This window comes from Rheinheimera muenzenbergensis, assembly GCF_036984005.1.
Lineage (GTDB): Bacteria > Pseudomonadota > Gammaproteobacteria > Enterobacterales > Alteromonadaceae > Alishewanella > Alishewanella muenzenbergensis.
On the sequence record NZ_JALAAR010000017.1, the window covers coordinates 1 to 57,671 of the forward strand.

Below are 57,671 nucleotides of genomic sequence, written 5' to 3' on the forward strand. Positions count from 1 at the left end.
GAACTCAGAAGTGAAACGCAGCTGCGACGATGGTAGTGTAGCATTCGCTATGCGAGAGTAGTTCACCGCCAGGCACCCAAATAAGCAAGCCCTTCGTGAAAACGAAGGGTTTTTTTATTTGTATTGTCTGATGGTTACCTGCCCGAGCAAGTGAACGCTATGCGACAAAAATGTCCGGAACATTTTTGGACAGCTTCAGCTGGTCCCGTAGGGACGAGGCGCACGATGCGCCGAGCAATGTAGTTCACCGCTGGCAGGCCAGCCCAGCAACCACCTCATTCAAGCGAAAGGCCTACCCTAACCGGTAGGCCTTTTTGCGTTGCTGCGCCTGCCTGAGCAATGTAGTTCACTGCCAGACATTCACCGCTGGCACCTCATGATGCAAAACAGAAAAAATTGCTGAAAAACTCGACAAACGCCGACGAAAGATTAACACTGAAAACACTATCAAAAGGAGTTGGTTGTGTCGTTATCTTCCTCTGTCAAACCTCAAGCTCTACAGTTATTGCCTGCCATTGCATTAGTGCTGGTATTGCAGACAACCATTGCTATTTTGCTATTGGCTCTGGCCTGGCCGATCATTTGGTCTGTCATTATTCATATTGCAACTGCCATATTGAGTATTGGTGCTATTGTCATGCTGCTACAGCGCCAACAACGTATACAAAGTGATGAATTAGGTGCAGTGAATAAAGCGCTAACTGAGCTTGAAGGCCAACTTGAACATCATGGTGATCGCCGTTTTGCCACAGCAGAACGACTGCAGCAATTGCAGGCTAAGATTCTGCAACTGCATAAACGGGACGCAGAAGTACGGCATCTGGTGCGGGTACAAGGTCTGATAGATCATGAGTTGGCAATTGGTAACCGGGTGTTTTTTGAAAGCAAGCTGCAGCATTATCTTGAGGATGGTACTGAATTTGAAGAAGGTGCAGTGTACATCATCCAGCTTAGCCATCCGGAGCCGGGGCGTGCCGGCGTTAAACAACTGCAACGTTTGCGTGGTTGTGTAGATATCCTAAATGCTCTGGCGGCAGATTATACCGAAACCGTTCTGGCCCGGCTGTCTGAAAATGATCTGGTATTTATGGTATCAGGCATTACCGGCCGTGACGTCGATAAACTTGGCGATAGAATGGCGACCTTATTAAGCCGTGCTGCCTGTTTTGCCGACTGCATTGAACTGGATGTGTTGCATATTGGCTATGCACCTTACCAGCGGGGGCAAACATCTTATCAAATCCTTTCCGAGGCCGACATGGCACTGCGTACTGCGCAGTTACAGGGGCCAAATGCAGCACATGGGTTTATTCAGCAGCAGGATAAGTCTCTGGCTAAAGGCTCAGTCTGGTGGCGCTCTGAATTAAACCGGGCGCTACAGGAGCAACGCTTCAGCCTGAGCTTTCAGCCAGTGTTCTCCTGGCAGGACGGTGACGTATTGCAACATGAAGTGTTGATAAGATTGCAAAGCAGTGATGGCCAACAAATACCCGCTGCGGTTTTTTTGCCAATGGCGTTTAATTGCGGTCTGGCAGGACAAATCGATCAGCATGTGTTGTTGAAGGCCGCACGCTTGTGCGCCGCCGATTACCGGCATCAGAGTCGCTGCAGTGTCAATATTAGTGTGCACGCACTGTTGGATGCTCAGTGGTGGCAATGGCTTGAACAGATGCTGCTATCCGGACAACTTGAAGCTCAGCAATTCGCACTGGAAGTGGCAGAACATCATTTAATTAAGAATTTTAAAAAGTTACGAGCGAAGTTGCACAAGCTGCATAAGGCCGGTTTTGCTTTAATCGTTGATCAGGTAGGTCTGGTTATTGATAACGCGGTATATGCTGATGAGTTGCCGCTGGAATCGGTTAAGTTACACCCTTCAGTAGTACGCAATATTGATCAGCACCTGGAGCAACAACTCTTTGTGCGGGGCCTGGTTGCCGGTTATGCCGGCAAAGGCGTCCGGGTTATAGCCAGTGGTGTAGAGCTGGAAAGCGAATGGCTAACCTTACAGAAGTTGGGTATTGCCGGTGGCCAGGGCTTCTATTTCAGTCAGCCATTGAACCAGATAATAGCGCAAGGTCAGCTGCAGTGATCAGCTGGCGATAGTGTAGCCCGTGTATACCCTGCAAACCACCGGTGTGAAAAAAGCTGATGCGGCGGATTGCCGGCGACAGTTTATTGTTTGCGACCAAATGTACCAGTGCAGCCAGCGCCTTGCCGGTATATATAGGTTCGACATATAACTGTTGCTGTGCTAATTGCCGGCAAAACGCTAGTAACTCTGTATCAAAACGCGCATAACCCGCACCAACGTAATCGCTAATTAACTGCCATTGCCGTAACGGCTGCTGCGCTGGCAGTAACTGTTCGATGCGCTGGTTAAGTGAGCTATCTTTTACTACCGTCAGGCCCAGTATTGCCGTGTCAGCAGGCATAGCCTGACTGGCAATCAGACCTGCAACAGTGCCGCCACTGGCCGTTGCACAACAGACTAAGTTTGCTGGGCCAGAAGGGGTGTTGGCAAAATCTACGTCGCGAAGGCCTTTTGCACCCGCCGCTGAAGAGCCGCCTTCCGGTATCGCTAACATCTGCGGCTGTTGCGCTTGTAAACTGGCGATAAACTCTGAGTCATTGCGCAGACGGTAGCTGTGGCGATCCAGCGCTTTAAGAATCATGCCATGGCGGCGGCAAAAGTTCAGCGTGGGATTGCTATCGTCGAGTTGGTCAGTTCTGACATAACCGGTGCTACGTAAACCCAGCTGTTGGCATGCTTTGGCTACCGCGGCCAAGTGATTGGAAAAAGCGCCACCAAAGGTAAAAACGCCACTTTTTTGTTGTTGCAGTGCCTGTTGCAACGGATAACGCAGTTTAAGGATCTTATTGCCAGATACCGCATTACAGCCGGTATCTAAATGGCACAGCCATATTTCAACCCTATTGTTGCTAAGCTGGGGATATTGTAATTGCTGCCAGCGAAGCTGCGGCTGCCAGAACTGAACTGATGATGAATACAACATAGTAAGACGCATGACAGCTGACCGAATAGCCGTTAGTATAACGATATGCAGCTAGCGAACGGTAATTTATGCTGGAAAAAATAAGCAGTTACTTCAGGCGTCAAGGCAATAATGCCGCATCACAGCTTGTCGTGTACCTGACAGCAGACACAGTGCATCTGTTGCGGGTAAGCGCAGGCCAGGTTAGCCAGTGCAGTACGGCAACTTATACTAATGAACAATGGCAGTCGGCGTTGCGACCAGTGTTGGCTGAATTGCCTTCGGCCAGTGTGCTGGATGTGATACTAGCGCCAGAGTTTTATCAGCTGGTACAGTTAGATAAGCCTGCACTAACAGATGCAGAATTGCTGCAGGCGTTACCCTGGCAGGTAAAAGATCTGGTAACAGTACCGGCTGAAGATATGCTAACCGACTATATTGATTTACCCGGACAAAGCGGTGCACAGGCCAAAATCAATGTTGTAGTCGCCCGGCTGAGTTGGCTGAAGCAACTGGTACAGTGCGTTAGCAGTGCCGATATGCAGCTGAAAACCATACAGCCTGCAGAATGGCTGGCTCATCACCTGATAGCGGCCAGCCCTCAGCCAGCAATGCTGGTTATTCATCAACCCGAGCAAGAAGTGCTGCTGCAAATAGTTCAGGATGGCCGGCTGTATTTCTCCAGACGTACCCGTGGTTTAACCAAGCTACATCTGCTGAGTGCACAAGACGCGCAGGGAGATATGCTGGAGCGCTTGTTGCTTGAGGTGCAGCGTTCGATGGATTATTTTGAAAGTCAGTTAAAGCAAGCACCGGTGCGTGATATCCGGGTGCTAACGCAACAGCCGGATTTAATGTGTAAACTATTAGCAGACAATGGTTTTGGCCGGGTAGAGCCGCTAAGAGCCCCTTTACAGTTAGGCGCCTACAGTAACCAATTTGTCGATTGCTGGCCCGCGATTGCGGCAGCAGTAGCCGGGGAGGCGCTGCCATGATTAAACAGCAGGTCAATCTTTACCAGCCGGTGCTGTATATTCAGCGGCAATTGCTGACTTTGTCCCGTCTGGCATATAGTTGGCTGGCTTTAGTTGTGGTACTGGCACTGGCGTTTTATCTGCTACAACAACAAAGCCAGCGCCAGACAGAGCAACTAGTTGAGCAGCAAAGAGTGCTGGACACTGCTCAGCAGGAAAATGCGATGTATCAACAGGCGCTGGCACAACGTCAACCTGCGCCGGAGCTACTTTTGCAACATCAGCAATTACTACATAGTGTGCAACAAAAGCAGCATTTACTCAGTTACTTAGCTGGGCAACAGCAACAAGCCAGTTTGTTTTACAGCCCGGTATTGCAGCATTTGCAGCAAATCGACCGGCGCGAATTATGGTTAACCCGTTTTTCGTTGCAGCAGCAATACAGCAGTTTTGCCGGTATTGCACTTCAACCTGAAGCTGTACCGCAATGGCTGACAGAGTTAGGCAAGTTAAGTTATTTCCATGGTCAGCGCTTTAGTCAGATTGATTTGCAGCAGGTAACAGACAAAACGGCAGTCAGTTTCTCGCTGACCGCAACGCCAGGAGCGCTACCATGAATCAATGGCAGCAGTTATCAGAGCGTTTCAGCCAATTACAGCCGCGTGAAAAAGGGCTAATAGCAGCGGCAGTTCTATTTTTAACTTTGTGGCTGGCGTTAAATTATTTGCTTGAGCCAAGCTGGCAGGCAACAAAAAAGCAGCAGCTACAACAGCGGCAGCTGCAGCAGCAACTGGCTGATGTTCAGCAGCAAACAGTACAGTTTAAAGCGCAACTTGGCATTGATCAGGACGCCGGATACCGGCAACAGATAGCCGATTTACAACAACAGCAACAGCAGTTGAATGCGCAAATCAGGCAGAGTGCCAGCCATTTTATTGGTGCCGAGCAAATGCTTAGCCTGCTGCAGAATATGTTGGCAAGCAGCGAAGGAGTGCAGATAAAACGTTTAGCCAGTGCACCCGCCGAAGCGGTGAAGCTGGAAGGCCAAACTGCAGAAGACGCTGCTTTGTTGTATCAGCATAAACTGACACTGGTGATGACAGGCAGCTATGCCAGGCTGTATCAGGTACTGACCAGGATGGAGCAATTGCCCTGGTTAATTAACTGGGCCGGCTTACAATACCAAGTAGAACAATACCCTGAAGGGGAATTGAGTCTGGAGCTGATTACAGTGAGTGAACATGAAGATATTATTCGTCTGTAGCTTTTTTATGCTGTCTAGTCAGTTGGTTATGGCTGATCCAACCCGGCCGGCACCGGGATGGCAGGCAGACGCCCTGCAGACTGGCGCAGTGCCAATAACGGAGACGTTAAAACTACAGTTAATTAAAGACAGTCCGCAAGGTAAAACAGCGCTGATAAATGGTCAGCTGCTACGCAAAGGGCAAAGCATTAAACACTATACCGTTGAGGATATCACCGCGCAGCAGGTTACTCTGGAAGCCAATGGTGAGCGGCATGTGTTGTCATTACTTAATACAGCGATAAAACAATATGAATAAAGGTGTGAAAAGTAACAACCTGTGGCTAGCAGGCGTGGTGCTGCTAAGCGGCTGTCAGGCAATGCAAGCCTCTAAAGTACCCGTTGCGGCTGCAGAGCAACTGCAACAGGCGCAACAGGCCAGGCCGCAACCAGTCGCTGCGCCGCAACCGCCGGCAGCCATTACCCGGGATTTGCTCAGCAGCGTCAGCCCGGTAACGCCGGAATTGCCACGATTTAATGTGTCGGCGCAGCAGGCCGACGTTGCCGATGTGTTTCAGTCTTTGGTTGCCGACACGCCATACAGCGTCATGCTGCACCCAGATGTCAGCGGCACTATTACACTGCAGCTTAAACAGGTGACGTTACCGGAAACTATGGCGTTGGTGCGGCAACTGTATGGTTTTGATATCCGCCAGCAGGGCTTGGTATTTAAGGTGTTTCCACCGGGGCTGCGTACAGAAAGCATAGCGGTAAATTACCTGATGCTGCAGCGCCAGGGGTTCTCATCCATAGCGGTGAATTCAGGCGGCGTGTCACAAGATAACCAAAGCGGTCAGAATGGTCAGAATAATCGCAACAATAACACTGCGCAAAATAGTGGCAACCAGGGCGGCCTGAACAACCAGAACCAATCGCAATATGGTCAGCAGCAATTTAACGGCAGTACAATCCAAAGCGAGAGCAAAACCGACTTCTGGAAAGATCTGGAAAAAGCCATTAGCAGTTTACTGGGCAATAAGCCGGAACGTATGGTGGTAGTGACGCCACAGGCCGGTTTGGTAACGGTGCGTGGCATGCCGGAAGAAATTGCTGCTGTGAAGGCATTTCTTGGCCAGTCCGAGCAGCATTTGCAGCGTCAGGTGGTGCTGGAAGCCAAAATTATTGAAGTGACGTTAGATGACGAATATCAACAAGGCATAAATTGGCAAAATGCCATTACCAACCTGCGCAATACCAGTTTTAACTTTAGCACCAGCGGCGCTGTGGCCAGTAATGCCATTAGTTCTTCGTTGGGTGGTGTAACAGCGATCTCGTTTAGCAATGCTGATTTTAACGGCGTCATCAACCTGCTGGAAACCCAGGGCAATGCTCAGGTACTGTCTAGTCCGCGCGTTACGGCAATGAATAATCAAAAAGCGGTAATTAAAGTGGGGCAGGATGAGTATTTTGTTACCGATGTCAGCAGCGACACCACTATAGGGGCTGGCGGAACCACCAGTACACCGAATATTTCACTGCAACCGTTTTTTTCCGGTATTGCATTGGATGTCACACCGCAAATTGACGAAAACGGCAGCGTTATTCTGCATGTGCACCCCTCGGTTACCGAAACTGCTGAACAAAGTAAAACCATCCAGTTTAGTAACGAACGTATAGTACTGCCGCTGGCACAAAGTAATATTCGTGAATCGGATACCATTATCCGCGCCCGCAGCGGCGAAATTGTCGTGATCGGTGGCCTGATGCAAACGGTCACCAGCGACAGCGAGTCACGCACGCCGGTTCTTAGCGCTATCCCGTTAGTGGGTAAACTGTTTACCAGTGTTAATAAGGTAGAAAAGAAAAAAGAGCTGGTTATCCTGCTGCGACCTACGGTAGTAGCCGATGGTGTATGGCAGCAACAGTTGCAGCAGTCAGCCGAATATATATCCGACTGGTACCCGAGATAAGCTATGTATCAGCGCCATTTTCAGCTACAGCATCTGCCTTTTGGCCTCACGCCTGATACACGGTTTTTTGTACCGTTGCAGCAACATCAGGATGTGTTGGCCGTGCTGAAAACCGCGCTGAATGCCGGTGAAGGTTTTATAAAAATTAGCGGCGAAGTTGGCAGTGGCAAAACTCTGCTGTGCCGGATGTTATTGCAACAGGCAGAGCCCGACTGGCAACTGGCTTACCTGCCGGATCCTTGTCTGACACCACTGGAGCTGCGCTGGGCCTTGGCGCTGGAGCTGGGCTTGCATTACTCCGGCAATATCGATCCGCCTCAGCTGTTGCAATTGCTGCAGCGCCAGTTAATGTTGCTGGCAGCACAGGGTAAAAAAACCATTATTTTGCTCGACGAAGCGCAGGCACTGCCAGATGACACCCTGGAAGCCTTACGTTTACTGACCAATCTTGAAACAGAGCAGCGAAAGCTGTTGCAAGTCGTGCTATTTGGGCAGCCCGAGCTAAATAGCCGGCTGGGCGCTTATCGGTTCAGGCAGTTACGCCAGCGTATTACTTTTTCCAGCCACCTTAGCCTGATGAGCCGCAAACAGGTTACGGCTTATCTGCGCCAACGTGTATCACAAGCCGGTGCCACGGTGCCGTTGTTTCGTCCGGCGGCGGAAGCTGCCATATGTCGCTATAGCCGTGGCATTCCACGCTTAGTAAATGTGTTGGCGCACAAGGCGTTATTACTGGCATTTGGCGAAGGCCGTGCCGTGGTAACCGCACAGCATGTCCGTTTGGCGGCTCTGGACACCGAAGATGTGTCACCCAAACCCAAAAGCTGGTGGTGGTATAGCTTAGTGGCAATGACATTGTTGACGGCTGGAGTTGCCGTAGCAGCCTGTTGGCCAGGCGGGGCACTGTTATGAGCGTGCTGAACAAAATGCTGCGCGATTTAGAGCAGCGCCAGCACAGCGGTGGCGTCGCAGCGCCACAACCAGACAGCCTTAGCCGCGACGACAGCCGGCCGCTTTGGCTTAATTTGTTGCTGATATTAAGCGCTATTTTGCTGTTGTTTGCGGTATATGCCATTTTAAACCGGCCCGACAACCAGCCACAGCCCGTTGCAGCAGACACCCAGATACAAGCGGGTACGGAACAGCCCCAGGCCGTGGCAGAACCAGAGTTAACGTCTGTTGCCACCTTGCCTGTGGTCCCTGCTATGGCAGCCTTAGTCGCAACGCCGGCTGTCAGCCTGGGATCTGCTGAGCCTGAGCTGGCGATGGCGCCACAACCGCTACCGGCGCAGACTGGCAGTATTGAGCAGGCCGCACCGGCTGCTGACACTGTAGAGGCTGACACTAGCAACCCGGTCGCGACGGCTGATACACAAACAAGCCGTACTGACACAGCCCCGGCAGTCAAGCAGGCGGCAGCGGTAAAAGTTGAGGTGCAACGCTCAGCGCAAACGGCGGCACAAAAAGGCGCGGCTTTGCAACAACAGGCGGTGCAGGCGGCACAGTCCGGCCAGTTAATGCAGGCCATTAACTTATGGCAGCAGGTACAGGCAGTGCAGCCGTTGCAGGCAACGGCTTATCTGGCACAAGCCAGGCTTTGGCTGCAAATGGGCCAGCCGCAACGGGCCGAACAGATTTTACAGCAGGGTATTAGCGCGGGTGCCGATACGGCTGATGTCCGGTTGTTACTGGCACAACTTTATGCCCAGCAACAGCAATGGCAGGCGGCCGACACGGTTTTGCCGGCGCAGTTTGAGCTACAACAGTATCCGGAATATTACGGTTTAAAGGCTACCGTAGCGCAGCAGCTGGGCGATAGCTTTGCTGCCCAGCATTGGTTCGGCCAACTTATTGTGATACAGCCGCAGCAGGCGCGTTGGTGGTTAGGTGCCGCCGTCGCTTTTGATCAACAAGGCCAGCGCCAGCAAGCGCAATTACATTATCGTCAGGCGCTGCAGTGGGGAGAAAAGCTGTCTGCAGAGAGCCGTAACTATATTCAACAGCGTTTAGCTGCAACAGAGTAAGCTATGCTAAGACCACGTTTAAAAATGCGTTTAGGCGATTTACTGGAGCACGAGGGCATAATTTCCGCTTCGCAGCTGCAGCAGGCCTTGCTACAACAACAAAGCAGCGGCCGTAAGCTGGGTGCTACCCTTATTGAGCTTAAATTTTTAACCGAAGTGCAGCTGTTACAGTTTTTAGCGCAACAGCTCAATGTGCCCTTTCTGGATATCGCGCAAAAACAAATTGATCCCAAAGCAGTGCAATTACTACCCGAAGTGCAGGCCCGCCGTTTTCGGGCGCTGGTACTGGAAGATCATGGTAGCAAAGTGATACTGGGTATGAGCGATCCGGCCGATCTGACCGCGCTGGATCAATTGGCGGTTTTACTGGCGCCACGCCAGATAGAACTGGTGGTGGTGCGCGAAAGCCAGCTGATCGAGGCCTTTGACAGCCTGTACCGCCGCACCAAAGACATTGAAAGTTTTGCTACCCAGCTAAAAGCTGAGCACGGTGAAGATAGCCGTACAGATTTTTCTGCGCTGGACGAACTGAACGATGCAGACAACACCATTGTTAAATTGCTGCAGTCTATTTTTGAAGACGCCGTGCAGGTAAAGGCGTCTGACATTCATATCGAGCCGGATGAAAAAGTGCTGCGCATCCGCCAACGGGTAGATGGCGTATTGCAGGAAAATACGCTGGATCAGGTCAGCATAGCCTCAGCTTTAGTGTTGCGGCTTAAATTAATGGCCAACCTGGATATTTCCGAAAAGCGGCTGCCGCAGGATGGCCGCTTTCAGATTAATGTAAAACAACACCAGATAGATGTGCGGATCTCCACCATGCCGGTGCAGCATGGCGAGTCAGTGGTAATGCGTTTGCTGGACCAATCGGCCGGCTTACTGCATCTGGAAGAAACCGGCATGCCGGCGCCAATGCTGGCGAAATTGCGCCGTATTATACAAAGCCCGCACGGCATGATACTGGTAACCGGTCCGACAGGTTCAGGTAAAACGACTACCCTGTATGGCGTGCTGAGTGAGCTTAATCAGCCCGGCAGTAAAATTATTACGGTAGAAGACCCGGTAGAATATCGCCTGCCACGAATTAACCAGGTGCAGGTTAATCACAAAATCGGCCTGACTTTTGGCAATGTACTGCGCACTACCTTACGCCAGGATCCCGACATCATTATGGTCGGTGAGATGCGCGATCAGGAAACCGCAGAAATGGGCCTGCGTGGCGCGTTAACCGGCCACCTGGTGTTATCTACCTTGCATACTAACGATGCCGTTACCAGTACACTGCGGCTAATTGATATGGGCGCGGCACCTTATCTGGTGGCTTCGGCACTGCGCGCCATAGTGGCGCAGCGGCTGGTGCGCCGGCTATGTGACTACTGCAAACAGCCATATCAACCCGATGAGCTGGAAACAAACTGGCTGCGTCATCACAGGGCTAACAGCGCAGCAACTTACTGGCATGCACCGGGATGCCAGTCGTGTAACCATACCGGCTATAAAGGCCGGTTGGGGGTATTTGAACTGTTGCTGATCACCAAACCGCTGGCCGATGCGCTGCGACGTGAGGACACCGCCGGTTTTGCCAATCTGGCGCATACCAGTGAAGGCTTTACCAGTTTAGGTAGCATGGCGCTGCAATATGCGCAGCAGGGTATTACCAGCCTGGACGAAGTTATACGGGTGTCTGAATATCTGGATAACGAGCCTGACGACATGGAGCAAAGCTAAGCCATGGCACAATTTCGCTATACCGCGCGCGATCCAAATGGTAATGCCATTAGCGGCCAGCTAGAAGCCGGTAACGAAAGTGCCGCTGCCGACTTATTGCGCCGCCGCAGTGTCATACCGCTAACCATAGTGCGGCAACAGGATAAGCCGGCAGAGACAGAGCCAGCAATAAGCTGGTGGCAACCTAAAGTTTCATTAACCGACCTGATAATGCTGTCGCGGCAAATGTACTCGCTAACCCGGGCTGGTATTCCTATTATCCGTGCAATTGAAGGGCTGGCGCTAAGTACCGGTTCTAAGCGGCTGCAACAGGTGCTGACCGAGCTGGTTCAGCAACTGGAAAACGGCCGCACCCTGTCTCAGGCGATGGCGGCGCATCCGGCGGTATTCAGCCGGCTAATGGTGAGTATTGTCAACGTAGGTGAAAACACCGGCCGGCTGGATGAAGCCTTTTTACAGCTAACCTACTATTTTGAACAAGAGCAGGAAACCCGTAAGCAAATTAAACAAGCTACCCGCTACCCGATTTTTGTTCTTATTGCGCTGGTTGTGGCAATGTTTATTTTAAACCTGCTGGTGATCCCGCAGTTTGCCAATATGTTTGCCCGCTTTAATGCTGAATTACCCTGGTCTACCCAATTGCTACTGGGCAGTTCGGCGTTTTTTACCCGCTTCTGGCCATTAATAGTGCTGTTTATGCTGGCTGGCGCCTTTGGCCTGCGTTCTTACATTAAAACCGATACCGGCCGGGTAGTGTGGGGCCGCTGGAAAATCCGTTTTCCTATTATTGGCAACGTTATTTACCGTGCGACGCTGGGCCGTTTTGCCCGTAGTTTTGGCATGATGCTAAAAGCCGGCGTGCCACTTACCAGCGCCTTAACCCTGGTTGCAGACGCGGTAGACAACGAGCACCTGGGTGAAAAAATCCGTGACATGCGGCGCAATATCGAGCGCGGTGAAAGCTTGCTGCGGGTAAGCCAGCAAAGCCAGATGTTTACCCCGCTGGTACTACAAATGCTGGCTGTCGGTGAAGAAACCGGTGCTATGGATGATATGCTGTCTGAAGTGGCCGGTTTTTATGAGCGCGAAGTGGCGTTTGATTTAAAAAGCTTAACAGCCAAAATAGAGCCAATACTAATTAGCATAGTAGCGGTAATGGTGTTAATACTGGCACTGGGTATTTTTACGCCGATGTGGGATATGCTAAATGCCTACAAAGGCGGTAGCAGTTAAGCTGGATCAAACACTGAATGCGTAAATGTGGGTGTAATTAATAATAATAGCGATATACTAACAATAACAATCAGATGGAGATACAAGTATGAAACGGCAATCAGGTTTTACATTAATTGAACTGATTATTGTCATAATCATTTTAGGTTTACTGGCCGCAACAGCGCTACCACGGTTTTTGAATGTAACAGAGCAGGCGGAAGATGCCTCATTAGAAGGTGTGGCCGGAGGCTTTGCATCTGCAGTTGGCTTGGTACGAGCGGGTTGGGAAATTGCTGGTCGTCCAAACGATACAGTCGATAACACTACTGAAGTTGATTACGATGGGATCGATATCGGCGTTGATGGTTCTATTGGCTATCCTTCAGGTAATCCTGCTACGGATACTAGAGCAACTGCGGTTTTAGATACGGATTGCTTATTCCTGTTAGACAATCTGTTTCAACAACAATTACAGGCAAATACAACTTTTGCCGTGACTGAGCAGTTTTATGTGCGGGCAGATGCAAATGTCTGCTTTTATCACCAGACTGCCGGTTTAACAGTAGCGCCAACTGCCGTCACTGGAAATAACTCCTTCTCATACAACCCGGCAACTGGTCAGGTGACACTTAATTTAAATAAGCCATAAGTAAGGTGTAGTAATGAAACGCAGTCAAGGTTTTACATTAATAGAATTAATTATCGTAATCGTTATTCTGGGTATACTGGCAGTAACGGCCGCGCCAAGGTTTTTAAATTTTTCCGGTGATGCCAAAGCATCAGTAATGCAAGGCGTTGATGGCGCAGTGAAGTCCGCTTCCTCTTTGGTATACGGCAAGGCAATTATTGCCGGCCAGCAAGGTGCGGCTTTGTCATGCTTGGTCGGTAATGCAGTAACTGCTGCAGCGGGTTCGCCAGCGGCTTGCGCAACTGGCCAGAGTATAATTTTTGGCTATCCAGCGGCGAGTTCAGCTGCAATTACAGCGGTTGCTGATTTAAAGGTGGAAGACTTTGTGTTTAATACTGCATCCGGAACTCCGGCTGCGATCCGTATTGCGCAGACATTAGCTGATTTAGAAGATGATGGTTGCTATGTTGAGTATACGCAGGCAACTGATGCTAATACGCCGTTTACGACGGATATTGAAACTACTGGCTGCTAAGCAAAGAGTTTAACAATATGAACAACGCATCACACAAAGGCTTTACCTTAGTTGAGCTGATTGTGGTGCTGGTAATAATCGGGGTGCTGGCGGTTAGCTTAGTGCCCCGTTTTTTTTCTGCTGCGGGCACGTCGGAATATTTATATCAGGACCAGCTGCTAAACCTGCTGCGCCGGGCGCAAATACAAAGTATGCAATGTACGGTAGCGTGCACCCCGCCTGTTGTTAGCCTAACCAATTCGGCAGCCGTGATAGATGCCGCTAACTGCAACGATAGCCTGACAGCTACTGCCGTATGCATTGCCGGGCGTGATGCGGTAAGTTTGTCACCAGCAGGTAATATTAGCTTTGATAGCCTGGGCCGGCCCAGCTGCAGTGCCGGCAGCTGTACTATCAGTGTGCAGGGCGAGGCCAGACTTAATATTTGTATTGAAAGCGAAGGCTATATACACCCATGCTAAAGCGCAGCCACGGTGTGACCTTAATTGAATTAATCATTGGCATAGTGGTGCTGGCCATCAGCCTGAGCATTATTACCTCGGTGCTGGGGCCCTTGTATGTTAAGTCGGCCGATCCCTGGCATCAGGTGCGGGCGGCTGAACTTGGCCACAGCCTGATGAACGAAATTCTGGCTAAGTCGTTTGATGAAAACAGCAACCGCAGCGGTAGTTTATTGCGTTGTGATGAAGCCGGCGCCCAGGCTTGCACTGCTCAGGCAGATTTTGGTGCCGATTGCCTGCACGGTGGCAGCAGCTGTCCGGGCGGGCCTTATGAGCAGCGCAGCCAGTTTGACGATGTCGATGACTTTGATGGCTTAAATGTCAGTGGCGACCAGATCAGTAATATTTTTGGTAATGACCCACGTATGGCTGAGGTATACCGCAGTTACAGCCTGCAAATTTCCGTCAGCTATGATAACCCGCTAACTAAACGGGTCCTGATCGAGGTCACCACACCAACCGGCGCAGTAATAGATTTTGCTGCCTTAAAAGGAAACTGGTAATGCGCAGCCGCGGCTTTACGCTGGTCGAACTGATTGTCACTATGGTGCTGCTGGCCATACTGGCCGGCGGTGTCAGCAGTTACCTGGGCATAGGGGCCCGGATGTACTCAGACGTAGCAGAGCGTGAGCAGGTGTTAGGCCAAAGCCGCTTTGTGGCTGAGCGGCTGGTGCGCGAAGTGCGCAATGCCGTGCCAAACAGCGTGTTTTTGTCAGCAGCAAGTGATTGTTTGTTCTTTTCGCCGTTACTGTACAGTGGCAGCTATATTTCTCTGCCATTTGACAGCAGCAGCGATGCGCTGACCGTGATCAGCCCCGATTTAGCCGCGATTAGCCCATTGACTTATTTACCGGGCCAGCAACCAAGGGTGGTTATTTACCCACGAAATATAAACGATTTTTATAATCCAGGGCCAAACAGCGGCGCGGCGGCCACCCTGGCTGAGATCAGCACTGTTGATGCCAGCAATGCCCGTTACAACCTAAGGCTGACCAACGCCAATTTTCGCTTTAGCCGCCAGTCGCCGGAGCGGCGTTTTTACATCGCCGGCCAGATGGTAAGCTATTGTTCGCAGGCAGACGGTAAAGGTGGCTACAATTTATTGCGCAATGGGGTGTTAATGACGGAAGGGCTGCGCAGCAATGCGATATTTAAAGTGTATGATGCCGTATTAACCCGCAATTCTGTGGTCAATATCTTTTTACAGTTTGGTGCGCTTAATAACCCGGATATGTTTTTTAACTACGAGGTGCATATTGCCAATGTACCCTAATTTTTCTGCTCAGCGTGGTAGTGTGCTGGTGATTGCGGTGTTTATCATAGTGGTAATGCTGGCGCTGGTGCTGAGCTTATCGCGCTTGCTGATCAGCAGCAGTGAGGCTGTGGTGTATGAGGTGCAGGGCACCCGTACCTTGTTTGCTGCCCAAAGCGGTTTAGAACTCGCCCTGCCACAGTTGTTTCCGCTGATCGGTAGCGCCGATTGCAGTGCCGTTAGCTCAAACCATAGCTTTAGTGGTAAGGCGCTGCAGGGCTGTACCGCACAAATAACGTGTAACGCCTATGCCGACCCCACTCCGGGTGCCAGCCCATTGTATCGACTTAGCAGCAGCGCCAGTTGTGATGCCGGCGATTTTAGTACCAGCCGTACAGTGCAGGTTGAGGTGCGGTGATGAAACAATTGCTGTTGGCTGGTTTGATGTTACTTGTACTGCCGCTTAGCGCCGCGACCTATAATCTGAGCAGTGGCAGCTATCCACCATGCAGCACCAGCTGGAGTGTTAGCGGCAGTACTTATCGCTGCAGCGGCAATGGCCGTATCACACTTAATAGCGGCGACATTGTTATTGCCAATACCAATGCAACTTTGATTGCTAATAATGGTTTAAGTTTGAACGGTGTCACTATCGGCACCACAACAAACCGTATTAATGTGCAAAGTGACTATGGCAGCATTGATGCGGTTAACACTAACACCATCTGGGGCAATGTCAGCGCGACTAGCGCAGCAATAACGCTAAACAATACGACAGTTAACGGCACTATCAGCACCAGCGGTAATATTACTTTAACCGCTGGCGCAGTAACCGGCTTGGTCAGCAGCAGCAACAATACCATTACCACAACTAATACCAATTTGGCTGCCGGAGCCACAGCTCTGTCGGGCATCTCTGTGACCGGAGGCACGGTAGCGGGCAGTTTTGTGTTGCTGGCAAACAATCCGCTGACATTCAGTGGCGTTACGATGACAGCCGGTAGTATAAGCGGGGCCAGTAGTGTCACCGTCAGCAACAGCCAGTTGGGCACAGCCGGTAGCATGATTAATGTTAACAGCAACAGTGATGCGATAACCCTTAGCAACAACAGTGTGGTTTACGGTGTGTTGCAGGCACCGGGCTATTCAACGGTTAATGTGCAAAGCGGTAGCCAGGTGTATGGCCAGTGTTTGCCAAATTCGACACCGGCCAATGCCTGTGTGCCCTACGAAGTGATACCACAGGCCAGGGCGCATTATCCGCTCGATTTATGTGCCGATGTCAGTAATGGCGTGATCAGTGATCTTATTGGTAATTATCCGGCGACAGGCATCAATATTGCGGCTGTTGCCGATGGCCAGGTATTAGAAGCCGGCGATTTCTCTGCCGCTGGCAATGATTATATTAACGTGCCGGCTGGCGCGTTAAACGGTTTGGCCAACTTTAGCGTGTCGCTGTGGTTTCGGCTTGATGCCGGTAGCGGTTTTCGTGAGTTGTTTTCGGCCAGCAGTAACAGCTCAGATACCGAGCTTGAGCTGTATATTAACGGCAGCAATGAAGTGCGCGCCGGCCTGAAAGGTTCTTACCACAACTTTGCCGGCGGTAGCAGCAGCCCTGTGGTTGGCAACAATGTTTGGACGCAGGCGACCCTGACCCGTAGCGGCAGCCAGTTATGTTTGTACTTAAATAACCAGTTAGTGCGCTGTGTCAGCGCCAGTAGCGAGAATTTAAGCGTTCAGCGCGCTGCTGTCGGAGTGTGGTGGCGTGCCAATGGTACACGGCAAGACGATTTTCGTGGTGACATAGACGAAGTGCTGCTGTTTAATCAATCGCTTAGCCAGACCCAAGTTAGCCAGATGTATCAGAATCAGGCGGCGGGGAACAGTTTTAATGGTGCTTTGCGCAGCAGTGCCTGCCAGCAGTGTTTAGCCGACGATTTTAGTGGCGTGTTATCGCCGGATAATTGGGTAACAGCGCGCAGCAGCGGCAATTTCACCCCTTCGGTGGTAGATGGCCGTTTAAGGTTAACTCAGGCTGCAGCCAATCAATCTACGTCTGCAACGTTTCAGCGCTTATATCCGGCAGCAGATAATCTGGTGGTAATAGAGTTTGATTATTATGCCTGGTCGCCGCAGGGCGGCACCGGAGCTGATGGCGTGGCGCTGATTTTATCTGATGCCACTATTACACCCCAACCAGGTGCTTTTGGCGGCTCCCTTGGTTATGCCCAGAAAGGCCCTGGCACAGACTGCCCGAATTGTCCGGGTTTTGCCGGTGGTTGGCTGGGTATAGCGTTGGATGAGTATGGTAATTTTTCCAGCGCCACTGAAGGGCGTAATGGCGGGCCGGGTATTCGATCACAATCGGTGTCGGTGCGTGGTTCTGCTGCCGGCAATTACCGGTATTTAACCGGCACGGCGGCCAATATTTCGCCGCGGATAGATGTGCGCAGCAGTAACGCTGCGGCGCCGGGGCACCGTTACCGCATTACGGTAGACTCGCGTGTGGCTGGCCAGGCGCTGGTGTCGGTACTGCGCAACACGGGTAGTGGTTTTACCGAGGTGATACCGGCATTCAATGCACTGTCTTTTCCCGGTCAGGCTCCGGTACCGGAAAATTTCTTTCTGTCGTTTACTGGCTCAACCGGTGGCTCAAATAATAACCATGAGCTGGATAACCTGAGTATTTGTGCATTGCGCTCTTTGCCGGTCGGGGTGTTAATCGATCACTTTCAGCTAACCCATCCGGCAGAGACAGTAAGTTGCCTGGCGGCACCGGTAGAAGTAAAAGCCTGTTTAAACAATCGCTGCTTAGATGGCGCTGATATTTATACTGATCCGGTCACGGTAACACTGACCGCCAGTGGTAACGCCAGCTGGGCAGGGGGTAATACCGTAACGCTGACTAATGGCGTGGGCACGGCTTACTTACGCAATCCGGTTATTGGCGCTAATCCGGAGATTACCGTTGAGGCTGTTAGCAGCGTACCGGCAGCGAAGGCATTTTTCCGTAGCCGCAACCGGTGTATTGTTGGTGCTGGTGGCGCGCCGTGTAGAATACGCTTTGTTAACTCCGGGCTGATATTCGCTGCTGTCGATGGCGAATCAGCGCTAACTCATCAGACCGCGGGTACCAGTTTTAATGCGGTTTTACGTGCAATTCGCACCAATACTACCACCGGTGCCTGCGAGGCCCGGGCTACGGGTAGCCAGCCAGTGCAGTTGGGCTTTAGTTGTGAAAACCCGGGCAGTTGTATTACCGGGCAGCAATATTCTGTCAATGGCAGTCCCATCGCTGCCAATGCTGCAGCTTCCTCGGCCAATCGCAGCACCGTCAATCTGACTTTTGCTGCCAATGGCTCAGCTCCGCTGGCAATGAATTACACCGATGTTGGTCAACTTAGCTTACATGCCAGCCTGACCTTGCCAGAACAGCTACCTGATCCGGCAATTACCCTGAACGGCAGCAGCAATGCCTTTGTGGTGCGACCGCACACGTTGGCGGTAGTGCAGGCGATGCGGCAAAATGGCTCGGCCAACCCCGGCACAACAAATGCCGGCGATGGTTTTGTCGCCGCCGGCGAAGCGTTTGACGTTGTTATTGAGTCCCGTAATGCTGCGGGTGTGGCCACGCCGAATTTTGGCCGGGAAGCGTTGCGGCAGTTGGTTTCAGCCGCCTTTGATGCACTGGAGTATCCGGCCGGCGGCAGCAATGGTCAGCTGGCCGAGGGGCAGACAAATATCGCGTTACCGGCAGCAAATGGCCAGCAAAGGGTAACGGATGTCAGTTGGAATGAAGTTGGTAGCATCAGCTTGCAGGCCAGGCTCAACAACGATCTGTATTTAGGCGTGGCTGATGTTTCGGCCAAACCGGCCAGTGGTGTGATTGGCCGGTTTTATCCCAATACGTTCAGCCTGGATTTTGCCAGTGTGTTAAATAGCTGCCGTTTGCAAGCCGATGTGAGCGATCACTTCAGTTATATGTCTGAACAGAAGCTGACGGTCAACTATCAGTTGTTGGCGACAGGCGTGGCGGGCAATACGTTACACAATTACGATGCGGCACTTTATACCGATACAGCCGAAATGCTGGTTGTTGCTGAAAATAACTCAGTTCGTTTAGACGCCGCCCGGCTGGCGCTTAATGCGGCACAGTGGCAGCATGGGGTTTATACCGTAGCACAGACTGATGCCGCTTTTAACCGCACTACAACACCAGATGGCCCTTTTGCTGCATTGCAATTCGGTCTGCAAGTTTTACCAGGCTCTGAGCGCGACAACCGTAACTTTTCAACTTTCACACTCGGCACTGACGCAGTAGCGCTAAATGCACCTGAGCAACCATTGCGTATGCGCTACGGCCGCTTGCTGATACAAAACACCGCTGGCCCGGAAGAGGAAGTCTTACCCTTGGTGTTTCGCAGCGAATACTGGAATGGCAGCGCTTTTACGCCGAACCTGGCCGACAATTGCAGCCAGATTAACCCGGCTTTGCTGGCTAACCCACCGCCCAATACAACGCCGCTGCAATTTGGCGGCAGTGTACAGACAATGCTAAACGGCGAATTAGCGGCCGGGCCGGTGTGGATAGCGCCAACAGGCAGTGCAGGTAACTGGTTGGTAGAGTATCAGGCACCGGCGCATTTGCGTTATCAATGGCGCAATCCGATAGCGCCGGCAAGAGCCTGTGATCCGGCGCTTGCAAATCAGCAGCAATGCCCGCAGGCCGATATTATGTTTGGCCGTTTTCGCGGTAATCCACGGCAGATTTTCTGGCGCGAGCGCTTTCAGTAACAGTTCAGGTTGTGCCGTTATGCTGCGCAGCGCCACCAGCTGTAGATAAATAGCGGCGGGGCTTGGTTTAATTGCATAAAAATGTAAGATAAAGCTATTCACTTGGCGGGGAGTTACATAGAATAACCCCAGCACTAATTACTACCCATGTGACGCCACAGCTCAGCGCTGTTGAGTGGTTGTTCGGCGCTCTGGCTAATAAGGATCCGGTTCTTTCATGTTTAATAAATTACGTGGCCTCTTTTCAAACGACTTATCTATCGATCTGGGTACTGCCAATACACTGATTTACGTAAAGGATCAGGGCATAGTACTGAACGAACCGTCGGTTGTTGCTATCCGGCAGGAGCGCGCAGGCGGGCCGAAAAGTGTGGCGGCCGTAGGCCATGCAGCTAAGCGTATGCTGGGCCGTACGCCGGGTAATATTAAAGCTATCCGGCCGATGAAAGATGGCGTGATTGCCGATTTCTACGTCACTGAAAAAATGCTGCAGCATTTTATCCGTCAGGCACACAGCAACAGCTTTTTACGTCCCAGCCCACGGGTGCTGGTATGCGTACCTTGTGGCTCAACCCAGGTAGAACGCCGGGCCATTCGTGAATCAGCACAGGGTGCCGGTGCCCGCGAAGTGTACTTAATTGATGAGCCGATGGCAGCGGCTATTGGTGCCGGCCTGCCGGTGTCAGAAGCGACCGGCTCTATGGTGGTGGATATCGGTGGTGGTACTACCGAAGTGGCCATTATCTCGTTAAACGGTGTGGTGTACTCGTCATCAGTGCGTATTGGTGGTGACAAATTTGACGATGCTATCGTTAACTATATTCGCCGCAATTACGGCATCTTAATTGGTGAAGCGACCGCCGAGCGCATTAAAACTGAAATTGGTTCAGCCTATCCCAGTGACGACGTACTGGAAATTGAAGTACGCGGCCGCAACCTGGCAGAAGGTGTACCACGCAGCTTTACCATGACCAGTAATGAAATTTTAGAAGCGTTGCAAGAGCCATTGGCAGGTATTGTCAGTGCGGTAATGGTCGCGCTGGAACAATCACCGCCAGAGCTGGCGTCGGATATTTCTGAGCGTGGTATGGTACTCACCGGCGGTGGCGCCTTGCTGCGCGACCTGGACCGCTTATTAATGGAAGAAACCGGCATTCCGGTTGTGGTGGCTGATGACCCGTTAACCTGTGTCGCCCGTGGTGGCGGTAAAGCACTGGAGATGATTGATATGCACGGTGGTGACGTGTTCAGTTATGACTAACTGACACTGACGGCTGTGCCAGTACTTGTATGAATGATATGTATTTTCGCGGTCCTTCATTGCCACTGCGGCTGTTACTTGCCGTTGTGTGCAGTGTCGGCCTGATGTTGGTCGACCGCTATACCGACAGTTCTACCCAGCTTCGCAGTTATCTTACCTCTGCCGTCAGCCCGCTGTTTTATGTTGCCAGCCTGCCACAAACCTTATTTTCCGGTGCCTCCGAGCAATTTATGTCGCAACAGGCTGTGCTGGAAGAAAACAGCCGGTTAAAAGAAACCCTGTTACAACAAAGCGGCCAGCTGCAGTTATTGCGGTTTTTGCAGCAGGAAAACGACAAATTACGCGCCTTGCTGGGGTCTGCCGCGCAAATTCCCGGCGAGCCGCTTATCGCTGAAGTGTTGGCGGTATACAGCCACCCGTTCAGTCATCAGGTGGTGCTGAATAAAGGCTCATCTGACGGGGTGCAGGAGCACCAGCCGTTGATTGATGACCAGGGTGTAGTGGGCCAGATCACCAGCCTGGGGCCGACCAGCAGCCGGGCTATTCTGATTTCTGACAACACTCATGCACTGGCTGTGCGCACCGAGCGTACCGGCGTGCGGGCTATTGTTGAAGGGTTGGGGCAGTGGGATTCGTTACGGGTTATGCATTTGCCACACAGCACCGACATTCGCGAGGGCGATCGTCTGTTGACGTCCGGCCTGGATGGCCGTTTCCCTGAAGGGTATCCGGTTGCCCGGGTGACCCGCATCAGCCAGGATGTCAGCCAGCCGTTTATGGTGGTGTATGCCGAGCCTTTCGCCCAATTAGATCGTATTCGCCATGTGCTGTTGCTGGCGCGGCGCCAGGTAGTGACCGATGTTGAGCCGACGCAGGAGCAACCATAATGCGTAAACCACAGCGGCAGGGGTTTATATATCTGTCTTTACTTATCGCCCTGTTGCTGACGGTTATGCCGATGCCGCAACTGGTTAAGCTGGCGCGGCCAGACTGGGCTTTACTGGTATTGATGTACTGGACCATGGCATTACCGCAGCGTATTGGTATTCTTACCGCCTTTTTTACCGGCTTTATTGTTGATGTATTGGTTGGCACCGTGCTGGGGGTCAATGCGCTGGCGTTTTCGGTGGTTATTTTTGCCGTGGCACAGCATCATCTTAAAATCCGTAACTTTTCGGTGATCCAGCAGTCATTGTTGCTTGGGCTGTTGCTGGCGCTGTATCAGTTATTGCTATTCTGGCTCAGCCATTTCCTCACCGGGGTTTACTTCCGGCCGCAGTATCTGTGGCCTGTCATCACCGGCATGTTGGTATGGCCCTGGTTATTCTGGTTATTACGCCGTTACCGGCGGCAGTTAAAAATTCAATGAAATCTGATTAATGAACTATCCTGATATTACTCTGGCTTCGGCCTCACCGCGCCGGCGCGAATTGTTAACCCAGCTTGGTGTACGTTTTGAGCTGGTAAAAGCCGACATCGACGAAACGCCGCAGCCCAATGAAGCGCCGGCGGCCTATGTGCAGCGGCTGGCGCAACAAAAAGCCCGTGCCGGTTTAGGCCTGTGTCAGCAACGGCCGGTACTGGGGGCCGACACTATAGTCGTCTGCGATGGGGCTATACTGGGTAAGCCAACAGATTTTGCCGATTTTAACCAGACCATGCAGCGGCTATCCGGCCGCAGCCATCAGGTAATGACCGCTGTTGCTCTGCTGGACGATACCCGGCAACTGCAGTGTCTGGTCAGCACGCTAGTCTGGTTCCGGCCGTTAACCGCTGCAGATATCCATAGTTATTGGCACAGCGGTGAACCACAGGATAAAGCCGGTGGATACGGTATACAGGGGCTGGGCGGTAAGTTTATCCCGCGGATAGACGGTAGCTACAGTGCGGTAGTCGGGCTGCCACTGTATGAGACTGACCAACTGCTACAACAATGGCAGGAGAGAGCATGAGCGCCGAGTTACTATTAAATGTGACCCCAAGTGAAACCCGGGTGGCGCTGATTGAAAACGGCATGCTGCAGGAGCTGCACATAGAGCGTCAGGCTAAACTTGGCCTGGTTGGCAATATTTATGTCGGCAAAGTTAGCCGGGTTTTGCCGGGCATGCAGGCGGCTTTTGTCGATATTGGCCTGGATAAAGCCGCTTTTTTACATGCTTCCGATATAGTGCAGCACGATCCCATTGCCGAACTGGAAGGCAAGCCGGCAGCCAGCAAGGACATCCGTGTGCTGGTGCGCGAGGGCCAGTATTTACTGGTGCAGGTGGTAAAAGACCCGCTTGGCACCAAAGGGGCGCGCCTAACCACCGATATTACTCTGCCTTCACGCTATCTGGTGTTTATGCCGGGCTCACCCCATGTTGGCGTGTCACAACGGCTGGAAAGCGACAACGAGCGACAACGGCTAAAAGATATTGTCAGCCAGTATCTGGATGATAGCGGTGGTTTTATCGTCCGCACTGCGGCTGAAGGCGCCGGCGCAGATGAACTGGCACAGGATGCCAAGTTCCTGAAAAAACTCTGGGCCAAGGTCGTAAAGCGCAAACAAAAAACCCGTAAAGAAGGCGTGGTATACGAAGATTTAACGCTAACTTACCGCATACTGCGTGATTTTGTTGGCACCGAGCTGGAACGGGTGAGGGTAGACTCTAAACTGACCTTTGGACAGTTAACCGCGTTTTGTGAAGAATTTATCCCGCATATGACGCCACTGCTGGAATACTATCCGGGCGAGCGGCCTATTTTCGATATGTTTGACGTTGAAAACGAAATTCAACGTGCGCTGGAGCGCAAAGTACCGCTTAAAAGCGGTGGCTATCTGATTATCGATCAGACCGAAGCCATGACCACTATCGATGTCAATACCGGCGCCTTTGTCGGCCATCGCAATCTGGATGAAACCATTTTTAACACCAATACTGAAGCCACTCAGGCTATTGCCCGTCAGTTACGGTTACGTAATCTGGGCGGCATTATCATTATCGACTTTATTGATATGCAAAATGCCGAGCATAAAAAGCGCGTGTTCCACAGTTTAGAGCTGGCTTTGGCGCGAGATCGGGCAAAAACCAATATCCACGGCTTCTCGGCGCTGGGGCTGGTAGAGATGACCCGCAAAAGAACCCGCGAAAGTTTGGAACATATACTGTGTTCTGAGTGTCCAGTATGTGAGGGGCGTGGCAGTTTAAAAACGGTTGAGACCGTCTGTTTTGAAGTGCTGCGCGAAATTGTCCGGGTAAACCGGGCTTATGCGGCAGATAAGTTTGTGGTGTATGTGTCTCCGGCAGTAAAGGATGCACTGACCAATGATGAATTTCATAGCCTGGCTGAGTTGCAGGTATTTATTGGCAAGCAAATCAGCATTCAGACCGAACCTCTGTATACGCAGGAGCAATTTGATGTGGTGATGATGTAGTGCAGGCAAAACGAGTATGCTTTTACTGTTTACACAAGCTATGGCTGGCACTGGCACTGGTGCTGGTGCTGCTGGCCGTGGCTATAACAGTACTGCGTTACAGCCTGCCCTATGCCGACAACTACCGGCATCAGATCGAACAACTAATTAGTGAGCGCTACAACGCTAATGTCCGGATCGGCAGTCTGAGTGCCGGCTGGCAAAGGTTTGGGCCGGCGCTGTTGTTAAATGATATTAGTCTGTATGACAGTGCAGATGAGCTGCAATTACATATCGAGGTTACCGAAGTCAGGCTCGACTTCTGGCGTAGCCTGCTTGGGCGTCAGCTTAAGGCCCGGCATTTCCAGCTCAGTGGCCTGCGTTACTATGTCGCTGCCGACAGCCTGCTGGCGGCTGACGACGACAATAGCCTGGATGCCGCACCGGTGCTTGACGCACTGGAAAATTTATTTTTTCAGCAACTGAGCTATTTTTCCGTGCTGGACAGCCAGTTAATCGTGCAAAACCACGGCTCGCACGATTTGACCATACATATTAAGCAACTGGACTGGACCAACAGCGCTAACCGGCACCAGGGCTACGGTGAATTTTCGCTGGCTGGTGTTACCGCCAATACCGTGTCTTTTGTGCTGGACTTGTATGGCCCTAGCCTGCCACAGGCGTTTGGCCAGCTGTATTTGCAAAGCGATAAACTGGATGTGCTGCCCTGGTTCGCCAGCTTGCTGCCGCCAAGCCAGAGACTGCAGCAGGCCAGCATTAATTTTAGCGCCTGGGGCCGCATTGATCAGGGCACGCTGCGCCGGTTTCAGGTGGAGTTGGCTAACAACAGTGTCAGTTGGCAGCGCGACGGCAATGAGCACCGGCTGCAGCTGGGGCAGGGCCAGTTACTCTGGCAACCCGAGGCGGAAGGCTGGGTGCTGTATTCCGGTGATTTGACGCTCAGTGCAGCAGAGCAACATTGGCCTGGTTTACAGTTTCAGTTACGCCGTAATGACGAGCAGTGGCAAGCCAGCCTGAACCGCTTTGCGCTGGAAGCACTGACGCCGCTGGCTACGTTACTGGCAGAAGATATCGCCCCGCTGCAACAGATCATGCAATATCAACCCACTGCTGAGCTGGCGCAACTGCAATGGTACAGCAACGAACAGCAGTGGTATTTCAGTGGTGATATTCATAATCTGCTTTCAACACCAGTGCATGATATACCGGGTGTCAGCCAGTTACACGGTGACTTTGTTATCAGTAGTGATCTGGCCTATTTGCAACTGCATAGCAGTGCAGCGCAATTAAGTTGGGACACCTTGTTTAATGCAGCCACCGACTACGATGAGCTAAGCGCTGAACTGTACTGGCAGGCCGCCGGGCCAGGCAGCCCCTGGCGGGTTGTGGTGCCGCAGTTAAAGCTTACCGCCGGGCCGATGCAACTGGATGCCAGCCTGCATCTGGATGACAGTTTGCAAATAGTGGCCCGGCTACAACATGCCGACGCCAGTCAGGCCGGTCGGTTTTTTCCCGCACCTTATATGCCACAACAAGTCCGCAGTTATCTGCAGCAAGCCATCGTAGCCGGTACGGTGACCGAGGCCACTATGCTGTGGCAGGGAAAGCCGGCAGATTTTCCCTACACTGAGCAGCAGGGGGTATTTCAGGTACTGGCACAGCTGGATGAAGGCCAGTTCGCCTTTGCGCCAGACTGGCCTTTGTTAACCAACTTTAGTGCACAATTGCTGTTTAATAATGCCAGCATGGCTATTCAGAGCCAGGCCGGAGAACTGACGGGCATTGCGTTGCAAGATGGTGTCAGTGCGCAAATCGACAACTTATTCGCAGCCGACACCCTGGATATCCACATCCGTCGCCGCATCGACGCCGAAGCGTTAACAGAGCTGATGCTGCAATCGCCGCTGGCCGGTAATTTGGGTAAAACGCTGGCGCATCTGGGAGCCAGCGGCGTTGTGCAGGGGGATGTAAAACTGGCCGTTGGCCTGAAACAAGCCGGCGTACTGGCCAGTGGCAAGGTGCAGTTTAGCGATACCAGCCTGGCGCTGGCGGCGCCGGCCATGCAACTGACCCAGCTTAATGGTGAATTGCGCTTTGAAAACGAGCAGATCACTGCTGACAACTTGTTGCTAAGCTGGCGCGGCTTACCGCTAACGGCCAGCTTGGATGGGGGCAACAGTGCCGATGGTTATCAACTGGCATTGCAACTCAAGGGTGACCATCAGGCCACACAGTTGGCGCAGGCGCTGCACGCGCCTGTTGCTCCGCTGCTGCAGGGCGACACCGCCTGGCAGCTGGATCTGGCGCTGAGTTTACCGCACAGCGGTTTTAGCTACAGTGCACAGTTACAGTCGGATTTATCCGGCACTGAACTTAAGCTGCCAGCACCCTATAACAAAGCTGCTGACAGTAAAATGCCATTGCGGGTTAGCGCCAGCGGTAACCAGCAGCGTTCATTGTTACAGGCACATCTGCAGCATAACCTGCACTTTCATGCCGAGCTGATGCACGACAGTCAGCAATTCAGCCGGGTACAGCTTAGTGCTGCTGCAGCAGACGCCGGCCTGGGCAGCACAGGTTTTAATGTTAATGTTGATCTGGCCGAAGCCGACTTTATCAGCTGGTTTGGGCTGATCCAGCAACAACTGGCCGCCAGCAACAGCGAACAGCAGGGCCAACTGTTTCCGCCATTAAACAAGGTGCAGGGTAAGGTGCAGCATCTGACACTGGCCCCCGATATAGCGCTGAGCAATACTGTTTTTGAGCTGGTACAGCACAGTGATAACTGGCAGCTGCAACTAAACGGCACTGAAATAGCCAGTCGTTGGCAGTTTAACAAAGACGCCAGCCAGGAAATCAGCGCTACGCTGGATTATTTGCAGTTGCCCCTGCCAGAGCAGGTAACGCGCACCGAAGCTGAACTGGTGCGCTACCCACAGCGCTGGTTGCTGGATGTGCCGCCACTTCGCATCAGTTGTGCCGACTGCAGCGTTGGCCCTTACCGGCTGGGGCAGGTTAACCTTAAAGCACACAGTGAAGGCCGCCAGTGGCAGCTAACACAGTTTGATGCCCGCTATAAACGCAACCGTCTGTCACTTAGTGGCCACTGGCAGGAAGATACCGCCGCCGGCCACAGCCGGTTTAGTGGCACCGTTAGCAGCAACAATATCGGCAGTTTGCTACAGGAGTATCAACTGACATCGGCAATTTCCGGTAGCACGGCTGAAGTTAATTTTGCGCTGGACTGGCCCGGAGCGCCTAATCAGTTTGAGCTGGCCGACCTGGCCGGCAGTGTAAACTACCAGCTTGGTGAAGGCTCTCTTACTGAAGTCAGCGATCAGGGCGCCCGGCTGTTTTCCATTTTCAGCCTCGATTCTTTATTGCGTAAACTGCGGTTGGATTTTCGCGATGTATTTGCCAAAGGCTTTTTTTATAACGGCATGAGCGGCAATCTGGCTATTTCGCATGGTGTGGTACAAACCAGTGATGCCAGTATTGACGGCGTGCCGGGTAACCTGCAAATACAAGGTTATGCCGACTTAGTCAGCCGCGACTTAGATTATCAAATGGCGTTTTCACCTAAGGTGACCTCGAGTTTGCCGGTGATTATTGCCTGGATGGTAAACCCGGCCACCGGACTGGCGGCGCTGGCACTGGACGAGGTATTCCAAAGTGCCGAAGTGATCTCGAAAATTAATTTTACCGTGACCGGCAGTTTTGACAAACCGGTAGTAACCGAAGTTAACCGCCATAGCAAGGAAGTACCGGTACCGGTGCGGGTGGCACAGCCTGATGCCATTATTGAGCTGCCCGCAGCCCAGCAACCACAAACCCCGGCAAACCAACCACAGACCCCGGCAAAGGCGCCTCATGGCTGACAACACAGCAGCTAGCAGCACTGCCACTACGGCAGCACATTGGCGTTTATCTGCTATTCAGCTAAACAGCACGCCACAACCAGAGCATAATCTGGCGGTAGTGGAAGGCTATCTGCAACAATTACAGCAACACTTTGCCGCCACAGTGCCTCATCTGGTCGCGCTTCCAGAGTGTTTTGCCGTGTTTGGTGGTGGCGATGGCCTGCAGGCGGGTTTTATGGCCCCGTTGGGGCAGGGGTTTATTCAGCAGCGCTGTGCGGCGCTGGCGCGGCAGTATCAGGTGTATCTGCTGGCCGGTTCGTTACCCGGTCAAAGCCCGGATGGCCGCCGGTTTACTGCCTGCAGTATTTTATTTGCGCCAGATGGCAGCATAATAGCCGACTATCAGAAAATGCATCTGTTTGATGTCGCTGTCAGCGACAGTACCGGCAGCTACCGTGAATCGCAGACTACCTATCCCGGTGAAAAAATTACCCTCGCCAGCGCCGGGCAGTTAAAGCTTGGCATGACCATATGCTATGATGTGCGCTTTCCCGGCCTGATGCAGGCCTTAGCCGCGCAGGGCATGAATGTGCTTAGTGTGCCGTCAGCCTTTACCCGGGTAACCGGCGCCGCGCACTGGCAGATATTGCTGCAGGCGCGGGCGATCGAAAATCAGTGTTTTGTGCTGGCGCCAAATCAAACCGGTGTGCACGCCAATGGCCGTGAAACCTGGGGTCACAGCCTGATTATCGATCCCTGGGGCAGGATCCTGGCCGATGCCGGTACTGCACCTGGCTGGATTTCAGCTGAAGTAGATTTAACCGATTGCCGCAGCCTGGCGCAAAGGATGCCGGTATTGCAGCACAACCGTTTTAACAGTGAGCTTAAACCATGACTGCACCAGAGCAGAACCTGATCACCGCCTCCGACCTGACCGATAGCGATCTGCAGGCTACGCTGGGTTATTTATTCGATCATCAGCTCGATTTTGCTGACTTGTATTTTCAGTCCAGTGTGCATGAATCCTGGGTACTGGAAGACGGTCTGGTAAAAGACGGCTCTTTTAATATTGAACGCGGCGTTGGCGTGCGCGCCATCAGTGGCGAAAAAACCGGTTTTGCTTATGCCGACAGCATCAGCGCCGCTGCACTGAAACAAGCCGCTACCGCAGCCCGCGGCATTGCCGCTCAGGGCCAGCATGGCAGCGTAAAAGCTTTTGCCAAATCGGGTAACAGTAATATATATCTGCCGTGCGAACCGCTGCAAAGCCTGAGCAATACCGAAAAAGTGGCGCTGTTACACCAGATTGAAGCCTATATCCGCACACTGGACAGCCGGGCCGAACAGGTGATGGTAAGTTTATCCGGCGTGTACGAAGAAGTGCTGGTGGCAGCCAGTGACGGCACTTACGCCACCGATATCCGGCCGCTTGTACGGTTAAACTGCTCGGTGCTACTGCAGCAGGGCGACCGGCGTGAGCGTGGCAGTGCCGGTGGCGGTGGCCGTACCAACTACAGTTACTTTACCGACGTCAACAATGGCGAACCACGCTGGCAGCACTATGCCCGCGAAGCAGTGCGCATGGCGCAGGTTAACCTGACCGCTATAGATGCGCCGGCAGGCACTATGCCGGTTGTACTGGGCAGCGGCTGGCCTGGTGTATTGCTGCACGAAGCCGTCGGCCACGGTTTAGAAGGTGATTTTAACCGCAAAGGCTCGTCGACCTTTTCTGGCCGCGTTGGTGAGCAGGTCGCCTCTAAGCTGTGTACTATCGTTGATGACGGTACGCTGGCGCACCGGCGCGGTTCATTAAATATCGACGATGAAGGCGTGCCGGGCCAGTACAACGTACTGATAGAAAACGGCATTCTAAAAGGTTATATTCAGGACAAACACAACGCCATGCTGATGGGCGTAGCCCCTACCGGTAATGGCCGGCGCGAGTCTTTTGCCCATTTGCCGATGCCACGTATGACCAATACCTATATGCTGGCAGGCCAGAGTGATCCGGCTGAGATCATCGCCAGTGTGAAAAAAGGCATTTATGCACCTAATTTTGGTGGTGGCCAGGTAGATATAACCTCGGGCAAGTTTGTGTTTTCGGCCTCAGAAGCCTATTTAATTGAGAACGGTAAAATAACCGCACCGATTAAAGGCGCTACGCTAATTGGCAGCGGCCCGGAAGCGATGCAGCAGGTGTCGATGGTGGGCAACGATTTAGCACTGGATGCCGGTGTTGGCGTCTGCGGCAAACAAGGCCAGAGTATACCGGTAGGCGTAGGCCAGCCGACACTGAAGCTGGATGCCATGACAGTAGGCGGCACCCAGTAAGGTGGCCGAACTCGTACATCTATACAGTAAATAGAACAAATCACAGGGACATAACGCAAAATGGCAGCATTTGGCACCGTATTTACCCCCGAGATGAGCATCTCGCGTTTTACCAATAACAGCTGGAGTGCGCCGGAACTGGTGGCCAGCGGCAGTATCAGCCTGCACCCGGGCGCGCATGTACTGCATTATTCCAGTACCTGCTTTGAAGGCTTAAAAGCCTTTCGCCACGCCGATGGCAGCATTCATCTGTTCCGGATGGATAAAAACGTCGCCCGGTTGGCGCAAAGTAGTGAATTATTATCGCTACCGAAAATCGACGGCGCTATGTTAAGTCAGATGATTACCGACATTGTCCGCCGCTTTGCCACGGATGTGCCAAACCCGCCGGGCTCAATGTATATCCGGCCTACCCATATTGGTACAGAGGCCTCTATCGGCAAAGCTGCAGCACCGAGCCTGGAATCATTACTCTATGTATTGCTGTCACCGGTAGGCGATTATTTTTCCGGCGGCGCTAAACCACTGCGTTTGTTGCTGGAAGACAACGCCCGCTGTGCCTCACATATGGGTATGGTTAAAAGTGGCGGCAACTACGCCAGTGCCTTACAACCTATTATGAAAGCCCGTGCTGCCGTACAGGCCGATCAGGTACTGTTTTGCCCCAACGGCGACGTACAGGAAACCGGTGCCGCTAACTTTTTGCTGATTGATGGCAATGAAATTATTACCAAGGCGCTGGACAGCAGCTTTTTACATGGCGTGACCCGGGATTCTATCCTGACACTGGCACGTGATCGTGGCATGACAGTATCCGAGCGTGAGCTAACAGTAGATGAGCTACTAGAGCGCGCTGCCAAGCCGGGCGCTGAAGCGGCGTTATCTGGTACTGCTGCCGTATTAACCCCGGTAGGCACTTTAATTCACGCCGGCAAAGAGTATCAGGTTGGTAGCGGCCAGGGTGGCAGCACAACGAATGCATTGCGCCAGGCACTGAACGATATCCAATGGGGTAAAGCTGCTGATACCCACGGCTGGCTGACTAAAGTGTGTTAAATCTGCTGACACTAAAAAAGGCCGCTTAGCGGCCTTTTTTATTTGCCATGGTTACATCTGGTTACAGACTGTTGACAAAGTTGTCGCTAAGGTTATTGTAGTTAAAACTTAACTGAGGGAAGGCTATGTGGCGCTGCGTTGTGGTTTGTTGTTTCACCTTATTGGCTGGTTGTGGCTCTGAGCGGCAAGCAGCGAGTGTACCCACTCCAACCCCGACACCGCCGCCGGCAGCCTTTAGTTTTCAGCATCAGGGCTTAACTGGTATCACTGCTACCCGTTTATATCAGCAGCATGGCTTGCTGTTTGCCGTTAGTACCGATGGCCTCTATATCAGCAGTGGCGATGGCAGCTGGCAAAGTGCCGGCTTACAGGGCTTTGATCTGGAAGATGTGGTTGCCATTAGCGAGCAACATTTTATTGCCGCGACGTATCAGCAGGATAGTGACGGTTTTCGCCGGCATGTATTGTTTGAAAGCTACAACGGCGGCGCCGATTGGGTAGAGGTAAAGCATCAGTTTGGCTTACATGGCGAAACCGAAGCTATCTACGCCTTATTGTACGACAGCAACACCCAGCGTTTATATGCCACCGGTACCGAGGCGCTGGCGTATTCCACCGATCTGGGTATCAGCTGGCAATTGTTGCATGGCAGCTGGCAGGGCTTTGGTCAGGCCAAATCGGCGCTGGCTTTCAACAGCAGCAATAACGATATCTGGTTTGGCGGCCAGGGCGGTATTGAAAACCCGGTGTTGCTGCAGGTAGCGGTAAAAGATGGCAGTGCCAAACTGCATCTTAATTTAATGCCGGCACCATCCTCCATTTACGGGGTACGTTTTGCGCCGGATAACGCCAACAGTGTCTATGTCAGCGGCGAGGGCGGCGTAGTGCACAGTAGCGATAACGGTGCCAGCTGGCGCACCTTGCTAGGCGATAAAAATTACCGTTTTTACTTTGACATCGCTATCGATCCGGCCAGGCCGCAGCATATTTATACTGCCGGCTGGAATAAACAATTTGATGAACCACAGCCGTTAATTATTGAGTGGTCTGACAATGGCGGTGCAGCCTGGCAGCAATATCAATATCCGGCGCCGGCGTCGTTTTTCGGTGGTGTGCGCAGTATGCTGTTAGTGCAGGAACAAGGGCGTAATGTGTTGTATCTCGGCTTATGGAAGGGCGGCATTATGCGGGTAGTGCCGAATTAAAGCACCCTGCTAATTTCAGGGCGCAGTACTGCGCCCCTGACATATCTATCCTGGCGGGTTATTCAGTAATAATCAGCGGTTTAATCAGCTGAAACAGCTCGCGGTAGGCTTTAGGCGGCTGTTGTTTTTCCTGCTCTCTTTTTGCATTGCGAATAAGCTGGCGTAGCTGTTGCACATCAACCTCCGGAAACTCGGCAATAAAACCGGTTACGGCGTCGTTATCGGCCAGCAGTTTGTCGCGCCAGTTTTCTACCTTGTGAAACTGCCGGGTGGCGGCCTGGTTAGTGTTACGCAGCAAGGCTAAGGCCTGTTCTATCGGCTCTAAATCGCGGGTACGCATTAAGCGGCCAATAAACTGAATATGGCGGCGCAGCGCTTCGCGTTTGTTGCTTAATTTGTCGGCCAGTTGCAGCGCGTCTTTTAATTCATCGTCCAGCGGCACTCTGGCGCGCGAGGCAGCGCTTAGCGCCACCAGCTCTTCGCCCAGCTTTTGCAGCTCGTGCATTTCACGTTTAACCTGTGATTTACTCTTGCCTTCTTCTTCGTCCCAGGTATCGCCGTTTATAAAATCGGTCATCTTAGTTTCACTCATCACTATAATGGCGCTAAGTATACATGATCTGGCGCTGCAACAGCAGCCAGCGAATGCAGACTATGATAAGCTGACAACAATTTTTTCAGGCAGACAGAACACTATGCACGTAACAGAACCCAGCATCTGGCAGGAAATTGATGAAGTTAAACAGGCGGTAGCCGAAGTACTGGCGCATGCTAAGCAATTAGGTGCCAGTAGCGCCGAGGCATCGATGAGCCGCACTAAGGGGTTAAGCGTCGAAACCCGCCACGGTGAAGTTGAAACAGTAGAGTTTAATCAGGACGGTGGCCTGGGGATCAGTTTGTATTTTGGCCAGCGGAAGGGCTCGGCGTCGACGGCCGATTTAAGCCCGCAAGCACTGCGCCGTACGGTAGAAGCCGCCGCCGATATCGCCCGTTATACCTCAGAAGATCCGCACACCGGTATTGCTGAAGCGGCCTGGCTGGAAATGTCGCCGCCGGATCTGGATTTATACCACCCGGACAGCATCAGTACCGAGCAGGCTATTGCCTTATGTGCCAGCTCTGAACAGGCGGCTTTTGCTGTAGATCCGCGTATCACTAACTCGGAAGGGGCGTCGTTTTCGTCGCATACCGGTTTAAAAGTGTATGGTAACAGCCATGGTCAGTTGGTCGGTTATCCCAGCTCGCGCCACAGTTTTAGCTGTGTGGTCATCGGCGAAGATGGCGATGATATGCAGCGTGATTACAGCTTTAGCGTGGCCCGCCAGTACAGTAAGTTGCTGGACCCGAAACAAATTGGCCGTGAAGCCGCACTGGAAACGGTAGCGCGGTTAAATGCCCGGCAGATCGCTACGCAAAAGGTACCGGTAATTTTTCGCGCTGATATTGCCAGCAGTCTGTTTGGCCATCTGGTATCGGCCATCAGTGGCGGCAGCATTTACCGTAAATCCAGTTTTTTAATGGATAAAGTCGGCCAGCAAATTATGTCTCCTGCTATCAGCATTATTGAGCAACCGCATTTGCAGCAGGCGCTGGCCTCCAGCCCCTTTGATGGTGAAGGGGTAAAAACCCGAGATCTGACAGTGATTGAACAGGGCGTACTCACTAGCTATCTTACTACCAGCTATTCGGCGCGTAAGCTGGGCATGAGCAGTACCGGCCATGCCGGCGGCATACATAACTGGCTGATAAGCCACGGCAATGAAGATTTATTGCAACTGTGCCGCACTATGGGCAAGGGCCTGCTGGTTACCGAATTAATGGGCCAGGGCGTCAATACCGTTACCGGTGATTACTCGCGTGGTGCAGCCGGCTTTTGGGTTGAGCATGGCGAAATTCAGTTTCCGGTGGCCGAAATTACCATCGCGGGTAACTTGAAAGAAATGTTTATGCAGATGGTTGCCGTAGGTAACGATATTGATCGTCGCGGTGGCGTGTTAACCGGCTCGGTGCTGATAAGTCAAATGCAGGTGGCGGGTAATTAATAACGCGCTGTGGCGTAAGCTGATAAAAAGCCCCGCAATTGTGCGGGGCTTTTTTAATGCAGGTTTTAGTTAAAACCGGCTTGCGAGCTTAATCTACTTTGGTTTTCAGGCCGCGGCGAATTAACAAGGCGTCTGTGGTTGGCTCCTGGCCACGGAAGGCTTTATAAGACTCCATGGTTGGCCGTGAGTTACCCACCGACAAAATGTTTTTGCGGTAGTTCTGGCCGTTTTCCAGCTTTAAGCCACCCTGGCTTTGCACATAGGCAAAAGCATCGGCCGCTAAAATTTCGCTCCACATATAGGCATAGTAACCCGCTGAATAACCGCCGCCCATTGAGTGCGAGAAAAAGGTCGATTTATAGCGCGGTGGTACGGCGGCTAAATCAACACCGTGCTTTTTCAGCGCAGCAGCTTCAAAGGCATTGACGTCCTGCAGTGGCTCATCAGCAGACAATGAGTGCCATTCCATGTCCAGCAACGCCGCTGACATATATTCCAGCGTGTCAAAACCCTGGTTAAAGCTGCGCGAATTCATCACTTTTTGCAGTAATTCAGCCGGAATAGGCTCACCGGTCTGGTAGTGTTTAGCATAGTTAGCTATGACTTCAGGGTGTGCTGCCCAATCTTCTTCGAAGGTAGACGGAAATTCGACAAAGTCACGCGATACAGAAGTGCCGGCCAGTGTCGGGTATTTCACATCAGAAAACATGCCGTGTAAGCCATGGCCCAATTCATGGAACATGGTGGTTACATGGTCGTAGCTCACCAGCGTCGGTTCGCCGTTAGGTGCCTTAGGAATGTTCATCACGTTAACCACTACCGGCTTTTGGCCTTTCAGATGTGACTGGCCAACGAAATTACTCATCCAGGCACCGCCACGTTTGCCGTCACGGGCAAAGTAGTCGGCATAGAAAATAGCCAGGCTGCTGCCGTCGGCGTCAAACAGCTCGTAGGCTTCTACATCCGGGTGATATACCGGTAAGTCTGGCCGTGGTTTAAAGGTAACGCCGTATAAGCGGTTGAAGGTATAAAACACCCCGTCTTTTAATACCCGGTTAAATTCAAAGTATTGTTTTACTTCGTTTTCATCCAGTTCGAACTTGGCCTGGCGCACAAACTCGCCGTAATATTCCCAGTCCCAGGGTTGCAGCTCAAAATCACCGCCTTTTTGTTTAATCATTTGCTGAATGGCCGCAGCTTCTTTATTGGTGTTGGCTACCACTGCCGGCACCATGCTGCCTAACATATCAAATACCGCCTGTGGCGTTTTCGCCATTTGCGCTTCTAAGCCGTAGCTGGCCCAGTTGTCATAGCCAAGCAGCCTGGCGCGTTCGGCCCGCAGTTGGGCTAAACGGGCAACCAATGGCCGGTTATCGGTTTCGCCGCTTTGCGCCCGGTTAGCCGAGGCCTGCCAAACGCGTTGACGTAATTCGCGGTTATGTAATTGGGTTAATATTGGCTGGCGGGTTGTGTTGGTAATGCTCAGCAGGTATTTGCCTTCATAGCCTGCGTCTTTAGCGGCATTGGCGGCGGCGGTAATTTGTGAGTCAGATAAGCCGTCCAGTTCTGCCTGGGTATCTACAATAACAGCGATTTTTTTTGTTTCAGCCAGCAGGTTTTGCGAGAACTGGTTGGTTAATTTAGAGTGTTCTTCGTTTAACGCGCGGATAGCGGTTTTTTGCTCGTCGGTCAGCTCAGCACCGGCGCGGACAAAGCGCTCGTGATACACTTCAATTAAGCGCACTGCTTCGGCATCCAGCTTAAGTTCGTTACGCTGGTTGTACAGGCTTTTAATGCGGGCGAATAACTGCGGGTTCAGGTTGATATTGTCAGAGTGCGCCGCCAGTTTTGGCGCCATTTCCGACTGAATTTTGCGCCGCTCCGGGTTAGAGTCGGTACCGACCAGATTGTAGAATACGCGCGAGGTGCGGGTTAGCAATTCGCCGCTTTTTTCCAGCGCTACCAGAGTGTTATCAAAAGTTGCGGGCTCTGGGTTATTGGCGATGGCCAACACTTCAACCATATGTTGCTGCATGCCTTCTGCAAATGCCGGCAAGAAATGCTCGTCTTTTATTTCGGCAAAATTTGGCGTTTCGTATTGCAACATGCTTTTACTCATTAGCGGGTTAGTGGTGGTAACCTCGGCGCTGCTGCTTACTTCGGCTGCAGGCTGTTGGTTTACAGTCTGGTTAGGGGCGGTATTGTCAGAACAGGCGGCCAGCGCCAGAGCTGCACCAACCGTGGTGGCGATAAGTGTTTTACGCATTATTCTCTCCCACTAAGATGTCAGGTTTCGTTATAGTTATTGCGTCGAAGCGCAGGCTGCGTCGAGTATGCCAAATTACCGCTCAGAGTCATCCGCTTTGCAGCCAGTGGCCATCAAATTAAGACAAAAACCTGCTCAGGGCAACCGTTAGCCCGGTATTGCACCTGTAATGGGTAAGTCGATGTAGAAGCAGCTACCTTGCTGGGGGGCCGGTTTAAAGCCGATACTGCCCTGCATCTGGTTAATAATGCTGCGGCTTACCGCCAGGCCAAGGCCGGTACCGCTTTGTAAAACACGGTCGGTTTTATCGGTTTGGTTAAAGCGGCTGAACAGCTGCGGTATGCGGTGCTCTGCCACGCCGTTGCCATTATCCTGCACCATTATTCTGGCGTGTTTGCCTTCCTGGCTCAGGCTAAGTTGTACCTGGCCGTTTTCGCCGCTATAGCGCACCGCATTGTGTAACAGGTAACTGACAATCTGCTGCAGCCTGGCGGCATCGGCATTGACGGTTAGCTGCTTGGCGCTATCGTCACCATTAAGCTGCAGTTGTACTGTCGGGTGCAACAAATGGCATTGTTTTATGCATAGCTGTAACAGCGTGTAGAGATCGACTTGTTGCATATCCAGTGACAGAGTGCCGCTGGCGGCTTTTTCCACATCCAGTAAGGATTCCTGCAGTGTCAGTACTTGTTGGCAATTGTTTTTTGCCAGCTGCAGCATGCGTAACTGTGACGAGCTCAGGGTGCCACCGGCGCCAGACATTAATAAACCCAGCGCGCCGGAGATAGCTGCAATGGGTGGGCGCAGTTCATGGCTTACGGTGGAGATAAACTGCTGTTTTAATTGCTCGGCATGTAAATGCGCCGATATATCGCGCAGCACCAGCAGCTGTTTGGTTTGCTGTAGCAGTTGTAGCCGGCTGCGGCTTACCGCCAGTGAAAACTGGCTATTGTCACGCCGGCGGCCACTGGTCAGGTATTCGTTGTGCGCATCTGACGTGGCGCTGTACAGCTCATCCAGCCGTTGTGGTTCGGCCAGTAAAATAGACCAGTGATGGCCGGGCAGGCTGGCAGGAGAGTAGCCAAACATCGGGTAGCAGGACATATTGGCCTGCTCAATAATGCCATCGGGGTCGGTGGTAATAATGGCATCGGCGACGTTATCCATAATGCCGCGTAAATACAGTTTAGTATGCTGTTGCGCTGCCGCACTGCGCCGTAACGATTGGTGCGATATAAACAACCACAGTAATAACGCCAGCAACACCGCTGTACTGCCGTAGCTGATACTGCGTAGCAGCAGTGCGTGATCAGCAGCAGTGGTGCTGGAGCGCAAAGCCATTTGCCATAAGGCGCCGCGCAGGCTGATATCCAGCTGCAGGCTGTCATCAAAAAACAGCCGGTTGTCGCCGTAAAACGCCTGGCCGCTAACCCCCTGTGGCGACACGCCGCGAATGGCAACCTGCACTTCCTGCTCGGTAGTTTGCCGTTGCAGCAGCGCCCAAACCGAGTCGATATCAACGACAGTGCTGATAATGCCCCAATAACTGTCGGCATTCATATATACCGGCACCCGGTAAATAAACGCCGTGCCGCCCTGAATAAGTTGCACCGGGCCAACCAGCCGGGCTTCACGCTGCTCTATAATGGCGGCGATATCAGGCCATTGCTCGGGTAAATCCGGGTAGTACAGATCCAGTGCCTGTTCATTACCCATTAGCGGGTAGATATAACGCAGGGTATTGCCGGGAGCGACGCCAATATTGCGGATATGCCGCGCCTGATGCGCCAGCTCGGGCAATAATAAATGCATCTCGGCCGGCGATATATCGCCATTACGTGCTTGTACATGCGCGGTAAGGCCTATGGTCAGGTACAGCGGAATATTCAGCTCCGATTCCAGCAGCGCCCGTAACTGACCGGCGCTGGCAATTTCATGCCGTAATTGCTGGCCACGGGCTATTTGCCGTTCGTGCTGTATCAGGGTTTCAGTGGTATAGACCGCACCAGCCAGCAACGCCAGTAGCAACATCCATTGCCATATCGGGATTAACTTAGTATCCATACTAACTTTTGGGCACCAAAAACTGAATGAGCTACCACTCTAGCTGCTAGCGCCAAGGCTTGTAAATAACCGATTTATAACTGACTGTTGAAAAAACGCACTGCCAGGCAATAGACAGGCGGCCTAAGGCTGACTATAATGCGCCCTCGCCCAAACAGGCGATGCGTGCACCCGTAGCTCAGCTGGATAGAGCGCTGCCCTCCGGAGGCAGAGGTCATAGGTTCGAATCCTATCGGGTGCGCCATATAAATCAAGGCCTTAGCTGAAAAGCAGGGCCTTTTTTTATGTCTGGTGACCAAATGGTGACCAAGCTGTGACCGGAAGCGCTTTATCCTTGCTAAAGACAAGCATCAAACTGACCTTTGCTCTCTATTAGGATTATTGATGAGGCTTATCAAAATCGCAGAAGTCATGTACAAAACAAGTATGGCTCATTCGACTATTTATAAATATATTGCTTTGGACTTGTTCCCCCGCCCTGTCAAAATTGGTAATAGATCGGTCGCTTGGCTGGAAGAGGATATTACAAACTGGATTCAGTCTAAAGTTGACGAGTCTACAAGGGTTTAACTCTCTCGAATCACCAAATACGTTAAAGATTAAATGTATTAGCTCATATTTGATCTGACAGTTTAGGCGAGAGGTTCGTATCTAACCTGATAGTCAGTTGTGTGTAAAAAGCGGACGCGAACGCTCGTGCAAAGATTGTAAAGAGTGCGAGGTGTGAGAATCACATCTGTGTAATTGTTAACTGCTTTGAGGTTACTTAGACCAAAAAGTGGTCAGCAGTTTTCACATAGCCTGGACGCAAACGGACTAACACATTAGTTGCCGGTGGCTGGCAAGCCAGCTTCGCTTAAGCGTGGCCATTCTTTTCATGGCGTTATGCTCTGACGATCCACTAATCGTATGACGACAAGCAGCAATCTCAGTTTGACAGTCATTGAGAGTAGCTGTATTTTGTTAGCTCGCATGGCTGACCCCATGTCCATAGGCCACCTATGGGAATCAAACAGTCGTAAAAGCGAACAATCTGTAAAACAGAGTAAATGAGGCACATTCCCAACTGGGTTAAGTGACTTTGTTTAGTGGCCTGACATTGTCCAAAACCCCAATTTTGGAGAACGTGCTTATGACCACGAAATCAGCAAACTTGCAAGAATTTACCCTTACAATCCTGGGTAAAAATCGCCATCCGATTCGCCAGAAGGTCTTTGACAGTAAAGACTTCATCTTGCCCGGCACTCGGGTTGGCGTTGAAAACTGTGAGCCTAAAACCCGTAAAGAGAAGATGGTCTCCTGGGTTCAGGCCCCACTGTCTGAGCGGCAAATTGAGATCACGGAAGTGATGGAAGAGCCGAACCCATTCCACCATCTCTCCAAGGCGATTGATACATCCCAACTAACGCTTTCAATTCCTCACAAGGGTATCAAGATCAAGGTCGCAGACTTCCGCGAGGAAGCTCTGAAGGCTGCCCCTAAAGGAACGAAGATAGGCGTGGCTTTGGACATCTACGCCAAAGCGCAGTACGACCGCTCTTATTCTGATCTGGTTAGTGATGCTCGCAACAAGGTGATCGCCCGGTTCAAGGCCGCATTCATGGAGAACCGTGATTACCACCCGATGAGCGATGAGTACCACACTGACAAGGATATTTTCCTGCACCATCCTGTGTGGGCGCCTCAAAGCTCAATTAAGGAATACAAGTCGCTCGCGAAGCAAGGTCATGTGTACTCCCAGTACCTGGCCGGCGTGTTTCTTGCCTCGAACGCCGGTGGCTACAAGGTTGAGTGTGTTGAGTACCTGCTGATGGCGTACGAAAATAAGCAGCCTGAGGCAATGCGCGTACTCGCTGAGTTTCTGAATTTTAAGAATGACTACTACGGGGCGGTGCAATGTGCGCTTCTGTCTGTCGACGGCGGTGATGACTACTCGAAGAAAATTGTTCGTGTAGTGCTTGGCAATACCTCTCACCAGATGATGCAGACGAATCATGGTATAGCTCCACTTAGCTTCGTAATCATTGAGACCCTCCGTGCAAACGGATTCGACTCGATCCTGAGGGAGCATTTCAGCGAGTTCAATCCTGATCCACAGCCTGAAATTCGTATCGCTGGTTTTCTCAAAGGGGGGCGGTCATGAGCGGCGTTCAAATGTGGGATAACAACGGCTCTGACGAAGAGCAGGAAGAGTTTGAGTGCCTAGATTGCGGGTGCACCACATCCGAGGCTGATTTCGAGTCAGTCGACGATGAGCTGAACCAGCAACATCCGCGTTGCCCTGACTGTCAGAGTTCGCACCGGATCTCCCGCGCAATCTGCGACTGTGGTGAACCGGCGACTCACGAGGTTGAGTCAGGGTTCGTTTGCGACGATTGCCATGACCACTATGTCAGCGGGTACATACGGGATTAATGCTTAAGGGGGCGTATATAATTGCTCGCACGCTTCTACATACCAATGAGACTTAGAGCATTCGACTTTCCGGCTCACTTGTCGATAAGCGGTCAGCGCCGGCGAAGGTAGTTGACTTCGCCGGACGGTTACGTTTCAAGACCCATGCGGCATTGCGAACTGCACTCGAAGGACGTGCAATCACTGGAGCAGAAAAGCCCAGTAATGTCCTGTTGGCGCAGAGTCTGCACCAGCTGGCCATCCTTAACAATATTGGGCCAAGTCTTGTACAATGCCTTGGCTATATTGTACGAAATTCCACTGAAAGACATTCATGAGACCTTCAGAGAAAGGCCATTCTTGTCAGTGTCCAGCAAGAGCCATTTAGTTATGAAAAATAAAATATCATAAGGGGCACGGGGCATGACCTGACCCTGAGGTATCCCTTAGGCAAAGCGGCAGCTTTTTCCGGTGCAGCTTCGGCTTTTGTGCAAAGCTGCCTATGCTGCCGGTTCTAATGTATAGTCTTTTACGGGTAAACCTCTTAGTCCTGAGGGTCGCGTGTAAATAAGAATTCTGGTTTTCGACTATCAGTATTAGCTGCACGAGATTGCATAAGTTCTAGAGTATAGAACCCAGACATATTATTTATACTGGCTTGGAATCGATATAGATTTTGAATACCTAAGCCCAGTTGTAAGGAGTAATCCAGACTAACTGAATCACTATCAAATGCTTTGCCTGGCTTTAAGTTACGGAACCACGTCAACTTGGTGCTATTGTTGGCATTCGCAGGTGGGATCATTCCGGAGGATGCGGGAAGTTGTGCGGTACCATGGCAACTCATGCATGAACTGGCAGAATTATCAACAGGACCATTAGCTCTCCCTGCCCAACCTAAAGTTGATGGTGTGCGAACTCCAGATGGAGGATTGGATCGATACTTAACGATTGGTGATAGCTGATTAACCCAGCTCTCGGCAGGTACAGAGGACTTTATATCAGGTAAAAGTTTTGGATCATCTCCCCACATCAAAGACAATGCCCTCAACCGGCGCCAAGGATTCAGGTTGGCAATTGCACTATCGTAATGGAATGTGCCAAATATCCAACCACCTTTTAAAGACCGCTTATCCTTTACGGCAATGTCTATTTGGAGTAACCGAACTTTCGTTTTTTGTATTAATTCAGCTGATTCAGCTTTATCGATATCTGCTACCCACTCCGGAGAGCCGTCGAGAAATGGGACTCTATCATGAGGCGCTGTAGTAAAAAGCAACTTAAAGGAAACTGTTCCTTCAGGGAACGAGGCAAGTTTAGGATTGGGCTTAGTTGGATTATCCCAAACTTGGCCCATTACAAATCCCCCTCTTTCGTCATAAAAACCGACAGCATAGTTACGATATGCTTCTGTTTGAGTTGATGCTAATTCATATGCTCTAGAAGTGCGTTCTCGAGTTAAACCACGAACAAATTCTCTACCATTATTTCCATAGTGTAACCAGGGAGCATGATACCATTTTCGTTTCTTATTGTTCTCAACAACAAAATCGACCTCGACATTTCCTTCATAGCTGTAATCAAGAACTGACCACAAATATCGTTCTGGTTCTTTACGGAAATCTATATGTTCCCACGGAAGTTTCTCTTTTTTAGGAATGCTAGTCGGATAGTCTTGGCTTAACTTAAAGACATTTTTATTCCAATCGGAGGGAGGTTCATAACCAACGTCTGGAAACTTTTGAGCATTCCCAGAAAAAGGAATAGTCAGATTTATTAATACTGCGAATCCAAATTTGTAGAGAAAATTAGTAGTCATATATTTACTCCAACTTGAAATAACGATACGCCAAATTTTAACAAATAAGCATTGTCAATTATTATGAAATATATTTTTTATGTAACTAAAATTTATAATAAATAGTGGGCTGTACTTATTAAGTGTAATTGGCTACATTATTAACTGAAACCAAGTTGAAAACTAATTTTGTTCGCCCATTCAGGGTGGTCGATAAGTGGGTTTCTGTTTCCCTGTATTTCAAAAATTGCTTGGTTTCGATGTTTTTCGTAGTCATCTGGACTTTCAGCGGAGTGCCAATTCAACAATACTTGCAGTCTTTCAACCTGAAGTTCTCTTTTCTCATCTCCAATAACACCGGGATATCGGAGTAGAAAATATAGAGTGGCGCGAGCAACAGCTCCTTTTCCTGAAGTTGGTTCAAACTTATCAGGCCCGTCACGGCGACCACATGAATCACGCAACGCTTCCTCATAATCTAGAAAATCATAGTATGGGATGTTACTACGAAAGCTGTTACAGGCACTTTCACAAGCAAAAAGATGGTGTAAGTCTCCCTTCATTGGTTCCCTTTTTGCAAACCAAGACTGCGGAACCACATGTTCACAATTATATGGTAAAGATGACTCTAAAAAATCAAGCTCTCGCACTAAAATATCTTCAGAAACAGACAGTTCATTGTTCAAGAATTCTTGAAGTTTTGCAGTTCGTATCTTATTGATCTGCTGGTCTGCTAAGATAAATTCCTTGGCATCAAATGATTTACCTGAATAAATGCTTCGGAGCTTACGATCTGGATGAAGATCTACCCAAGGGTAAACATGGATCGCAGGCTTATAATTAACTTTATTTCTATGTGTTGACTTCAGTAGGCGACTTAACTCTAAAAATAATTGGTCAGAATCAGCAGTGACGTCTACTTTTGAGTAATAGCGTTGCTGATCTTCTTTATCTGTGTTCTCTTGATAATACACACGTGAGCTTGATTCATCGAACTTAGACAGTGCGTCCTCTAAGTCTCTATCGACTGTTGGAGATATAAGTTGTTTAACTTGTGCCGGCATTAACATTGATCTTGGTGTGGCATAGTTGCCCAGAGGATTAACTTCGCCAATATTGATACTTACTATAAGCGGTATCTCCCAAGATGCCGACTTACTTATGTCTGTAATACTTGAAACGCGACGTTCTTCTATACAATCAGCCTTATCAAGAGAATATTTCGGCGATTCCATTATGGACGAATGTTTTCCAGCAGTTGTATGGAGGGGCAAACTGAAAAGTTCGTCGCGCAACAAATTCTTATTATAGCCCAACGAAAGTCCTTTAATATGATTTACAATACTACTTATACGTACACCTTCATTTGCTATCCAAGCAATTCTGTGCTCTCCCATTTCAGGTGTCCACATCCTGTTATCATGGGTTAGAATATTACCGGCAGAATCACGCTTAGGAACTCCCGAATGGTGCAGTGCAACAACTTCCCACTGATCATTAAACACTGGAGATCCAGAAGAGCCTGGTGCAGTGTCCGTGTGATAATGAACAAAGTCATCTAGCTCATCAATAACTTGGTTCTCTCTAAGTGCGATCTGTTTCGGTTCACCATTGGGGTGCTGAATAATATTAACCCATTCACCTACTATTAGTTTGCCTTGGTCTTCGATAAGTTGAATCCACCCATATCCTCGAAGCGTTGTGTTCTCTCGAACAGCCACCAACGTGTAATCTAGATGCTGGTCCGTTGCAAAAAATTCGTCTGGTATAAGTTCAATTACGTGAGGCTGAAGCATTTGCCCATCCTCACCGATTTCAAAACTAAACTCAGCTTTACTTCGTTGAGCCACAGATGCACTAGATAGGACATGGTTGTTAGTAAGCATGAGTCGTGGAGAGACCATAAATCCTGTTCCGTATCCTATTGATATTCCTTGCGGAGATTTAATCTGAATTCGCGCTACTGCTTTAGCTGCTCGGATTCCAAGGTGAAAGAACCGAATAGATAAAAGATCGTTTGTTCCTAAAACTCGCTCGAAAGCTGCAGGATCTGCTGGGTTTGATGCCGCGGCTATGTAAGGGGGAAATGGAATACCTTCTGCAAGCAAAATTCGTGCTATGCGACTATCAAAGCTAAGTCGTGAAATCCGATTGTCAATTAGTTCAGGAGAATTTGCGTCAAAAATAAGACCAGCTTTCAGATTGGATTCTAAGTTTTTGCGAGTAATTTCTCTGGTTTTAAAGCGAGCCTCAGTTGCAGAAACAACCGTATTTATGAAGTCTATTTTTTCCATATATAGCCCCATTTTGAGAAGTAGTTTAGTATCGTTTTATCGTGCCCCCAGATACTTCGGCTCTATACTTCTCAGATATTATGAGTCTACTGCGGGTGTAGCCAATAATTACTGTAGTAGCTTTACTCAACATTTCCAATTATTCATCGTTTTATTCACTATTCATATTATTAAAGTGGCTAGGTATATGTGGGAATACCAGTGATACTGTGTTTGAGACTAAAATCGAGCGTGTTCACTTCATCCTCAGACCACATATTATAAATAGTTAGTACTTTTTCGTACTTTTAACAACGTGCTTTTTGCAATGACCTAGCGTTCATCAAGCATGCCGGCTTCGCAAGTTTTTATGTGCTCATGACACTTGTTACAACTTGGTATTTTAGAGATTCGGAAGACTCCTTAGCTGTGAGATAAAACGTCTGAGTACGGAATGTCATCTTTAATATGAGCTTTGTAAGCAAAGTTTGACCCTTGCCCTAAGTACCTTATATGGTAAAGTGATGTAATGCTGTTTACCAGGGAGCGGTAACAAAGTCGCTCAATTCAACAAGGTAGCTTAATATATGCGGCTTAGAGAAGTTCTTGGAGTACTTTCTAAATCCTCTCCTTATGCAGTTAAAACCGAGCGCGAACTTGCGTTGGCAAACAGTTTAGATGCTGTTAAAAATTACCTGTATGTTGCTACAGATATAGAGGCTGATTTTCATGATCACTTGAAATCGATTAGCTACGGCGAGAAAAAGATCATTTTCTTATGCGGTAGCAGCGGTGATGGTAAGTCAGAAATACTCACTCGCTACTCTAAGCAGTATCAGCACAAAGCGCATTTTCACCTCGATGCTACTCACAGCTTTAGCCCACAAGAAACTGCGATTGAACGGCTTGATAAAGTGTTTGCTGACTACGAATCAAATAGTCTGGCGCTGGTCGTAGGCATAAACACCGGTATGCTTGGCAATTATTCGGAAGAGGGAGCGAACGATAAAATAAAAAATGCCGTAAAAAGTTTCCTGCAAAAACTGCCCTTACATAACGAATTTGTGTTTCTCGATTTTGAGCAGTACCCCAAGTTTAAGTTGGAAACACACCGCTATAGCTCAAAATTTACCGAGCAACTTTTAAAACGCATCACTGCCCAAGACGACAACATCATCCGCCAGTACTTTGATAAAGAGCGAGCGCTACCGGATGCTGACACCGTGCTGTGTCAGAACTATGAATTACTGTCTATTCCGTCTGTGCAGCGAATAGTCGTTGAGTCATTGTTTAAAGCCAGGTTAATGAAAGACCAATTCTTGACGGCCCGTGCACTACTTGATTTTGTTTATCACTTATTTTCCGGTGATAACTATTTGTCCGAAAATTTGTTTACCTGCAGCGAAAGTGAAATTGTCGCTAAGATCGCAGATTTTGATCCAGCACTGCTACGAACGAAACTAATTGACCAGTTTGTATTAGGTCACAAGCTCAGCATTGAAGAGCCGGTGTTCGAGGAGTTTAAGCAGTCTTTGAGATCTATGGGCTTTGATTTCAGAAAATTACGCTCGCCAGAGAGCATTATCCGCCTGTTTTATCTGTTGCAACATGAAGATATTGGCAACAAGTATCACCATCGTTTTAGGGCTGATTTTAACGACAGCCTGTTGGATAAATACGCAACTATATGGCGGTTACACAACACATCCGAGCGAGATGATGCGAAACAAGAGTTAAAGAAGTTTTACCGCGAAGTGCTGCTCACTGCTATTAGTAAGTACAACAATCGGAATGCACCGCAGTTAGGAAAGGACGAGTTATTACTCACCACACGCGGCGGTTTTCATATTGCTGCTCAGGTGGATGTAAAGCAAGACAATACCGCGATTAAACTGGAAGCTGCCGCTGAGTCTGAGCATGTTGGCTATTTCCATGCTTGTCTTAAAGTTGATGAACAACCGTTACATAAAATGGCGGTCAACATTAACTTGTTTGGATTGTTGCATCGCATTTGCGAAGGTTACCAGCCAAATAAACATGATAAAAACGCTGTGGTATTGCTTGATGAGCTGGTGGAAGAGCTGCATAGCATCGCCAGCAAAGCGAAAACGCTTTACATACTGCGAGGCTCTAGCCGTTATCGTCTGTATAACGCCGACGGTGATGGCAGTGAACTAGAAGTGAGCGGAGGCTAAGCAGGTGAATTTAAGCACGAAATTAGAAGTCTCAAAAAATTACCTGAATACGTTTTTTCCGCTCAGAACTAAAGCTGAACGAAGAGAGCTAGATTGGGACAGTATTCTTGGCCGGGTTATCTCAGAAGTTTATCGTAAGCAACTTGCGGTAGAAAATTTGTCTGAGTTTCAGGCGCTCTGTGAGCAGGAGTTTAGACAGCGGCTAGATGATGAAGCGTTTTGGCCGGTGTTGAAAGCAATGTATTTTGATACAGCAGATGTACTAAAGATTGCGCCTGAGTTTTTGTTATTTCGTTCTGAAGAGGCTGAAGATAATAAGCATAACCAACGTATTGGCGATATGTTTGTCAATTTGCTTGGCGGTAAAACCTTGCTGAACTTGTCGCCAATGCGGCTAAATTTTATTGAGCAAATCCTGTTTGACGTGCTTGAGAATAAAGCACTTAAGCCTGAAGCGAAGATGAAAAAAAGGTCGTTTAAAGAGCAGCCATATTTACCTTTTCTGGCGCACTGCTTTAAAAATGATCTAACGTTTCTGGGCTCCAAGCCGCGGTATCTGCTGGACAGCTTCCAAGACTTTTTGCGGCTTTATGGCTTTTTATATACCAGCCAGTTAGCGCATAACTTAATTAACTGGTCAGAAGGCGAACCTAAGCCTTGCCCTAATTACTTAATACTCGACACGGAAAAAGCCAGTGCCGAACGAAAACAACTGAAAGTATCGGGTTATCAGCAGTTATATAAACACGTCCAACGTATTTTCCCTTATCTGACCATGGCTGAAATGCTACAAGCGGGGCGTGACGAAGTGCGACCTTTATGGATGCTGGCAGACAGTATTCGCAACTTTGAACCAGCTACCACGCTGCTAAATGAGTTTGCTCAGTCTTTTAAAAACGATCGGCAGTTGATGAAAGTGCAGGTATACGATCAGTCAGACAGCATTTCGGCTTTACGGCAGGTCCTTAAGTTATCGGTAGAACAGTTTAAGACTGGCAATCAAGGAAAAGATGACATCAACAGCAATTTTGCCAAGGCAACACTAGATCACTTGTGTAACGATTTTATCCAGCAGCGCGGCGCGGCGGGTTCTGTGTTGGTAATGAATCAGGATTACCTGCTATTGCTAACAAACCTGGTTATTGGCAGTAACGAGTCATTACGTTTGAATGAATTGATTAAAGGCTTTAACCAGCGCGGTGTGTTTTTTGATAAACAAAGCCAGGCTGAAATCGTTCAGTTCTATGAGCGTATCGGCAACGTTGAGCGCATGAGTGATAGTGGAGATGCAGTGTATGTCAGAAAAACAGTTTGAGAGCTTTCTGGTTGAGCAGTTAATCAGCCGTTGCCAAAGCGAGCTCAAAGCCGGTTTTCGCTATCAGTTTAAATCGCCGGACGGCCAGAATAGCCGTTTATTGATAGATGTATTATTAGCAAATCAAACGGCAAGCATCACTGACATAGCAACAGACTTGCCCTATATCCAAATAGGCTCGGTGAAGTTAATTCCTGTGCTGCACGCTGATAATGAGCAAGGTTTTACTGAAAACTATATCTCACGCTTGCGTGATATGGTCGCAGGGCAGCAAGGCGATTTTGCTGAAGCAGCACTACTTATTGTGCACAATAGTATGTTGGATACCCTGATAAACTCTGCTGAAGATCTTGCTCAGCCAGGCAAGGTATGGCACCCCTTCACCTTAAAAGAGCAGCTCAAAACATTAATTAACCCGCTGGACAAACAGCGTACAGTCTCAGAAACCTTACTCGACCTGGTATATGAGCAAATTGTTGATAACGGTGGCACCGTATTCGGTTTCAACAAGCTTTATGGCGCTATTTTAGATGGTGATTTAAGGTTTGATGAATTAGGCCTATTGCCGGATAACGATTTAAAGCGCTACGAAAATCAGAAAGAACAAATTCAAAAGCGCTTGGAAGAAAACCAGCGGTTGCACGAACGTATCGCGCAAATTACAGAGCGTTTTCCTGGTGAGTTAGTTGAAAAGCTCGGTGAGTTGGATTTTGGTGAAAAGTTTATTGAGGAACATTTTTCTGAACCCGATCGTTGGCGTGAAACGTTGGAGCTCGGCGCGTGTTTTGAAGAGCAAAAGAAAAACCGCAAAGCTGGTTTAAGTCTTGAAACTGAAGAGTCTGGTTTAACCGTTGATTTAACGGGTAGAGATAAAGCAGCGACCAAAGCCGGCAAGCGTGAGCGGCATTTAATTCTGGCACTGCACGAGGGAGAAACGAACGCTGACTTTGAGTTGGTATTCATAGGCGATGCGGTTGAAAAAGATCAAATAGACGTTAAAGACGCATCCGAGGATAAAGTTAAGCTATCAGGAATTAATAACGCAGGCGGAAAACGCAGCCGGGTAAAGTTTAGCTGTATAGATATTACCGCACCGGTGTTTTGCTTTATCCGGTTAAATCGTGAAAACACGGGCGAGCGTTATAGCTTCAAAATTGTGATCTTACCGGCATCAGATTTCCCACTGGAAAACATTGCTCATAGTTTTCTGGTGCAAGTTAAACAGAAAAAACTGTTACTGCAAATGGATGAGAATCAGCTACGGATTTCTGATTACTCTGCGACTGCAGAGCTGCAGCAACCTGGGCAGGTTTTCGATTGTGCTGACATTGGCGTAATAGACTTCGAAACTATGGCGAATGAATCGGCCGAGATTGGGTTTACCGTTAAAACCAATAGCTACAACCTCGATTTTGAGGTCGAGGGTGCAGTAGCCTCAGATGCACTGAGTTTGCCACTGTTGCTGGATACCGAGCGCTACCCGCGTTTATTTGATGCCAGCTACTTTGGCGTATTTAACAAAAGCAAAAACAAAATCATCCTCGACAATCAAGAAGTCGCACCTAAAGGGCGACGACTAACGATCTTGCAATGGGAGTATCAGCTGGTAAGCGAGCAACTGCTGTACCGACATGATGAGGCAGAGCGTAACCTAAACGCCGCTGATCTGAATCAGTATCCAGAACTTGCTCAGGCTTATTGCGCATTGCTGCTTGAATTAAACAAACGCAAGTGCTTACCGTCGTTATCCGGTTGGGATGCGCAGTATATTGAGCTGGTGCGCCAGGTTGTCAGTGCTTTTGCGCAAGCCACGGCCGAAATTGCAAAAAACGACGTGCTTAGCAAAGAGCAAAAGCAGTTAATGCAAATCGGTTTTGCCCAGTTTGACGGTGCTGAATACATAACCCCTATGCACCCAATGGTACTGGCATACTACCTTTACCTTGCCGAACAGATGCTGGCCGACAAGCAACAGGCACAAAGCTTTGCTGATTTACCGCGCATTACCAAAGAGCGGTTAAATCCACAGGGGTTAATGCCGTATTTGTATCATCCCAGGCACGATTTCAGCTATGTGCAGGCAGAGCGTGATAATAGTTTCTGGTTGCAGCTGGTGCCGCAGCAAGATACCAGTTTTAGCTACGTGCGTAAGCTGGTGTTTGAAAAAGCTACCGAGTTTCAGGCTGCCTTTAGCATGCTATTCAGTTGCGGACCCAGGGCTAAACTGTTGATTAATTCTGTAAACAATCACGACAATACTGATTTGTTTATGGGGTTAGTTGATCTGGTTAAAACGTTAAAAGACAAAGTGCCTTATATCCATGTTTGTCTTTACGACGACGAGCTGATGTACAACGAGTTCGACCGTTTTGCTGACATGGGTAAACACGAAGAGTTAAAACAGCGCTATGAGCTAACAAAAGGTAAAGCTAAAGAATACGCTGATTTAGTCGTTGATTTACTACGTACACGGCTGACCTACAGTAAGTTTGATAACCGTAGCGCGGATGAACAGCAGTATGCGCATATAAGCTTCTTTCGCAACAATCAGCGGGTAGAGCGTACCGATGTCGATCCGGCCAAGGAGCTCAGCGGTGTGGTATGTAACGGCTTAATTGCAGGTGAGGCTGCCGCCAATAAGCAAGATAGTTACTTTACCGCCTTCGGCTTAAAAGGTGTGGACACGACTAACCTGCCACATTTGCAGCTAGCGCAGCAGTATAACCGATTAGTGAAACCGGCATACAAAGCCAATGAGCAACACGGCAAGGCGAAATCTACTGCCTTAGCGGTGAACGATAGCTTCCGCAGCTTGTTAGAGCGCTCTTATGACTCGTCTATCTGGACTTGTATTATTGATCCTAAAGTTACTTTGGACTTTTTTGAGTCATCTAAAGATGTCGTGCTTATTCACTACTCCGATAATTACACCAATTCCACCAACTACGATGCGATAACGCTGACCAAGCAAACTGATTTATACCGCAAGGTGCTTGAGCGCGATGAGAAAGGCGGCCATATCGAAGAGTTCAACGCTTTTAACGGCGAATGGCTGTTGAAGATGATTACCGATAATTCCAATGAGCGTAAAGCCAAACGGGGCATTATCGGTGCATATAAATATATCAACTGCTTGCTGGCGCACTCTGATATTACCTGGATACCGTTGTCGGTCGCCGAGATGATCCGCGTAGCAGGCAATATTGGTCTTAAAATCAGCGAGTCGGACTTTTCGCGTACCGTGCAGGGTTTCAAACAAGGTCCGATATCTGACGATGTACTGTTTGCAGGTTTTAAAGATGACAAACTGTATTTATTGCCGGTCGAAGTAAAAACCGGCAAACGGCAAACACACAGCAAAGGCTTTTTACAGGCTCTGGAGTTAAAACGTTACCTTTCCGAAGATCTGCTGGGCAAGCCAGACTTGGCCGGCTTGCTTTACCGTGGCTTATTTGCCCGGCAGGTATTAATGCAGGTAGAAAAATACAAGTTGTATAACCTGTATGACGACAATTACTTTGATGAACTAACAGACAGACGTGAATGGTGGCTGCAAGGCGAATATCAGCTGGGTGAATTAGCTGATTACCCTAAAGGTTTCTTGTTCGTGAACGTTGAAGACGGCACTTTCTTTGATGCCTGCTACGGTGAAGAGCAAGACATTCTTAAAATTGAATTGCCCAGTGGTTGGCTCGGTGATCTTATTCGCCAGCCGTTAAAAAACATGCTTGCTAACGCAAGTAGCGAAACCTTGTTCAGGGTGCCCGCCCAGTATTTGCTAAAACCACAAAGCGTGAAAGTTAAAATTGTAGAACAACCTGAGCAGAGTGGCATAAAACCTCAACAAGCTGCAGAGCAAATTGATCCACTTAAAACTATTGTAGAAGCGCCATCAATTGAAGTGGCTAGCCCAGCACCAATCAAGACCACTGACGGGCCTCTAAAAGTGCTGTTTGGTAATGACGCCAGAACCGAGCAAGCGCTGTACTGGGAGCCAACCAATACAGCACGCTTTATGAATACCAACACCGGTATTATCGGTACCATGGGCACAGGTAAAACCCAGTTCACCAAAGCAATGATCACGCAGCTATATCGCAACCAGCATAACAACGTGAACAGTGCGCCAATAGGTATGCTGATTTTTGACTATAAATCAGATTATGTCGACGATGCTTTCATCAAGGCAACTCAGGCTAAAAAGTACAATCTCTATAAGCTGCCTTATAACCCGTTAAGTCTATTCGGTGATACGCCGATGCTGCCGGTACACACTGCTCGGGCTTTTTCCGAGACGATGGGGAAAGCCTTTAACCTGGGGCCTAAGCAACAATTAAAACTCAGACGGTTAGTTGGCGACGCATATGAGTTAGCGGGTATCAGCAAAAATGACCCAAATACCTGGCTGCGGCCAGCACCAACTATTAAGGATGTTTGGGCACTATTTGAAGAAAGCGAGCCAGCAGAGGATTCCTTGTTCGCTGCGCTGGAAAGTCTAAATGAACTTGAAGTGTTTGAAAGCGACAACAGCAAATGCCTCAGCCTCTACGATTTAATAGATGGTATTACTGTTATTGAGCTTGCTAAGTATCCGCCAGAGGTGCAGAGCTTAGTAGTCGCCTTGACGCTGGACTTGTTTTACTCCCAGATGCAGAAATATGGTAAGCCAGCTGTTCAAGGAGACTTCAGGCAAATTACTAAAGTTATCTTAGTCGATGAAGCAGATAACTTTATGTCACAAGATTTTTCCAGCTTGCGGCGGATCATGAAAGAAGGCCGCGAATATGGTGTTGGTGTGGTGCTATCAACGCAGGATATTACCCACTTTAAAACCGGCGAGAATAACTATGCTTCGTACATTCTCACCTGGGTAATCCACCGCGTGGCCGAGATCCGCAATGCTGATATCAAAGCCATTTTTAATGTCGATGATAAAGGCGAGCAAGAGAATTTAATGGAAACCATCCGCAAGCTGGAAAAGCACTTCAGCTTGTATATAGATGGCAAGAAGACACTAACAAAAATGCGTGATAAGGCGTTTTGGGAATTACTGCAATGACGATAGTTGAAGCCATAAAAACAATTTTAGCTAAATTTAAGGACGGTTTACCGTATACGGAAATTTATAAAAAAATTGTTGAGCAGAAATTATACGAGTTTGGGGCGAAAGATCCTCAAGCAATAGTAAGAGCTAAATTAAGACAACACTGCTATGGCGTTGAATACCCGTCCGCAAGTCCGACTAAACACTTTGTTTCCGATGGAGGGCGAGGTAATCGAGCCCTATATAAAATATGGGATGGCCAGGAAAGATTAAATCCTAAGAGCTCAAATATGAAGCCTTCAGGAAATGAACTGCCTGAAGAGTTGATACATCAGTTTCACAAGAATCATATAGATAATATTAGAAATCAAATAATGGATGGGATCTACAATTCTGACCCCGGTTTCTTTGAAAAGCTTGTACTAAAGTTATTGGGTAGAATGGGGTTTGGATGGGACAAGGATAAGTCGGCATTTCACGTCGGCGGTCCAAATGACAGGGGGATAGACGGCGTTATCTACGAAGATCAACTTGGTCTTGAGCGAGTCTATATCCAGGCTAAACGATATGGAAAGAGTAATGGTGTTGGTAGCTCAGAAGTACAGCGCTTTATCGGGGCTATGAATACTAAAAATGCAAATAAAGGAGTATTCATAACGTCATCTTACTTTACAGATGGGGCTATAAATGAGGCGAAAGATGCGAGAAATATAAGTTTGGTTCTGATAGATGGTGAAAAACTAAGTAAACATCTTCTTGATAATGGCTTAGGCGTATCTGTAGCTGAAACTTATAAAACTTATACTATTGATTCGGATGCTTTCAAAGATAGTTGAGTTGTGAATGTCAGTGTTCATGATGATTAGAAAGAATGAAAGCATGTAAACAATTCCTGAGCTGGAATGGCTTGTGGCTTTTACATTGATGGTAATAATCTTGATAAGAATTAATGGTAAATCATTTTGGAAATTAGAATGAAAAATAAAAATGTATTTTATTATATATTGAAGTCGATTAGTAAGTATTATTCTATACCAATAGCAATAATTGGCTTTGGTCTTACAACTTTATCATCTCTTGGTGTTTCACTTGATTATAAGTTTTCTTTTTCTGTTTTTTTGGCAACTTCTTTGATTATGACGTTTGTTATTATTCTTCTCATAATTTCCTTAAATATCTGTGTAAGGGAAGTTGATTACCTTAGTCGCGTAAGTTATGACTTTGGTGCACTACCTAAAGTCATAAGTATCACGCATGATGCGCAGAGTGATTACACAAAGATTCTTCTCGATGCGAAAGGTGATAGTTATCTTGAGAAAGACTATTTGGCTTCGATTATGTTTAAATCTGGCGATAGTAGCGTATGTGAGATAGCTGTCGGAGTTATTAATAATATACAACCAGATGGAAAAGTTGTCGTTTTTGTAGAGCCTATATCAAAATATGCCGATTCTTGGAAAAGTATCACAGACAAGCCTGAAGATTTTTATGATAGGCTTTTTGCAAAAACTCTTATTCACAAGGATTATTACAAGAGATCGCTTTATGAAGATTTAAGGGAAATACCAGAAAGGAAACTTCAAGAAAAATATGACAGGGTGAAGAGCGTTGCTGATGGAGAAATAAAGTTATGATTCTTTCTTACATAAGGTTCGATCAGCCAATAGGTTCTTTCTATATGTCATCTATGAAGGCAAGTGACATAGGAAAAATAATGATTGTTAAAAGTCGAGAGGAGGGCACAGGAGTACAGCGAAAAGAAAATAAACAAAGAATAAAAGAAATAGCTGATTACTGTCGGGATCCAGATGCGACATTCCCGACGCCAATAATTATGTCTGTCAGGTCTGAAGATTTTATATTTTGCTTGGGTGACAATGAGTACTCATCGCTATTTAAAATTATGGAAAAGCCAGAAATGGCAGAAGTGCTGGATGGCCAACACAGAATATATGGTATTCTAGAATCAGGTAAAGCTGATATTTTTAATTTGCCCATCATTTTCGTTTTTGATGTCAGTGAGGAAGATAAGGCATATATATTTTCTATTATAAATAGTAAGCAAACTAAAGTACCATCATCATTGATTTATGATTTGTTTGGTGTTTCTGAAGGGCGCAGTCCTCAGAAAACATGTCATGAAATAGCAAGGATGCTGAATTCTACAGATGAATCACCATTTTATCTAAGGTTAAAGATGCTTGGTACAGGTGGTGGTGAACATGCTTCTTTATCGCAGGGGTCGTTTGTGAAAAGGCTAATGAAGCTAATCACAAGTAAAAGCGATAGATATTTAATTGATATCAAAAATGATGTTGACCTTGAAAGTGAAGATCTGCCTTTCAATAGCTATTTTATTAGAGGTCAAGATCAAGTTATTTTTAAAGTTATTTTAAACTTATTCAATGGAGTAAGGAGAGTTTTCCCAGACGAATGGGATAAACCACGCGAGTACATTCTGTCCAAAGCTATTGGGTATGGGGCTGTAATGCTTGCACTTCCGGTAATATTTAAGATGGGTATTTCTATCTCTAATCTGTCGGAGCGGTTTTTTACAGAGATTTTTTCTCATTTTAAAGATCACCTAGCTGAAAATAATTTAATGTTAACTTCAAAGTATTTCAGTTCAAATGAGCAGTCTGTAAAAAGGCTGTCTGAAGAAATATGTAACTCTATTAAAAATATAGATTTAGGTGATTTAGATCGGAAACTCAAAGAAACAGACATTTAACGTGCTCTAGTTGAGTTGTCTGGCGATTTCGCAGGCACATACTATGTTTTTTAACTTGCTTCCTATGCGAAATTTTTTAAATGGACTTATTGTAAAGGTTTATTCCTCTATTAATGTGAAGCTTTACAAACAAAGACAGCTCAATTTCACCAATCACATTAGTCTGTTTTTTATACGCTGTTTTCAGGATAGCTAAATACAGTTCAGCGTACTCACCAGCGAAGGTTTTCCAAGTCATTTCAACATTACTATCCGAAGGAATATCTTCCTTCGGTGGTACTGTTGGGTCGGCCAGAGACATGCATAGCGCCCAGCGACAAAGCACGTTCCAGTTATCTATGCCAGTTTTGCGCTTCAGAATAATTAACTGCTGCTTTTGCTTTTCGGATAAACGAATAATGTCGATGCTTTGCATAGTTAAAAATACCCTGGTGTAAAGCCGGAAGACTTAGCTTGTTCATTAAAACTAATGTGATATTCACGGCTGATAGCCGGTTTTAACTGTTGGTAATAGTCGCCGACGATTTCTTCATCGGTAGACAGCAAAATTACCTGTTGC

Annotated in this window: 44 protein-coding genes, 1 tRNA gene and 1 pseudogene (1 of these 46 running past the window's edge); 38 read left to right on the forward strand and 8 right to left on the reverse strand. The window is 49.2% G+C overall.

Going from position 1 to position 57,671, the window contains the following annotated elements:
* Nucleotides 1–463: 463 nt before the first annotated feature.
* A complete protein-coding gene (locus MN202_RS16730) occupies nucleotides 464–2,092 on the forward strand; it encodes an EAL domain-containing protein (RefSeq protein WP_335737286.1) in 1,629 nt (542 codons plus the stop codon).
* Here MN202_RS16730 and MN202_RS16735 read toward each other — a convergent pair.
* Complete coding sequence (locus MN202_RS16735; RefSeq protein ID WP_335737287.1) at nucleotides 2,046–3,017, reverse strand: 1-aminocyclopropane-1-carboxylate deaminase/D-cysteine desulfhydrase; 972 nt, start codon at nucleotides 3,015–3,017, stop codon at nucleotides 2,046–2,048. The two genes, MN202_RS16730 and MN202_RS16735, sit on opposite strands and share 47 nt — an antisense overlap.
* A 68-nt stretch (nucleotides 3,018–3,085) precedes the next feature.
* Between MN202_RS16735 and MN202_RS16740 the strand changes: the two genes are divergently transcribed.
* From MN202_RS16740 to MN202_RS16870, 27 genes and pseudogenes are all read left to right on the forward strand, one after another.
* The gene (locus tag MN202_RS16740; protein WP_335737288.1) at nucleotides 3,086–3,991 is read left to right on the forward strand and encodes a hypothetical protein; all 906 of its coding nucleotides are present in this window, start codon (nucleotides 3,086–3,088) and stop codon (nucleotides 3,989–3,991) included.
* Nucleotides 3,988–4,587 carry a PilN domain-containing protein gene (locus MN202_RS16745; protein WP_335737289.1) on the forward strand — a complete coding sequence of 200 codons (600 nt, stop codon included), beginning with the start codon at nucleotides 3,988–3,990 and terminating at the stop codon, nucleotides 4,585–4,587. The genes MN202_RS16740 and MN202_RS16745 overlap by 4 nt, the downstream gene beginning before the upstream one ends.
* Nucleotides 4,584–5,234 carry a type II secretion system protein GspM gene (gene gspM, locus MN202_RS16750; protein ID WP_335737290.1) on the forward strand — a complete coding sequence of 217 codons (651 nt, stop codon included), beginning with the start codon at nucleotides 4,584–4,586 and terminating at the stop codon, nucleotides 5,232–5,234. Before MN202_RS16745 ends, gspM begins: the two co-directional genes overlap by 4 nt.
* Entirely contained in the window at nucleotides 5,212–5,532 is a 321-nt protein-coding gene (locus tag MN202_RS16755; protein WP_335737291.1) for a hypothetical protein, read from the forward strand. The genes gspM and MN202_RS16755 overlap by 23 nt, the downstream gene beginning before the upstream one ends.
* Nucleotides 5,533–5,536: 4 nt before the next feature.
* Entirely contained in the window at nucleotides 5,537–7,183 is a 1,647-nt protein-coding gene (gene mshL, locus MN202_RS16760; RefSeq protein ID WP_335737292.1) for a pilus (MSHA type) biogenesis protein MshL, read from the forward strand.
* 3 nt (nucleotides 7,184–7,186) lie between these two features.
* Nucleotides 7,187–8,095, forward strand: coding sequence for an ExeA family protein (locus MN202_RS16765; protein ID WP_335737293.1), 909 nt, complete (start codon nucleotides 7,187–7,189; stop codon nucleotides 8,093–8,095).
* The gene (locus MN202_RS16770) at nucleotides 8,092–9,207 is read left to right on the forward strand and encodes a tetratricopeptide repeat protein (RefSeq protein WP_335737294.1); all 1,116 of its coding nucleotides are present in this window, start codon (nucleotides 8,092–8,094) and stop codon (nucleotides 9,205–9,207) included. The genes MN202_RS16765 and MN202_RS16770 overlap by 4 nt, the downstream gene beginning before the upstream one ends.
* 3 nt (nucleotides 9,208–9,210) lie before the next feature.
* Nucleotides 9,211–10,938: a GspE/PulE family protein gene (locus MN202_RS16775; RefSeq protein WP_335737295.1), complete on the forward strand. Its 1,728-nt coding sequence runs from the start codon at nucleotides 9,211–9,213 to the stop codon at nucleotides 10,936–10,938.
* Nucleotides 10,939–10,941: 3 nt separating this feature from the next.
* Nucleotides 10,942–12,171 carry a type II secretion system F family protein gene (locus MN202_RS16780; RefSeq protein ID WP_335737296.1) on the forward strand — a complete coding sequence of 410 codons (1,230 nt, stop codon included), beginning with the start codon at nucleotides 10,942–10,944 and terminating at the stop codon, nucleotides 12,169–12,171.
* A gap of 88 nt (nucleotides 12,172–12,259) precedes the next feature.
* On the forward strand, nucleotides 12,260–12,802 hold the full coding sequence (locus MN202_RS16785; RefSeq protein WP_335737297.1) for a prepilin-type N-terminal cleavage/methylation domain-containing protein: 543 nt from the start codon (nucleotides 12,260–12,262) through the stop codon (nucleotides 12,800–12,802).
* 13 nt (nucleotides 12,803–12,815) lie between these two features.
* A pseudogene (locus MN202_RS16790) lies at nucleotides 12,816–12,863 on the forward strand (prepilin-type N-terminal cleavage/methylation domain-containing protein); the annotation flags it as partial.
* 75 nt (nucleotides 12,864–12,938) lie between these two features.
* A complete protein-coding gene (locus MN202_RS16795; protein WP_335737366.1) occupies nucleotides 12,939–13,316 on the forward strand; it encodes a hypothetical protein in 378 nt (125 codons plus the stop codon).
* A 17-nt stretch (nucleotides 13,317–13,333) separates the two neighbouring features.
* Entirely contained in the window at nucleotides 13,334–13,777 is a 444-nt protein-coding gene (locus MN202_RS16800; RefSeq protein WP_335737298.1) for a type II secretion system protein, read from the forward strand.
* The gene (locus MN202_RS16805; RefSeq protein WP_335737299.1) at nucleotides 13,771–14,319 is read left to right on the forward strand and encodes a type IV pilus modification PilV family protein; all 549 of its coding nucleotides are present in this window, start codon (nucleotides 13,771–13,773) and stop codon (nucleotides 14,317–14,319) included. The genes MN202_RS16800 and MN202_RS16805 overlap by 7 nt, the downstream gene beginning before the upstream one ends.
* Nucleotides 14,319–15,089 (forward strand): PilW family protein, encoded by a 771-nt coding sequence (locus tag MN202_RS16810; protein ID WP_335737300.1) that lies wholly within the window; start codon nucleotides 14,319–14,321, stop codon nucleotides 15,087–15,089. Before MN202_RS16805 ends, MN202_RS16810 begins: the two co-directional genes overlap by 1 nt.
* Nucleotides 15,079–15,486: a type II secretory pathway component gene (locus MN202_RS16815; protein WP_335737301.1), complete on the forward strand. Its 408-nt coding sequence runs from the start codon at nucleotides 15,079–15,081 to the stop codon at nucleotides 15,484–15,486. Before MN202_RS16810 ends, MN202_RS16815 begins: the two co-directional genes overlap by 11 nt.
* Nucleotides 15,486–19,862 (forward strand): DUF6701 domain-containing protein, encoded by a 4,377-nt coding sequence (locus tag MN202_RS16820; RefSeq protein ID WP_335737302.1) that lies wholly within the window; start codon nucleotides 15,486–15,488, stop codon nucleotides 19,860–19,862. Before MN202_RS16815 ends, MN202_RS16820 begins: the two co-directional genes overlap by 1 nt.
* Nucleotides 19,863–20,079: 217 nt before the next feature.
* The gene (locus tag MN202_RS16825; RefSeq protein WP_008219881.1) at nucleotides 20,080–21,123 is read left to right on the forward strand and encodes a rod shape-determining protein; all 1,044 of its coding nucleotides are present in this window, start codon (nucleotides 20,080–20,082) and stop codon (nucleotides 21,121–21,123) included.
* A 29-nt stretch (nucleotides 21,124–21,152) separates the two neighbouring features.
* On the forward strand, nucleotides 21,153–22,010 hold the full coding sequence (gene mreC / locus MN202_RS16830) for a rod shape-determining protein MreC (protein ID WP_335737303.1): 858 nt from the start codon (nucleotides 21,153–21,155) through the stop codon (nucleotides 22,008–22,010).
* Nucleotides 22,010–22,492, forward strand: a complete 483-nt coding sequence (mreD, locus tag MN202_RS16835) for a rod shape-determining protein MreD (protein WP_335737304.1) — start codon at nucleotides 22,010–22,012, stop codon at nucleotides 22,490–22,492. Before mreC ends, mreD begins: the two co-directional genes overlap by 1 nt.
* 10 nt (nucleotides 22,493–22,502) lie before the next feature.
* Nucleotides 22,503–23,075, forward strand: a complete 573-nt coding sequence (locus MN202_RS16840; protein WP_335737305.1) for a Maf family protein — start codon at nucleotides 22,503–22,505, stop codon at nucleotides 23,073–23,075.
* On the forward strand, nucleotides 23,072–24,538 hold the full coding sequence (gene rng, locus MN202_RS16845) for a ribonuclease G (RefSeq protein ID WP_335737306.1): 1,467 nt from the start codon (nucleotides 23,072–23,074) through the stop codon (nucleotides 24,536–24,538). The genes MN202_RS16840 and rng overlap by 4 nt, the downstream gene beginning before the upstream one ends.
* Nucleotides 24,538–28,416 (forward strand): YhdP family protein, encoded by a 3,879-nt coding sequence (locus MN202_RS16850; protein ID WP_335737307.1) that lies wholly within the window; start codon nucleotides 24,538–24,540, stop codon nucleotides 28,414–28,416. The genes rng and MN202_RS16850 overlap by 1 nt, the downstream gene beginning before the upstream one ends.
* On the forward strand, nucleotides 28,409–29,293 hold the full coding sequence (locus tag MN202_RS16855; RefSeq protein ID WP_335737308.1) for a carbon-nitrogen hydrolase family protein: 885 nt from the start codon (nucleotides 28,409–28,411) through the stop codon (nucleotides 29,291–29,293). Before MN202_RS16850 ends, MN202_RS16855 begins: the two co-directional genes overlap by 8 nt.
* Nucleotides 29,290–30,729 carry a metalloprotease TldD gene (gene tldD, locus MN202_RS16860; protein WP_335737309.1) on the forward strand — a complete coding sequence of 480 codons (1,440 nt, stop codon included), beginning with the start codon at nucleotides 29,290–29,292 and terminating at the stop codon, nucleotides 30,727–30,729. The genes MN202_RS16855 and tldD overlap by 4 nt, the downstream gene beginning before the upstream one ends.
* 60 nt (nucleotides 30,730–30,789) lie before the next feature.
* A complete protein-coding gene (locus MN202_RS16865; RefSeq protein WP_335737310.1) occupies nucleotides 30,790–31,785 on the forward strand; it encodes a branched-chain amino acid aminotransferase in 996 nt (331 codons plus the stop codon).
* Nucleotides 31,786–31,910: 125 nt separating this feature from the next.
* Nucleotides 31,911–32,990: a WD40/YVTN/BNR-like repeat-containing protein gene (locus MN202_RS16870; RefSeq protein WP_335737311.1), complete on the forward strand. Its 1,080-nt coding sequence runs from the start codon at nucleotides 31,911–31,913 to the stop codon at nucleotides 32,988–32,990.
* Nucleotides 32,991–33,048: 58 nt separating this feature from the next.
* Here the strand turns inward: MN202_RS16870 and yjgA are convergent, their stop codons facing one another.
* The gene (yjgA, locus tag MN202_RS16875) at nucleotides 33,049–33,567 is read right to left on the reverse strand and encodes a ribosome biogenesis factor YjgA (RefSeq protein WP_335737312.1); all 519 of its coding nucleotides are present in this window, start codon (nucleotides 33,565–33,567) and stop codon (nucleotides 33,049–33,051) included.
* A 118-nt stretch (nucleotides 33,568–33,685) separates the two neighbouring features.
* On the opposite strand from yjgA, the gene pmbA reads away from it, so the two are divergent.
* A complete protein-coding gene (gene pmbA / locus MN202_RS16880) occupies nucleotides 33,686–35,032 on the forward strand; it encodes a metalloprotease PmbA (protein WP_335737364.1) in 1,347 nt (448 codons plus the stop codon).
* 88 nt (nucleotides 35,033–35,120) lie between these two features.
* Here pmbA and MN202_RS16885 read toward each other — a convergent pair whose 3' ends face one another.
* The gene (locus MN202_RS16885) at nucleotides 35,121–37,298 is read right to left on the reverse strand and encodes a M3 family metallopeptidase (protein WP_335737313.1); all 2,178 of its coding nucleotides are present in this window, start codon (nucleotides 37,296–37,298) and stop codon (nucleotides 35,121–35,123) included.
* Between the two features lie 147 nt (nucleotides 37,299–37,445).
* On the reverse strand, nucleotides 37,446–39,362 hold the full coding sequence (locus tag MN202_RS16890) for an ATP-binding protein (RefSeq protein ID WP_335737314.1): 1,917 nt from the start codon (nucleotides 39,360–39,362) through the stop codon (nucleotides 37,446–37,448).
* A gap of 167 nt (nucleotides 39,363–39,529) precedes the next feature.
* On the opposite strand from MN202_RS16890, the gene MN202_RS16895 reads away from it, so the two are divergent.
* The 3 genes from MN202_RS16895 (at nucleotide 39,530) to MN202_RS16905 (ending at nucleotide 41,505) form a co-directional block, all read left to right on the forward strand.
* A tRNA-Arg gene (locus MN202_RS16895) sits at nucleotides 39,530–39,606 on the forward strand.
* 140 nt (nucleotides 39,607–39,746) lie between these two features.
* A complete protein-coding gene (locus MN202_RS16900; protein WP_335737315.1) occupies nucleotides 39,747–39,932 on the forward strand; it encodes a helix-turn-helix transcriptional regulator in 186 nt (61 codons plus the stop codon).
* A gap of 562 nt (nucleotides 39,933–40,494) precedes the next feature.
* Nucleotides 40,495–41,505 carry an SEL1-like repeat protein gene (locus MN202_RS16905; RefSeq protein ID WP_335737316.1) on the forward strand — a complete coding sequence of 337 codons (1,011 nt, stop codon included), beginning with the start codon at nucleotides 40,495–40,497 and terminating at the stop codon, nucleotides 41,503–41,505.
* A 795-nt stretch (nucleotides 41,506–42,300) separates the two neighbouring features.
* Here the strand turns inward: MN202_RS16905 and MN202_RS16910 are convergent.
* Nucleotides 42,301–43,575, reverse strand: a complete 1,275-nt coding sequence (locus MN202_RS16910; protein WP_335737317.1) for a hypothetical protein — start codon at nucleotides 43,573–43,575, stop codon at nucleotides 42,301–42,303.
* A gap of 140 nt (nucleotides 43,576–43,715) precedes the next feature.
* Nucleotides 43,716–45,848: an endonuclease gene (locus MN202_RS16915; RefSeq protein ID WP_335737318.1), complete on the reverse strand. Its 2,133-nt coding sequence runs from the start codon at nucleotides 45,846–45,848 to the stop codon at nucleotides 43,716–43,718.
* Nucleotides 45,849–46,414: 566 nt separating this feature from the next.
* Between MN202_RS16915 and dptF the strand changes: the two genes are divergently transcribed.
* From dptF to MN202_RS16945, 6 genes are all read left to right on the forward strand, one after another.
* A complete protein-coding gene (gene dptF, locus MN202_RS16920; RefSeq protein WP_335737319.1) occupies nucleotides 46,415–48,022 on the forward strand; it encodes a DNA phosphorothioation-dependent restriction protein DptF in 1,608 nt (535 codons plus the stop codon).
* A gap of 4 nt (nucleotides 48,023–48,026) precedes the next feature.
* Nucleotides 48,027–49,337 carry a DNA phosphorothioation-dependent restriction protein DptG gene (gene dptG, locus MN202_RS16925; protein WP_335737320.1) on the forward strand — a complete coding sequence of 437 codons (1,311 nt, stop codon included), beginning with the start codon at nucleotides 48,027–48,029 and terminating at the stop codon, nucleotides 49,335–49,337.
* Nucleotides 49,318–54,396, forward strand: a complete 5,079-nt coding sequence (gene dptH / locus MN202_RS16930) for a DNA phosphorothioation-dependent restriction protein DptH (protein ID WP_335737321.1) — start codon at nucleotides 49,318–49,320, stop codon at nucleotides 54,394–54,396. The genes dptG and dptH overlap by 20 nt, the downstream gene beginning before the upstream one ends.
* The gene (locus tag MN202_RS16935; protein ID WP_335737322.1) at nucleotides 54,393–55,217 is read left to right on the forward strand and encodes a restriction endonuclease; all 825 of its coding nucleotides are present in this window, start codon (nucleotides 54,393–54,395) and stop codon (nucleotides 55,215–55,217) included. Before dptH ends, MN202_RS16935 begins: the two co-directional genes overlap by 4 nt.
* Before the next feature lie 138 nt (nucleotides 55,218–55,355).
* Nucleotides 55,356–56,015: a hypothetical protein gene (locus tag MN202_RS16940; RefSeq protein WP_335737323.1), complete on the forward strand. Its 660-nt coding sequence runs from the start codon at nucleotides 55,356–55,358 to the stop codon at nucleotides 56,013–56,015.
* Nucleotides 56,012–57,112: a DGQHR domain-containing protein gene (locus tag MN202_RS16945; RefSeq protein ID WP_335737324.1), complete on the forward strand. Its 1,101-nt coding sequence runs from the start codon at nucleotides 56,012–56,014 to the stop codon at nucleotides 57,110–57,112. The genes MN202_RS16940 and MN202_RS16945 overlap by 4 nt, the downstream gene beginning before the upstream one ends.
* 76 nt (nucleotides 57,113–57,188) lie before the next feature.
* Here MN202_RS16945 and dndE read toward each other — a convergent pair whose 3' ends face one another.
* Complete coding sequence (gene dndE, locus MN202_RS16950) at nucleotides 57,189–57,527, reverse strand: DNA sulfur modification protein DndE (protein WP_335737325.1); 339 nt, start codon at nucleotides 57,525–57,527, stop codon at nucleotides 57,189–57,191.
* Between the two features lie 2 nt (nucleotides 57,528–57,529).
* Nucleotides 57,530–57,671 carry the end of a DNA sulfur modification protein DndD gene (dndD, locus tag MN202_RS16955; protein ID WP_335737326.1) on the reverse strand. 1,817 nt of this gene lie beyond the right edge of the window, so the window shows 142 of its 1,959 coding nt (coding positions 1,818–1,959); its start codon lies off the right edge, out of view; its stop codon occupies nucleotides 57,530–57,532.

Bases quoted from the DNA above. Each gene is read 5' to 3' on its own strand.
- MN202_RS16840 (WP_335737305.1), top strand. From the start codon at position 22,503: ATGAACTATCCTGATATTACTCTGGCTTCGGCCTCACCGCGCCGGCGC.
- MN202_RS16810 (WP_335737300.1), top strand. From the start codon at position 14,319: ATGCGCAGCCGCGGCTTTACGCTGGTCGAACTGATTGTCACTATGGTG.
- MN202_RS16740 (WP_335737288.1), top strand. From the start codon at position 3,086: ATGCTGGAAAAAATAAGCAGTTACTTCAGGCGTCAAGGCAATAATGCC.
- yjgA (WP_335737312.1), bottom strand. From the start codon at position 33,567: ATGACCGATTTTATAAACGGCGATACCTGGGACGAAGAAGAAGGCAAG.
- MN202_RS16770 (WP_335737294.1), top strand. From the start codon at position 8,092: ATGAGCGTGCTGAACAAAATGCTGCGCGATTTAGAGCAGCGCCAGCAC.
- MN202_RS16795 (WP_335737366.1), top strand. From the start codon at position 12,939: ATGCAAGGCGTTGATGGCGCAGTGAAGTCCGCTTCCTCTTTGGTATAC.
- rng (WP_335737306.1), top strand. From the start codon at position 23,072: ATGAGCGCCGAGTTACTATTAAATGTGACCCCAAGTGAAACCCGGGTG.
- gspM (WP_335737290.1), top strand. From the start codon at position 4,584: ATGAATCAATGGCAGCAGTTATCAGAGCGTTTCAGCCAATTACAGCCG.
- pmbA (WP_335737364.1), top strand. From the start codon at position 33,686: ATGCACGTAACAGAACCCAGCATCTGGCAGGAAATTGATGAAGTTAAA.
- MN202_RS16765 (WP_335737293.1), top strand. From the start codon at position 7,187: ATGTATCAGCGCCATTTTCAGCTACAGCATCTGCCTTTTGGCCTCACG.
- mreD (WP_335737304.1), top strand. From the start codon at position 22,010: ATGCGTAAACCACAGCGGCAGGGGTTTATATATCTGTCTTTACTTATC.
- mreC (WP_335737303.1), top strand. From the start codon at position 21,153: ATGAATGATATGTATTTTCGCGGTCCTTCATTGCCACTGCGGCTGTTA.
- MN202_RS16940 (WP_335737323.1), top strand. From the start codon at position 55,356: ATGAAAAATAAAAATGTATTTTATTATATATTGAAGTCGATTAGTAAG.
- MN202_RS16805 (WP_335737299.1), top strand. From the start codon at position 13,771: ATGCTAAAGCGCAGCCACGGTGTGACCTTAATTGAATTAATCATTGGC.
- MN202_RS16745 (WP_335737289.1), top strand. From the start codon at position 3,988: ATGATTAAACAGCAGGTCAATCTTTACCAGCCGGTGCTGTATATTCAG.
- MN202_RS16780 (WP_335737296.1), top strand. From the start codon at position 10,942: ATGGCACAATTTCGCTATACCGCGCGCGATCCAAATGGTAATGCCATT.
- MN202_RS16910 (WP_335737317.1), bottom strand. From the start codon at position 43,575: ATGACTACTAATTTTCTCTACAAATTTGGATTCGCAGTATTAATAAAT.
- MN202_RS16820 (WP_335737302.1), top strand. From the start codon at position 15,486: ATGAAACAATTGCTGTTGGCTGGTTTGATGTTACTTGTACTGCCGCTT.
- MN202_RS16870 (WP_335737311.1), top strand. From the start codon at position 31,911: ATGTGGCGCTGCGTTGTGGTTTGTTGTTTCACCTTATTGGCTGGTTGT.
- MN202_RS16885 (WP_335737313.1), bottom strand. From the start codon at position 37,298: ATGCGTAAAACACTTATCGCCACCACGGTTGGTGCAGCTCTGGCGCTG.
- MN202_RS16905 (WP_335737316.1), top strand. From the start codon at position 40,495: ATGACCACGAAATCAGCAAACTTGCAAGAATTTACCCTTACAATCCTG.
- MN202_RS16915 (WP_335737318.1), bottom strand. From the start codon at position 45,848: ATGGAAAAAATAGACTTCATAAATACGGTTGTTTCTGCAACTGAGGCT.
- MN202_RS16735 (WP_335737287.1), bottom strand. From the start codon at position 3,017: ATGTTGTATTCATCATCAGTTCAGTTCTGGCAGCCGCAGCTTCGCTGG.
- MN202_RS16785 (WP_335737297.1), top strand. From the start codon at position 12,260: ATGAAACGGCAATCAGGTTTTACATTAATTGAACTGATTATTGTCATA.
- MN202_RS16945 (WP_335737324.1), top strand. From the start codon at position 56,012: ATGATTCTTTCTTACATAAGGTTCGATCAGCCAATAGGTTCTTTCTAT.
- MN202_RS16865 (WP_335737310.1), top strand. From the start codon at position 30,790: ATGGCAGCATTTGGCACCGTATTTACCCCCGAGATGAGCATCTCGCGT.
- MN202_RS16935 (WP_335737322.1), top strand. From the start codon at position 54,393: ATGACGATAGTTGAAGCCATAAAAACAATTTTAGCTAAATTTAAGGAC.
- MN202_RS16825 (WP_008219881.1), top strand. From the start codon at position 20,080: ATGTTTAATAAATTACGTGGCCTCTTTTCAAACGACTTATCTATCGAT.
- dptH (WP_335737321.1), top strand. From the start codon at position 49,318: ATGTCAGAAAAACAGTTTGAGAGCTTTCTGGTTGAGCAGTTAATCAGC.
- MN202_RS16755 (WP_335737291.1), top strand. From the start codon at position 5,212: ATGAAGATATTATTCGTCTGTAGCTTTTTTATGCTGTCTAGTCAGTTG.
- MN202_RS16800 (WP_335737298.1), top strand. From the start codon at position 13,334: ATGAACAACGCATCACACAAAGGCTTTACCTTAGTTGAGCTGATTGTG.
- dndE (WP_335737325.1), bottom strand. From the start codon at position 57,527: ATGCAAAGCATCGACATTATTCGTTTATCCGAAAAGCAAAAGCAGCAG.
- MN202_RS16815 (WP_335737301.1), top strand. From the start codon at position 15,079: ATGTACCCTAATTTTTCTGCTCAGCGTGGTAGTGTGCTGGTGATTGCG.
- MN202_RS16900 (WP_335737315.1), top strand. From the start codon at position 39,747: ATGAGGCTTATCAAAATCGCAGAAGTCATGTACAAAACAAGTATGGCT.
- MN202_RS16775 (WP_335737295.1), top strand. From the start codon at position 9,211: ATGCTAAGACCACGTTTAAAAATGCGTTTAGGCGATTTACTGGAGCAC.
- MN202_RS16855 (WP_335737308.1), top strand. From the start codon at position 28,409: ATGGCTGACAACACAGCAGCTAGCAGCACTGCCACTACGGCAGCACAT.
- MN202_RS16890 (WP_335737314.1), bottom strand. From the start codon at position 39,362: ATGGATACTAAGTTAATCCCGATATGGCAATGGATGTTGCTACTGGCG.
- dptF (WP_335737319.1), top strand. From the start codon at position 46,415: ATGCGGCTTAGAGAAGTTCTTGGAGTACTTTCTAAATCCTCTCCTTAT.
- tldD (WP_335737309.1), top strand. From the start codon at position 29,290: ATGACTGCACCAGAGCAGAACCTGATCACCGCCTCCGACCTGACCGAT.